Source organism: Paracoccus sp. R86501 (assembly GCF_042466435.1).
Lineage (GTDB): Bacteria > Pseudomonadota > Alphaproteobacteria > Rhodobacterales > Rhodobacteraceae > Paracoccus.
In genome coordinates this window covers 2,870,768-2,920,000 of record NZ_JAXHPZ010000001.1, presented here as the reverse complement: position 1 = coordinate 2,920,000, position 49,233 = coordinate 2,870,768, and the positions used below count along the sequence as shown (strand labels likewise).

51 protein-coding genes and 1 tRNA gene (1 of these 52 running past the window's edge) are annotated in these 49,233 nt (G+C 62.1%); 20 read left to right on the top strand and 32 right to left on the bottom strand.

Features of this window, described 5'->3' with window-relative positions; all coding sequences use genetic code 11:
- Window positions 1-252: 252 nt before the first annotated feature.
- The 10 genes from SJY40_RS14290 to SJY40_RS14245 all read right to left on the bottom strand — a co-directional run bounded on the left by SJY40_RS14290 (window position 253) and on the right by SJY40_RS14245 (window position 8,066).
- Window positions 253-990, bottom strand: a complete 738-nt coding sequence (locus tag SJY40_RS14290) for a fumarylacetoacetate hydrolase family protein (protein ID WP_378947846.1) — start codon at window positions 988-990, stop codon at window positions 253-255.
- A 2-nt stretch (window positions 991-992) separates the two neighbouring features.
- On the bottom strand, window positions 993-1,925 hold the full coding sequence (locus SJY40_RS14285) for a sugar kinase (RefSeq protein WP_378947843.1): 933 nt from the start codon (window positions 1,923-1,925) through the stop codon (window positions 993-995).
- A 1-nt stretch (window position 1,926) separates the two neighbouring features.
- On the bottom strand, window positions 1,927-2,847 hold the full coding sequence (locus SJY40_RS14280) for a 2-hydroxyacid dehydrogenase (protein WP_378947840.1): 921 nt from the start codon (window positions 2,845-2,847) through the stop codon (window positions 1,927-1,929).
- Window positions 2,844-3,578: an amino acid ABC transporter ATP-binding protein gene (locus SJY40_RS14275; RefSeq protein WP_378947838.1), complete on the bottom strand. Its 735-nt coding sequence runs from the start codon at window positions 3,576-3,578 to the stop codon at window positions 2,844-2,846. Before SJY40_RS14275 ends, SJY40_RS14280 begins: the two co-directional genes overlap by 4 nt.
- Window positions 3,579-3,627: 49 nt before the next feature.
- The gene (locus SJY40_RS14270; RefSeq protein WP_378947835.1) at window positions 3,628-4,425 is read right to left on the bottom strand and encodes a transporter substrate-binding domain-containing protein; all 798 of its coding nucleotides are present in this window, start codon (window positions 4,423-4,425) and stop codon (window positions 3,628-3,630) included.
- 23 nt (window positions 4,426-4,448) lie between these two features.
- Window positions 4,449-5,102: an amino acid ABC transporter permease gene (locus SJY40_RS14265; RefSeq protein WP_378948470.1), complete on the bottom strand. Its 654-nt coding sequence runs from the start codon at window positions 5,100-5,102 to the stop codon at window positions 4,449-4,451.
- A gap of 4 nt (window positions 5,103-5,106) precedes the next feature.
- Window positions 5,107-5,775 (bottom strand): amino acid ABC transporter permease, encoded by a 669-nt coding sequence (locus SJY40_RS14260; RefSeq protein WP_378947832.1) that lies wholly within the window; start codon window positions 5,773-5,775, stop codon window positions 5,107-5,109.
- A 61-nt stretch (window positions 5,776-5,836) separates the two neighbouring features.
- Window positions 5,837-6,844, bottom strand: coding sequence for a LacI family DNA-binding transcriptional regulator (locus SJY40_RS14255; protein WP_378947829.1), 1,008 nt, complete (start codon window positions 6,842-6,844; stop codon window positions 5,837-5,839).
- A 108-nt stretch (window positions 6,845-6,952) separates the two neighbouring features.
- Window positions 6,953-7,594, bottom strand: a complete 642-nt coding sequence (locus tag SJY40_RS14250) for an NAD(P)-dependent oxidoreductase (protein WP_378947826.1) — start codon at window positions 7,592-7,594, stop codon at window positions 6,953-6,955.
- Between the two features lie 46 nt (window positions 7,595-7,640).
- Window positions 7,641-8,066 carry a DoxX family protein gene (locus tag SJY40_RS14245; RefSeq protein ID WP_378947824.1) on the bottom strand — a complete coding sequence of 142 codons (426 nt, stop codon included), beginning with the start codon at window positions 8,064-8,066 and terminating at the stop codon, window positions 7,641-7,643.
- 116 nt (window positions 8,067-8,182) lie between these two features.
- Between SJY40_RS14245 and SJY40_RS14240 the strand changes: the two genes are divergently transcribed.
- Both SJY40_RS14240 and SJY40_RS14235 read left to right on the top strand, forming a co-directional pair.
- A complete protein-coding gene (locus SJY40_RS14240) occupies window positions 8,183-8,281 on the top strand; it encodes a LysR family transcriptional regulator (RefSeq protein WP_378947821.1) in 99 nt (32 codons plus the stop codon).
- A 3-nt stretch (window positions 8,282-8,284) separates the two neighbouring features.
- Window positions 8,285-9,073: a LysR family transcriptional regulator gene (locus SJY40_RS14235; RefSeq protein ID WP_378948467.1), complete on the top strand. Its 789-nt coding sequence runs from the start codon at window positions 8,285-8,287 to the stop codon at window positions 9,071-9,073.
- Window positions 9,074-9,842: 769 nt separating this feature from the next.
- Here the strand turns inward: SJY40_RS14235 and SJY40_RS14230 are convergent.
- Together SJY40_RS14230 and SJY40_RS14225 are read right to left on the bottom strand one after the other, a co-directional pair.
- Entirely contained in the window at window positions 9,843-10,748 is a 906-nt protein-coding gene (locus tag SJY40_RS14230) for a hypothetical protein (RefSeq protein WP_378947819.1), read from the bottom strand.
- A gap of 23 nt (window positions 10,749-10,771) precedes the next feature.
- Window positions 10,772-11,734, bottom strand: coding sequence for a hypothetical protein (locus SJY40_RS14225; RefSeq protein ID WP_378947816.1), 963 nt, complete (start codon window positions 11,732-11,734; stop codon window positions 10,772-10,774).
- 530 nt (window positions 11,735-12,264) lie between these two features.
- Between SJY40_RS14225 and SJY40_RS14220 the strand changes: the two genes are divergently transcribed.
- The 3 genes from SJY40_RS14220 to SJY40_RS14210 all read left to right on the top strand — a co-directional run bounded on the left by SJY40_RS14220 (window position 12,265) and on the right by SJY40_RS14210 (window position 13,762).
- Window positions 12,265-12,708 (top strand): helix-turn-helix domain-containing protein, encoded by a 444-nt coding sequence (locus SJY40_RS14220; RefSeq protein WP_378947813.1) that lies wholly within the window; start codon window positions 12,265-12,267, stop codon window positions 12,706-12,708.
- A gap of 1 nt (window position 12,709) precedes the next feature.
- A complete protein-coding gene (locus SJY40_RS14215; protein ID WP_378947811.1) occupies window positions 12,710-13,081 on the top strand; it encodes a hypothetical protein in 372 nt (123 codons plus the stop codon).
- Between the two features lie 93 nt (window positions 13,082-13,174).
- Entirely contained in the window at window positions 13,175-13,762 is a 588-nt protein-coding gene (locus tag SJY40_RS14210) for a tyrosine-type recombinase/integrase (protein ID WP_378947808.1), read from the top strand.
- Window positions 13,763-14,255: 493 nt separating this feature from the next.
- Here SJY40_RS14210 and cynS read toward each other — a convergent pair whose 3' ends face one another.
- Genes cynS through SJY40_RS14190 form a run of 4 tightly spaced genes read right to left on the bottom strand, consistent with a single transcriptional unit; the run spans window position 14,256 to window position 17,866 of the window.
- Window positions 14,256-14,726, bottom strand: coding sequence for a cyanase (gene cynS, locus SJY40_RS14205; protein WP_378947805.1), 471 nt, complete (start codon window positions 14,724-14,726; stop codon window positions 14,256-14,258).
- A 24-nt stretch (window positions 14,727-14,750) separates the two neighbouring features.
- Window positions 14,751-15,647, bottom strand: a complete 897-nt coding sequence (locus SJY40_RS14200; RefSeq protein WP_378947802.1) for an ABC transporter ATP-binding protein — start codon at window positions 15,645-15,647, stop codon at window positions 14,751-14,753.
- A gap of 12 nt (window positions 15,648-15,659) precedes the next feature.
- Window positions 15,660-16,496 (bottom strand): nitrate ABC transporter permease, encoded by an 837-nt coding sequence (gene ntrB, locus SJY40_RS14195; RefSeq protein WP_378947799.1) that lies wholly within the window; start codon window positions 16,494-16,496, stop codon window positions 15,660-15,662.
- Entirely contained in the window at window positions 16,493-17,866 is a 1,374-nt protein-coding gene (locus tag SJY40_RS14190) for a CmpA/NrtA family ABC transporter substrate-binding protein (RefSeq protein WP_378947796.1), read from the bottom strand. The genes ntrB and SJY40_RS14190 overlap by 4 nt, the downstream gene beginning before the upstream one ends.
- 203 nt (window positions 17,867-18,069) lie before the next feature.
- Here SJY40_RS14190 and SJY40_RS14185 point away from each other — a divergent pair, with 203 nt between their 5' ends.
- A complete protein-coding gene (locus tag SJY40_RS14185; RefSeq protein ID WP_378947794.1) occupies window positions 18,070-19,908 on the top strand; it encodes a sigma-54 interaction domain-containing protein in 1,839 nt (612 codons plus the stop codon).
- Between the two features lie 751 nt (window positions 19,909-20,659).
- On the opposite strand, the gene SJY40_RS14180 is transcribed toward SJY40_RS14185, so the two are convergent.
- Window positions 20,660-22,615, bottom strand: a complete 1,956-nt coding sequence (locus SJY40_RS14180; protein WP_378947791.1) for a hypothetical protein — start codon at window positions 22,613-22,615, stop codon at window positions 20,660-20,662.
- Window positions 22,616-23,552: 937 nt separating this feature from the next.
- Between SJY40_RS14180 and SJY40_RS14175 the strand changes: the two genes are divergently transcribed.
- The gene (locus SJY40_RS14175; protein WP_378947788.1) at window positions 23,553-23,828 is read left to right on the top strand and encodes a hypothetical protein; all 276 of its coding nucleotides are present in this window, start codon (window positions 23,553-23,555) and stop codon (window positions 23,826-23,828) included.
- Between the two features lie 36 nt (window positions 23,829-23,864).
- On the opposite strand, the gene SJY40_RS14170 is transcribed toward SJY40_RS14175, so the two are convergent.
- The 6 genes from SJY40_RS14170 to SJY40_RS14145 form a co-directional block, all read right to left on the bottom strand.
- Window positions 23,865-24,638 (bottom strand): hypothetical protein, encoded by a 774-nt coding sequence (locus tag SJY40_RS14170; protein ID WP_378947785.1) that lies wholly within the window; start codon window positions 24,636-24,638, stop codon window positions 23,865-23,867.
- Window positions 24,635-25,234, bottom strand: a complete 600-nt coding sequence (locus tag SJY40_RS14165; protein WP_378947782.1) for a lysozyme inhibitor LprI family protein — start codon at window positions 25,232-25,234, stop codon at window positions 24,635-24,637. The genes SJY40_RS14170 and SJY40_RS14165 overlap by 4 nt, the downstream gene beginning before the upstream one ends.
- A 7-nt stretch (window positions 25,235-25,241) precedes the next feature.
- Entirely contained in the window at window positions 25,242-26,408 is a 1,167-nt protein-coding gene (locus tag SJY40_RS14160; protein WP_378947779.1) for a DUF4236 domain-containing protein, read from the bottom strand.
- A gap of 588 nt (window positions 26,409-26,996) precedes the next feature.
- Window positions 26,997-27,518: a GIY-YIG nuclease family protein gene (locus tag SJY40_RS14155; RefSeq protein ID WP_378947776.1), complete on the bottom strand. Its 522-nt coding sequence runs from the start codon at window positions 27,516-27,518 to the stop codon at window positions 26,997-26,999.
- A gap of 315 nt (window positions 27,519-27,833) precedes the next feature.
- On the bottom strand, window positions 27,834-30,221 hold the full coding sequence (locus SJY40_RS14150) for a hypothetical protein (protein ID WP_378947773.1): 2,388 nt from the start codon (window positions 30,219-30,221) through the stop codon (window positions 27,834-27,836).
- Window positions 30,222-30,580: 359 nt separating this feature from the next.
- On the bottom strand, window positions 30,581-30,997 hold the full coding sequence (locus SJY40_RS14145; RefSeq protein WP_119808808.1) for a helix-turn-helix domain-containing protein: 417 nt from the start codon (window positions 30,995-30,997) through the stop codon (window positions 30,581-30,583).
- 107 nt (window positions 30,998-31,104) lie between these two features.
- Here SJY40_RS14145 and SJY40_RS14140 point away from each other — a divergent pair, with 107 nt between their 5' ends.
- Complete coding sequence (locus SJY40_RS14140; RefSeq protein WP_378947770.1) at window positions 31,105-31,851, top strand: SDR family oxidoreductase; 747 nt, start codon at window positions 31,105-31,107, stop codon at window positions 31,849-31,851.
- A gap of 229 nt (window positions 31,852-32,080) precedes the next feature.
- On the opposite strand, the gene SJY40_RS14135 is transcribed toward SJY40_RS14140, so the two are convergent.
- The 5 genes from SJY40_RS14135 to leuB form a co-directional block, all read right to left on the bottom strand.
- Window positions 32,081-32,713 (bottom strand): tyrosine-type recombinase/integrase, encoded by a 633-nt coding sequence (locus SJY40_RS14135; RefSeq protein ID WP_119808551.1) that lies wholly within the window; start codon window positions 32,711-32,713, stop codon window positions 32,081-32,083.
- Between the two features lie 104 nt (window positions 32,714-32,817).
- The gene (locus SJY40_RS14130) at window positions 32,818-33,135 is read right to left on the bottom strand and encodes a DUF1992 domain-containing protein (RefSeq protein ID WP_378947766.1); all 318 of its coding nucleotides are present in this window, start codon (window positions 33,133-33,135) and stop codon (window positions 32,818-32,820) included.
- Between the two features lie 516 nt (window positions 33,136-33,651).
- Window positions 33,652-33,728 (bottom strand) — tRNA-Pro (locus SJY40_RS14125).
- 49 nt (window positions 33,729-33,777) lie between these two features.
- Window positions 33,778-34,737 (bottom strand): DMT family transporter, encoded by a 960-nt coding sequence (locus SJY40_RS14120; RefSeq protein WP_378947763.1) that lies wholly within the window; start codon window positions 34,735-34,737, stop codon window positions 33,778-33,780.
- Window positions 34,737-35,864, bottom strand: a complete 1,128-nt coding sequence (gene leuB / locus SJY40_RS14115) for a 3-isopropylmalate dehydrogenase (RefSeq protein WP_378947761.1) — start codon at window positions 35,862-35,864, stop codon at window positions 34,737-34,739. The genes SJY40_RS14120 and leuB overlap by 1 nt, the downstream gene beginning before the upstream one ends.
- Before the next feature lie 154 nt (window positions 35,865-36,018).
- On the opposite strand from leuB, the gene SJY40_RS14110 reads away from it, so the two are divergent.
- The 5 genes from SJY40_RS14110 to SJY40_RS14090 all read left to right on the top strand — a co-directional run bounded on the left by SJY40_RS14110 (window position 36,019) and on the right by SJY40_RS14090 (window position 40,540).
- Window positions 36,019-36,510, top strand: coding sequence for a hypothetical protein (locus tag SJY40_RS14110; RefSeq protein WP_378947758.1), 492 nt, complete (start codon window positions 36,019-36,021; stop codon window positions 36,508-36,510).
- 73 nt (window positions 36,511-36,583) lie between these two features.
- Window positions 36,584-37,774: an MFS transporter gene (locus SJY40_RS14105; protein WP_378947755.1), complete on the top strand. Its 1,191-nt coding sequence runs from the start codon at window positions 36,584-36,586 to the stop codon at window positions 37,772-37,774.
- Window positions 37,767-38,807 carry a glycosyltransferase family 4 protein gene (locus tag SJY40_RS14100; protein ID WP_378947752.1) on the top strand — a complete coding sequence of 347 codons (1,041 nt, stop codon included), beginning with the start codon at window positions 37,767-37,769 and terminating at the stop codon, window positions 38,805-38,807. The genes SJY40_RS14105 and SJY40_RS14100 overlap by 8 nt, the downstream gene beginning before the upstream one ends.
- Before the next feature lie 20 nt (window positions 38,808-38,827).
- A complete protein-coding gene (locus SJY40_RS14095; RefSeq protein ID WP_378948464.1) occupies window positions 38,828-39,445 on the top strand; it encodes a glycosyltransferase family 29 protein in 618 nt (205 codons plus the stop codon).
- Between the two features lie 72 nt (window positions 39,446-39,517).
- Complete coding sequence (locus SJY40_RS14090) at window positions 39,518-40,540, top strand: aspartate-semialdehyde dehydrogenase (RefSeq protein WP_378947749.1); 1,023 nt, start codon at window positions 39,518-39,520, stop codon at window positions 40,538-40,540.
- 84 nt (window positions 40,541-40,624) lie between these two features.
- Here the strand turns inward: SJY40_RS14090 and SJY40_RS14085 are convergent, their stop codons facing one another.
- A complete protein-coding gene (locus SJY40_RS14085; RefSeq protein WP_378947746.1) occupies window positions 40,625-41,272 on the bottom strand; it encodes a carbonic anhydrase in 648 nt (215 codons plus the stop codon).
- 182 nt (window positions 41,273-41,454) lie between these two features.
- Here SJY40_RS14085 and SJY40_RS14080 point away from each other — a divergent pair, with 182 nt between their 5' ends.
- From SJY40_RS14080 to SJY40_RS14070, 3 genes are all read left to right on the top strand, one after another.
- Window positions 41,455-41,790 carry a hypothetical protein gene (locus SJY40_RS14080; protein WP_378947743.1) on the top strand — a complete coding sequence of 112 codons (336 nt, stop codon included), beginning with the start codon at window positions 41,455-41,457 and terminating at the stop codon, window positions 41,788-41,790.
- 66 nt (window positions 41,791-41,856) lie between these two features.
- Window positions 41,857-43,230 carry a leucyl aminopeptidase family protein gene (locus SJY40_RS14075; RefSeq protein WP_378947740.1) on the top strand — a complete coding sequence of 458 codons (1,374 nt, stop codon included), beginning with the start codon at window positions 41,857-41,859 and terminating at the stop codon, window positions 43,228-43,230.
- Window position 43,231: 1 nt separating this feature from the next.
- Window positions 43,232-44,044, top strand: a complete 813-nt coding sequence (locus tag SJY40_RS14070; RefSeq protein WP_378947737.1) for an NlpC/P60 family protein — start codon at window positions 43,232-43,234, stop codon at window positions 44,042-44,044.
- A 15-nt stretch (window positions 44,045-44,059) separates the two neighbouring features.
- On the opposite strand, the gene truB is transcribed toward SJY40_RS14070, so the two are convergent.
- The 3 genes from truB to rbfA all read right to left on the bottom strand — a co-directional run bounded on the left by truB (window position 44,060) and on the right by rbfA (window position 46,214).
- On the bottom strand, window positions 44,060-44,953 hold the full coding sequence (truB, locus tag SJY40_RS14065; RefSeq protein ID WP_378947734.1) for a tRNA pseudouridine(55) synthase TruB: 894 nt from the start codon (window positions 44,951-44,953) through the stop codon (window positions 44,060-44,062).
- Between the two features lie 69 nt (window positions 44,954-45,022).
- Window positions 45,023-45,778 carry a phosphodiester glycosidase family protein gene (locus SJY40_RS14060; protein ID WP_378948461.1) on the bottom strand — a complete coding sequence of 252 codons (756 nt, stop codon included), beginning with the start codon at window positions 45,776-45,778 and terminating at the stop codon, window positions 45,023-45,025.
- A complete protein-coding gene (rbfA, locus tag SJY40_RS14055; protein ID WP_378947731.1) occupies window positions 45,768-46,214 on the bottom strand; it encodes a 30S ribosome-binding factor RbfA in 447 nt (148 codons plus the stop codon). Before rbfA ends, SJY40_RS14060 begins: the two co-directional genes overlap by 11 nt.
- 73 nt (window positions 46,215-46,287) lie before the next feature.
- Between rbfA and dapB the strand changes: the two genes are divergently transcribed.
- The 4 genes in view from dapB to addB are tightly spaced (at most 22 nt apart) and all read left to right on the top strand, a layout consistent with a single transcriptional unit that may run on beyond the window.
- Window positions 46,288-47,121 (top strand): 4-hydroxy-tetrahydrodipicolinate reductase, encoded by an 834-nt coding sequence (gene dapB / locus SJY40_RS14050; protein ID WP_378947728.1) that lies wholly within the window; start codon window positions 46,288-46,290, stop codon window positions 47,119-47,121.
- Window positions 47,122-47,143: 22 nt separating this feature from the next.
- Complete coding sequence (gene tsaE, locus SJY40_RS14045) at window positions 47,144-48,538, top strand: tRNA (adenosine(37)-N6)-threonylcarbamoyltransferase complex ATPase subunit type 1 TsaE (protein WP_378947725.1); 1,395 nt, start codon at window positions 47,144-47,146, stop codon at window positions 48,536-48,538.
- Window positions 48,523-49,197, top strand: a complete 675-nt coding sequence (locus tag SJY40_RS14040; RefSeq protein WP_378947722.1) for a nucleotidyltransferase family protein — start codon at window positions 48,523-48,525, stop codon at window positions 49,195-49,197. The genes tsaE and SJY40_RS14040 overlap by 16 nt, the downstream gene beginning before the upstream one ends.
- A protein-coding gene (gene addB / locus SJY40_RS14035) for a double-strand break repair protein AddB (protein ID WP_378947719.1) crosses the window boundary here: on the top strand, window positions 49,190-49,233 show its 5' end (the start). It continues 2,905 nt past the right edge of the window; 44 of the gene's 2,949 nt are visible here — the first part of the coding sequence; its start codon is at window positions 49,190-49,192; its stop codon lies off the right edge, out of view. The genes SJY40_RS14040 and addB overlap by 8 nt, the downstream gene beginning before the upstream one ends.

Sequence of the window (49,233 nt, the reverse complement as noted above, 5' to 3'; positions counted from 1 at the left end):
AAAATCACCCACCCGGGTTGCCGCTGAATCACCCTTCGACGCTGCCGGATCTTGAAAAGCCCCCCGCCGCAGCCTAATTCTGAGGGCGGCGGGCTTCTGCTCTTCACGCGATCGGCCAAATTTCCACTGGCCTATAAGTTTTCCGAGGGCGCTGGCTCTGTCGTGACCCTGGTCACGTTACCCGGTACCCACCTGTACAATCAGGCTTTCGGGAAATCTGTCGCCGACGCGGTCGCTGCGGTTCCCGCCACCCTATTCCCCCTTGTACGCGACATCGATACCGACAGCCGCCCCCATGGCGGTTGCGCGCAGCCCCGTGGCCCCTGCCAAGGGCAGCGGACCGATCCTGGCACCGGTGATGATGACGTCGCCCGCTTTCAGGGGCATGCCCTGTGCACGGGCATGGGTGGTCAGCCAAATCAGGAAATCCAGCGCCGGGTCGATCGGCGCGGCAGCTTCGGTTGCCGGAACTGCTGCGCCATCCAGTGTCAGCGCGATGCCCAGCCTGTCCGGCAGCCCATCCCGCCATCCATTGATCGGATCACCCAGAACCACGCCGCTGGATCGAAACCCGTCTGCCATGCTCTCCAAAGCGGTAAACCCGGCGTCGGGGGCAAAGCGCGGGGCGACCAGTTCGAAAGCAAGGTGGATGTCCGCGATGGCGGCCATCGGATCGGCCGCCTCGGGTTCGGCCGACAGGACCAGTGCGGTCTCGACCTCGATCGCGGCATCGGCGGGCAGGTTCACGGTCGCGCCCGAGGCATGCAGGCTGCGACGCATCAGGACGGCGGCCTGCCGGTCGCGCCCCTCAAGCAGCGCCATCTTCCAGACGCCGCCCGGATCACCCAGACCCTGCATCACGGCACGCTGCACGGCATAGGCCTCGGCCACGTTCTGCGGACATGGGGTCAGGCCCTTGGGGCGTGGACCGCCCTGCCATGCGTGCAGCAGGGGGGCAGCGGCAGAGGTCGCATCGAAATTATCGGTCATCGTCAGGCGTCCTTGAGTGTCAGATGGGTCATGGCGGCACGGGGCAGGACCGCACCGGGGTGGCGGACCACGATGGCGGCAAGGCGGGCGGCAGCCTGCACGGCCTGCGGCACCGTCGCCCCTTGCTGTCGCGCCGCCAGCCATGCGGCATTGAAGCTGTCCCCCGCGCCCGTGGTGTCGATGGCCGCAACGGCGGGCGGCAGGTCGTGGGTGGTCCAGCTGGCGGCCCCGCACGCGCGATGCAGGACCGGGCCGCCGCCGGTGGTCAGCACGATCTCGGCCCCGGTCATCGGGATCAGGGCCTGCATCGCCGCCTGCGGACCTGCCACACCGAACACCCCCTGCAAATCGTCCAGCGAGGGCATCAACAGATCGGCCATCGCCGCCATCCGCCCGATCACCTGTCGCGCCATCTGCGGGTCGGACCACAGGCGGGCGCGGTAATTCGTGTCGAAGGCCAGCCGTGCACCCTGGTCTCGGCGCGCTTGAAGCCAGGCCATCAGGTTGTCACGCCCCGCCGGATGCAGGACCGCCAAAGCCACCGCGGACAGGAACACCGTCCCGGCGTGTGGCAAGGCCCGCAACATCTGCGGGTCATCGAAATGGCTGCGGAAAGGCGACTGCTCGCGCCAATAGGCAAAGCTGCGTTCGCCCGCCCCATCCGTGGTCACGAAGCTTAACCCCGGACGTGCGCCCGCCCGCGCGGACAGAGCCGTGGTGTCGATCCCCTCGGATGCAATGCGGTCGCGCAGCCACAGGCTGTGGCCATCGTCGCCAAGGCAGGACAGATAGCCGACCCGCCCCGCCCCCAGCAGGCGCGACAGATAGATGGCGGTGTTCAGCGTGTCGCCCCCGGCGTTTCGCGTAAAGCCTTCGGGGCGGTCGGGCATGGCGGTAAACTCGATCAGCGGCTCACCGATGCAAAGATAGTCCATGTCAGCCGCCGACCTGTGTCGGCAGCGGGCGTCCCGCGAAATGCGTAGCAAGGTTGTCCAGCACCAGCTGCGCCATCGCGCGCCGCGCCTGTTCCGTGGCCGAGGCGATATGCGGGGTCAGCACGCAGTTGGGCGCATCCAGCAGCGCCTGCGGCACCTGCGGTTCGTCATCGAAGACGTCCAGCCCCGCCCCTGCAATGGTCCCGTCACGCAGGGCATCGGCCAGGGCCTGCGTCTGGACCACCGGGCCACGGGCGACGTTCACCACGATGCCGCCCGCACCAAGCGCCGCCAGCACCGGGGCATCGACCAGCGCCCGCGTGCCGTCCCCGCCCGAGGTCGTGACAAACAGCGCATCGCAATCGCGTGCCAGCGTCCGTGCATCGGGGCGGAAGGCATCGGGCGCATCCGACTTTTCGCTGCGTGCCGTATAAAGCACCTGCATGCCCAATCCGCGCAGCATCTCGGCCAGCGCCCGCCCGATGCGGCCATAGCCAAGGATGCCTGCGCGCATCTCGGTCAGTGATCGGCCAAGGGGCAGCTTGCCGCCCTGCTGCCATTCGCCCGCGCGGATAAAGCGGTCGCCTTGGGCGATCTGGCGGGTGCAGGCCAGTGCCAGGCCAAGGGCCATCTCGGCCACGGCGGGCGACAGGACGTCGGGGGTGGTCGTGACGCGGATGCCGCGCTGCGCGGCCTGTTCCATATCGACCGCATCCAGCCCGACGCCATTGACCGCGATCATCTGCAGCGCCGGCAGCGCCGCCATCTGCTGCGACGACAGCCCGATATTGCCTGCGGTCAGCACGGCGGTGACATCGCCCGCCTCGGCAATGTCGTGGATAAGGGTGTAATCCGCCGCCAGCCTGTCGGCCATGTCGGCGGGCTTCAGGTCGGCCAATGCCAGAATCCGGGGCCGGGTCATGCGATCTGCCCCAAGAAGTTCTTCAAACGGTCATTGGTCGGATTGCCGAAGAAGGCCTCAGGGGCGTTTTCCTCGACGATGACGCCCTTGTCCATGAAGATGACGCGGTCGGCGACGGCGCGGGCAAAATCCATTTCATGGGTGACGCAGATCATGGTCATGCCTTCGCGGGCCAGATCGATCATGGTGTCCAGAACCTCCTTGACCATTTCAGGGTCCAGCGCGCTGGTCGGTTCGTCGAACAGCATGATGCGCGGCTTCATGCACAGGGCGCGGGCGATGGCAACGCGCTGTTGCTGGCCACCCGACAGCTGGGCGGGATATTTGTCGGCCTGTTCGGGGATCTTCACCCGTTCAAGGTAATGCTGCGCCGTCTTCTTGGCCTCGTCCCGTGACACCTTGCGGGTCTTCATCGGGGCCAGCATGCAGTTTTCCAGCACCGTCATATGCGGGAACAGATTGAAGGACTGAAACACCATCCCGACATCGCGGCGCACCTTGGCGACATTGTCGCCGCCTGCCGTCAGCTCGACCCCGTCCACGGTGATTGTGCCGGATTCGATCGCCTCGAGCTGGTTGATAGTGCGGATCAGCGTCGATTTGCCGGACCCGGACGGGCCGCAGATGACGATGCGTTCGCCCGGCTCGACCGTCAGGTCGATGTCGGTCAGGGCATGGAAGGCACCGTAATACTTGTTCACGGCGCGCATGATGATGGCATGTTCGGTCATGGGGCGTCCCTTGCAGAAGTGCCCGGCCAAGGATGGCCGGGCGACAGGATCACTTGGCGGTCTTGACGAAATCGGGCAGAGGCTCGCCCAGCCATTTTTCATGGATGCCGTCCAGCGTGCCGTCGGTTTCGGATTGCGCGACGAAGGCGTTCACCTTGTCCAGCAGCGCATCCGATCCGGGTGCCACCGCGATGCCCTGCACCTGGCTGGACAGGTCGAACTTCTTGTCGAAGCGGTCGCCTGTCGCCTGCGCGATTTGCGACATGATGATGTTCGAGGCACCGATCAGCTTAACCTGCCCCGACATCAGCGCCTGCACGGCGGTGGCATCATCGTCGAAGCGCTGGATCTGCGTGCCCTCAGGTGCGACGGCAGTCACGCCGCTGTCCTGGGTCGAGGCGCGGGTGACGGCGATGGCCTGACCGTCAAGCCCGGCGGCCTCGGTCACCTCGACTCCCTTGTCGCCATAGACGGCAATGCTGATCCCCGCATAGGGGTCCGAGAAGTCAACCTTCTGGGCACGCTCCTCGGTGATGCCAAGGGATGCGACCAGCACATCGACCTGCCCCGACAACAGATAGGGGATGCGGTTCGGGCCGGTCACCGGCACGATCTGGGTGTCCACGCCCAGGTATTCGCCAAGCGCCTTGGCCACATCGGCATCATAGCCGTCGGGATTGCCCGAATTGTCCTGCAGGCCGAAGGGCGGGAAATCGACCAGCATGCCGACCTTGACGGTGCCCGCGCTTTCGATGTCGGCCAGATCGGCGGCAAGGGTGGGGGCGGCAAGGCCGAAGGCCAGTGCACTGGCGGCGATGGTGGTGAACAGACGGCGGTTCAGGGTCATGGTTTCCTCCTCCAAGGATAAGATCAGCGCGTGATGGCGCGGCGCATGCGGGTTTCCATGCGGCGCGCCAGCAAAGACAACGGCCAGCACAGCATGAAATACAGCGCGGCCACCGTGCCGAAGACCAGAAACGGCTTGAAGGTCGCGTTGTTGATGATCTGACCGGCACGGGTCAGTTCCGTGAAGCCGATGATCGAGGCCAGCGAGGTCCCCTTGATCAGCTGCACCAGAAAACCGACGGTCGGCGCCACGGCAAGGCGCATGGCCTGCGGCAGCACGACATGGCGCATCCGGTCGGGATAGGACAGGGCCAGCGCGGTCGCGGCCTCGGATTGGCCCTGGGGGACCGCCTGAATGGCCCCGCGCCAGATTTCGCCCAAATAGGCGCTGGCATGCAGGGTCAGGGCGACGGCGGCGGCCAGCAGCGGGTTGATTGGCAGACCGACAACGGCCAGCCCGAAATAGACCAGAAACAGCTGCATCAGCAGCGGCGTGCCTTGGAACACCTGAATGAAGCCCGCCGCGACCCGCCGCAACGCGCGGCCCTGCGAGGTGCGCGCCAGCGCGATGCCCAGCCCGCCGATGGCCCCGCCCAGAAAGGCGATGGCCGACAGGATCAGCGTCCAGCGGATCGCGCCCACGATGAACAGCAGCTCGGCCGAGGTGAATTCACGGATCATGTCAGCGCCCCGCCGGATAATCGAAGAACACCCGCCGGATCATCCCGAAGACGGTCGAAAAGCCCAGAGCCAGCAGGAAATACATGATCGTCAGCACCAGATAGATCTCGAAGCTGGCGAAGGTGCGGGCATTCAGATCCGCCCCCGCCGAGGCCAGATCATTGGCCGAAATCACCGAGACCACGCTGGACGTCAGCATCAGGTAGATGAACTGGCTGGTCAGCGAGGGATAAACGTTGCGCAGCGCCGGACGGATCACGACATAGCGGAAGATCTGCACGGGGTTCAGGCCAAGGGCACGTCCCGCCTCGATCTGGCCGCGCGGGATGGATTCGATGCCCGAACGGATGATCTCGGTGCCATAGGCGCCGACGTTGATGACCAGCGCCAGCAGCGCCGCGCTGTCGGGAGACATCGACAGCCCTATGGCGGGCAGCCCGAAATAGATGAAGAAGATCTGGATCAGGAAAGGCGTGTTGCGGATGATCTCGACATAGATGTCGATGACGAACCGCAGGGCGCGGATGCCCGACGTCTTGCCCACCGCCCCCAGAACCGAGACCACCAGCCCCGCCGCCATTGCCATCAGCGACAGGCGCACCGTCAGCCATGCGCCGTTCAGCAGCAGGTCGAGGCTGTCGAAGACCGGTTGGAAATTGAACTGATACATCGGCCTCCCCGCAGATGTTCGATCCCTATTTAGAACGATCTAAATCCAACGCAGAGACGAGTCAAATCTTTTCGTTGCGGCTGCTGTCGCGCACCATCAGCTGCGGATCGACGGATTCTCGCAGCACGGGCGCATCGGTATCGGCCAGACGTCGCGTCAACAGCCGCGCGGCGCTGGCGCCGATGCGCACGGGGTGCATGGCCACGCTGGTCAGCGGCGGCCAGACCATCTGCGCCATCTCAAGATCGTCCAGACCCACGACCGCCACATCGCGCCCCGGCGTGCAGCCTGCGTGGCGCAACCCCACCATCAGACCGGCAGCCAGAACGTCGTTGAAGCACAGGATCGCCGTCGGCCTGCATGCCAGAACCGCAGTGGCGGCGGAAACCGAGGCCTCCCACGTCAGGTCGGTTTCGACGATGCCGGCATTCGTGGCACCGGTTTCGGCCAGCGCCAGATCATAGCCCCGCAGCCGCTCTGCCCGGGCCGAGGTCCGCGCCCGCACCGACAGAAAGGCGATCCGCTGATGGCCGCCATCCACAAGGTGCTGCACCGCCAACCGCATGCCTTGGATGTAATCGCCCCCCGCATAGTCGGTCAGGCTGTCGCCGACCTCGCGCATGGATTGCACCACCGGCAGGCCCCAGTCCCGCACCCGCGTCAACAGCGCCGGATCGGTGCCCGCCGCCGGGCAGAGGATCAGCCCATCGACCCCATGCCCGCGAAAGCGTTGCAGGATCTGTGACTGCAGCTGCGTGTCGTCATGGCTGTTGGCCAACAGCACGACACGGTCCCCCTGCCCCAGGACCTGCTCGGCCCCCGACAGGAACTCGGTGAAGAAGGGGTTCAGCAGGTTCGGCACCACGACGCCGACGGTGCGGCTGCTGTTGTTGCGCAGACGCGCCGCGCCGATGTCGCGCACATAGTCCAGATCGGCCATGACCTGTTCGACCTTGTCGCGGGTCCGATCCGCCACCAGGGGCGACTTGCGCACGACCAGCGACACCGTCGCCCGTGACACGCCCGCGGCCTTGGCCACCTGATCCAGCGTCACCCTGTTCCGTTTCATCGCCGCATCCCCCGCATTCCCTGACAACCGTAGGCGTATAGAAAATTTCCCGCCGCAAGGGAAATTCTTCGCGGTCCGCAGTCCGTCGGGAACGCGCGCCTGTGGCTGTCATCTTTCGGAAATGACCGGGGTGCCCTGCAGATGGCTGTCGTTTTCGGCGCAATCCAGCATGAAATCCGCGACGGCACTTCGGCGGACGATCATCCCCGGCTTCGGGGTCGTGGCGGTCCCGACGATCAGCGTCTTCGGCCTGTCTGCGTTCGACAGCCCCATGGCCCGCACCAGCGTCCAACGCGTGCCGGCATCGCGGAACACCTGCTCGACGCCGTTGTGATCGGCATAGGCATGACGAAGATTGGTCCGCCGGATCATGAAGCGCATGAACCAGGGGGCAAATTCGAAACTGTCGCCGACGCCGGCTGCGGACAAAAAGACCACCCGCCTGTCCCCAAGCGCCATGATGTTGCGGGCGACCTTGGTCAGGATCTTTTCGGTTGTCACGGGCCTGGCCCATGGCGCATCCGAGGTGCGCGGGTTGTTCAGCGCCACCAGAATGGCGTCGCATCCCTGCCCGGCGGCCGCAAGGCAATCGGCATTCAACGGCGTCCCCGGCACGATGGTCAGTCCATCGCGCGGGTTCAGGTCCGCAGGGTCGCGGGCCAAGGCGACGATCTGATGCCCCTTGGACAGGCCGCGTTCAAGAATGTGTTTCCCGGTGCGGCCGGTGGCGCCCAGTAAAAGCAGTTTCATGTGACCTCTTCCTTCGGACAGAACCGCTGCACAGCACGGTCATCCGTCATGCCCGGGGGGCAATCGGAGCCTTGCGGCCGCGGCCCCACAGGACGATCAGCGCCAGCGCGATATAGATCACGTTCACGGGCAGGGCGTAGAACTCGCCACGCGAAGCGTGGAACAGGATTGCAAGGATCTGCAGCAGCACGCAGCATCCCGCCGCGATCACTGTCAGACGCGGCATGATCCGCGTCAGCGACGGCAGCAACAGTCCAAGCCCGCCGGCCAGATCGATCGCCCCCAACGACCGCACGAAGCCGGAGGAATATTCACCGGCAAAGGGCATCATCGCCGACAATTCGGGGATCGGCGTGGTCAGCTTCATGACGCCCGGCATGATGAAGGCCGCAGCCCCCAGAACCTGGGCCACCCAGATGCCGATATTGGCGCGGTTCGAAGCGATCGGGAATGTCGGTGCAGTCTGCGACATTGGGGGCGGCCTTTATGTGTGAAGGGCATAGCTTGCTTGGCCCCTTGGTTAGACCAAGCGCGAAATCTAAAAAATCGGGATAGTTCGGAAGGCACCATTCGGATAATCTGAATGTCATGGACGCCATCACCCTCGATCAATTCACCGTCTTTCTGGCCATCCTGAACGAGGGCAGCTTTGCCGCCGCCGCACGCAAGCTTGGCCGCGCGCAATAGGCCATTACCTATGCCATCCAGAAGTTGGAGGATCAGAGCGGCGTGCAGCTGTTCGACCGCACAGGCTATCGTCCGGTCCTGACCGAGCAGGGGCGCGCCCTGCTGCCTCGCATCCGCCGGGTCATGGACGACATGGGCGAGTTTCGCGTGCAGGCGCAAAGCATCGCGCAAGGTGTCGAGGCCGAGGTCATCCTCGCCGTCGAGAATTTCTTGCCCCTGTCGCTGATCGCGCCGGCCCTGCGCCAGTTCCATGACGAATTTCCCATGGTCCAGCTGAGGATCAATTCGGTCCGCCCCCACGATGCATCACAGCAGCTGTCGGATCATCGCGCGGACCTGGGCCTGCTGCTGTTGCCACTCACCCCCCAGCCCGAGCTGGAAACCATGCTGGTCGCCCAGATGGAGTTCGTCGTCGTCGCCGCACCCGACCACCCGCTGGCGAAACTGCCGCCGCATTTCTCAAGCGAGAAGATGCGCGATCACCTGCAGATCGTGGTCACGATCTCTCAGCAGCCCCAGGACAACGCCGCCTATGGCATCATCGGCGTCAACCAGTGGCGCGTCAGCGACGTGCGCCTGCGTTACGAGCTGATCAAGCTGGGCATCGGCTGGGGCTCGATGCCGCTGCCGATGGTCGAGGCCGATGTCGCCCGAGGAGAACTGGTGATCCTGCAACCGGCGCAATGGGATTCGTCGAACACCATGCCACGCTTCAATATCGTGGTCGCGCGCAGCAGGGGCAAATCACTGGGCCCGGCGGGCGAATTCCTGATGCGGGCCATGTCGATATAGTGAACCTGAGCAAATGGCGCATACAGCTGCGCGACGCGTCTTCGGATACTTGCGCATGCTTGCGCGAACGCAGGGCATGGGCGTGATCCAATTTGTCATTGTGGTCCCCGGGTTGATGCCCTCGCGGACATCGTGAAACCATATCTGCGGAAGATACTACGCTGATCAAGCACACTGCATCGCGCCCCACGGTCGCGGCGATGAATGCAGCCCTAAGGTGAGCGACGCAGGTCTAAAACCATGTCCACCGTCGGTCCGAGGACAATGGCCGAGCGCCAGTTGAACCCAGCCCTTTCGGGTCCAGATATGAGTAATATTTTTAACCCATTTCTCGTTCGGCCCGCGAACCACAAATTCTTATCGCAGAAGGTTCGGCGCGATGTTGACAGCTTGATAGATGTTTGTCTTGTGCCCGTAACTTATCCTGATGCCGTTCTGACGCGCGGGCCTGCTCGAACGACGCTGACCAACCTGCAGACCCGACTCTCGCGGACCCTCAAAGATCCGTGTGAACACACCCACGCCGCCCCAGCGCTTCCCACGGGTGTGCCGCATTCCTTCGGCGCATCGTAAAACCACAGCAATTGCGATTGAGGAGGATCACCGCGCTGTGAACGGCCTGTTGCCGACCTGAGGCCTACTATGGATCTTCGGAAAGAAAGTCCCGCGTCGCGCCCATTAAGCCTCACTCAGCCAATAAAGACTGTTCATCGTACCCTTAACCTAATTGGAGAGCGCAAATCACGCCACGAGTGACGCAGCTGGCCGACTAGTGGTCCCTGAGGCCAGCAGAATACGCCAGTTTCATCAACTCCTCCGCCGAAGATACGGGCTGAGCTACTTCCTTCGAGCCATCGCGAAGGCTGAATCCGCAAAGTTCCTCGGCCCAGTCCAACTCGGCGCGGTGCCGGTCCAGATGCTCATTGAGGACATCTTCAGTCAGGCCAAACTTGGTTGTTCCCTTGCCTCGCAAGGCGCGCTCCAACTCACGTCGCAGGCGGGTGCGTTCCTTGACGCGCAGCAGGGGGGCGACATATCTGTTAAAGGACATGATTGCCCCAAGGGCCTCGGACGACATGGTTTCGTTCGCTGGATCTTTCGTTGCAGGAACTTGCTTGGCGCCGATGCGGTGGGCAAAATCGGTAACGATGTCGCCGGCGACCAGATCATCGCGATGGAAACGGATAAGTTTGACATCCTCAGGACCCAGTAGGTCGATCACCGGACCGATGCGGCGCTTGTAATGGGGCGGCGGGATTGTCAGGTCGCTTTGTCCCATTTTGATCCGTTGCTGCACCTGGCTTGGCGCCATGGCGCGTAACGGGCGCACATAGATCAGTGCGACGACCCGATCGAAGTTAGATCGAAGATGCCCGACCATGGATGCAAATTCGTCCGGTGTCAGTTGGTCCAGAAGGGCCTCACCCGAGAGGATCACACTCCTGCGGTTGCTGCAGATACCATCCAGCACCGCCCTGGCACGCGCAATCTCGCGCTCGATCTCCTTGATCGGCGTTTCCTTCCAGGCGAACTCGCGCAATTTCTGCGGTGTCTGCGAAAAAATAGATGCCAACGGCAGGCAGTGGTTTTTCTGCACAAAAGGCGCATACGAAAGTGCGCCGTCCCGGTACTCGTGAAACGCATCCTGAATCGCGGTTGATCCAGTCTTGGGCATTCCGAGATGCAGGTAACAGGTCTTCATGTGCGTGTTTCTTTGGTGGCTGGCGGGAGAGGCTGGTCAAGGTAGGCCAGCAGATCCGACTCGGATGAGATGCCGTTTTCAGGGGTGGTTTCGGGCGCTGACAAGTCGATACCAGAGACATGGCTTGCCCATTCTATATCTTCGGCATGTTTTTTCAAATGTCGCTCTATTCGACCGCTCGACAAGCGGAACGGAGCGTCGCCGAGGCCGACAAGCCGCGTCTTCAAGGCATTGCGTACATTCGTACGCTGCCGGATGGGCAGATGCGGTGCCACGTATTTGTTAAAGGAAAAAATGCGGGCAATTGCCTCGGCCGAGAGCGACGAGTTGCTAGGATCGGCAGTCCCTGCGGCAATATCCTTCGTAGCGGGCGACACCCCAACGCGGGCGCAGAAATCGGCGACAACATCGTTATCACGCAGACTGTTGCGCGAGTATTGAACGAAAGTGATCCCATCCCGGCCACAGGCCTCGATCAGAGGAGACATCCGCTTACGGTAATCAGGGGCGGGCAGTAAGAATTTACCCAAACCACTTTTGATGCGTTCTTGAAACTGGCTCGAGACGAGCGAAGCCGGCGGACGCAGGTACATTATCACAGACACCCGATCAAAACTGGCCTTCATAAAGGCGACCAGCGCTGCGATCTCGTCGGGACTCATATGGTCGGGCACAGCCTCGGCCGAGAAGATGACGCTTTTCCGGCCTTTAATGGCTTTGGTGATCTCCGCCCTACTCGTCGCAGCAATATCATGAGCCTCCTTCGGCTTGGCTGCTCGGTTCCTCAGCATATAGAAGGACGCCGGATCCTCCGCGAACGCGGTGATCAATTGCAGGCCGTGGTTGGGCGTCGAAAGCCGGGCATATTCGATAGTAGCCTCCGAATGGCGGTGCAAAGCCTCTTGGATCGCGGTCGATCCAGTCTTGGGCATACCGAAATGGAGGTGGCAGGTTCTCATGTTTTGCCCTTCGCGCTATGCGGTCATCGTTTGCGGTCCTACCCCTGATACGCGTGCGTTCAATGGCACGGCAAGTGACGACCACGATATCGGCACGCAATTTTCATTGGTAGCTTTGAGTTCAGGGCTACGACGCCAGATAGCCGATGCGCCAATGTTGTCTTCGCATTCCACTTTGTAATCGGCAGTCATCATCGCGATAGCGATTTTCTGTTTGTGTGCAGCTTCATCGTCATTGTTTGCAGTTAAGCTACGCGTTGTACCTGCTGATCGGGTTAGTTGATATCATTTCTTTGCCAATAGACTACCGCCGGTGGCTTGCCCCCAAGGCCAAGTGAGGCCGCTGATGGTTGTGGAAGGTCATACATTTCCGGATGGCAGTCACAGGAACGCTAGCATCTGTATTTTGAACGAAGCAACATTTTTACTACCCATGACCGCCCGTACCGGCACAATTGTGCAAAACCTTGCCGTACCCGCAGTGAAGAGCGGAAAGTCCGGCATATTCCATGAAAGCTGATAGGAGACCGATGTTCAGCACACCACCCGGCCATACGGAATCAGACCCTGCAAGCGATGAAGCGATCGGATCCCGACTCGCAATAATTCGGGTGGGATTGGGGATGACGCAGGCCAAGTTTGCTCAAACCATCGGTGTCTCGCCTCGGTCTTACTTTCACTATGAAAAAGGCACGCGTAGCCTGACAGTTGACAAATTGCGGCGCCTGCGGGAGGTTCACCAGCTGAACCTCCACTGGGTTCTGTTCGGGGAAGGCTTGTCGCTTGAAGGCCATAATGCTGAAGCCGTGGCAGAGTTTGCAGCAGAACTCAGCGCGTACCTTGCGTCCACTCAGACCGTACTGCCTGTATCGGCGCACCAGAAGATCATTGCCCGATGGCAAACGGCGTTGCGGAATGGGCAGCGTCTGGAAATTCCTGAAGTCGCCCATTGGGTCGATCTAATGCGAGAATGACATGCCACAGTTCTCGATCCCGAACGCCACCAAGCAGATAGAGCTCGAGCGGGTCTGGGAGCACGCAAGCCTTCGATCGCGGTTTGCCGGGAGAATGTACCTGCTCGTGGCGATGTGTTTCCTGGTCGGCCTGGCGAAGTACGAGAGCTTCTCTCCTATCGAGACCGCACCGACACACGAATTGCTCGCGTGGGTGGGTTCAGCTTGTCTATTCCCGCTGGCCCTGTGCTGGATGGTCTATTGCATCTGGGTCGAATGGTACGCGTATCGTCGTCTCGTCATTTCCACCGGCCATCCTGGCGCTGATCCGAACGCACCATGGTGGTCGCGCCTGTCACTGTACCTAGAGTTTGCGCGACTTGGGCGCGGGTAACTCGTGCCGCTACTCTTTACAGAATGTGCATAGTGTCAAAAGTTGCTCTAGGCTGAGCTAGGCGACACAGGGACTTGCAAAGGTGACAGACTGATGCCCAAGCGGCGAAGTGTTAAGAGTGTCGACGATCGCGCGGCAGATGCCCATGTTCGCGGCCGGGACTACCTTGGTCAGCCAGATGTCGACCGGCTCCTCATCGCGAGCAAGAAAAGCCGCCACGGGGTCCGTGACCACCTCCTGATCCTAATGATGTTCCGCCATGGGCTGCGCGTCTCTGAGGCAATCGCATTGCGTCGGCAGGACGTCGATCTCGCACAGTCGCGGGTCTGGATCGCACGGTTGAAGAACGGGCTTAGCGTCGAGCAGTCGGTCGCCGGTGATGAGCTGCGGGCAATCAAGCGCTGGCTCGCGCGGCGGGAGGACGCGCTACCTTGGCTGTTCGTCTCCGAGCGGAAGCAGCCGCTCACACGACAGGCGGTCAATTACATCGTTGGAACGGCTGGTAATCGCGCGGGCATTGGACATGTGCATCCCCACATGCTGCGTCATTCCTGCGGCTTTGCATTGGCAAACAAAGGCCGCGACCTGCGGCTGATACAAGATCACCTCGGGCACCGGGATCCGCGGCATACCACCCACTACACGCGAACCGCGGCGCATCGGTTCGACGATCTGTGGTAGGTGGATGATGCACTTGCTGCGAACAGCGCGAAGGGCGGATAGCGGCCTGTTGGTGGTGCAGCACACAGCCTCCCGTATGACGTGGAAGCGGCCGCTCGTAAGTGCCGCAACTTTAGTCGCAGCGCGATCAACCTGAGGCGTAGCGCCGACTGACAGTTGTGAAGAATTGCTGCTAAGAGGCGCCTAAAGAGACATCCAGACAGGCGCGTCCTGTTTGAGGCCTGCCGGTTCACACTGGTCGCAGGACAAAGTATCCGGCCATGGCTTCGTCGTGCTCCTGAACTGCAGTCGTTCCAGCTCGTCGATATTGCCGCGCCCAGGGGCATGGACCATCTTCACCAGATCGACGAAGCTCAGGCCAAGCGGGGTCAGTCGGTATCCACCGCCGGCGAAATCGCCCAACCGGCGATCAGACGTCGAGTATCATCGCAGGATCCGCTTCATCCAAAACGTCGGCGGAGCAGCCGAAGCTCTCGACCGCTCCACCCCGATCTCACCAAGCGTTGTAGCCGAGATACTTGCCCGACATCTCCAGCTTCACGCGGTCGCCCTTGGGGTTGGGCTCACGGGTCAGGTGCATCTCGAAGTCGATCGCGGACATGATGCCGGTGCCGAACTTCTCCTCGATCAGCGCCTTGATGGTCGGGCCGTAGACGCCGACGATCTCGTAAAGGCGATAGATGCAGGGATCGGTCGGGACCGCCTGGCTCCAGATCTTGGTCGGCGGCTCGGAGAGCAGCTCGGCCGCGCCGGGCTCTAGATCCAGCACCTTCGCTAGCGCCTCGGCCTTTTCCTGCGGGAAGGCGTTCATGCCCATGGTGGCGGAATGGGTGAAGACAGGGGACATGCCGATGGCCTTGGCCAAGGCCTCCCAGGTCATGCCGGCGACCTTGCGGGCGGAAAGGATCTGGGCGGTGACGTCCTCGCGGGTCAGCGCGCTCGGCAGATGGGTCTGGTCTTTCATGATGGTCTCCTTCTTGAAATGGGGTCAGGGGTGGACGGCGCGGAGGCGCGCCGGCTCGGGGGCGCCGGGACCGGTCAGGTCGATCCGGACGGTTTCGGGGGATTGCGGCCGGCCCTCGGAGGGCACCCCCGCCAGCTCTTTCGAGCGCTTGCCGAGGAACTGCACCAGATGGTTGCGGATCGCGTAATAGTTCGAATGCTCGACGATGCCCGTGCGCTCGCGCGGGCGGGGGATGGTGATCTCGACAGACTCCGCCACGCGGGCAAAAGGTCCGTTCGACATCAAGAGGATGCGGTCGGCCAGAAGGATCGCCTCGTCGATGTCATGGGTGATCATGAAGACGGTCTGCCCCGTGCCGGACCAGATCTTCAGCAGCTCGTCCTGGATCGTGCCCCGCGTCAGCGCGTCAAGCGCGCCGAAGGGCTCGTCCAGCAAGAGCAGCTTCGGATGATTGGCGAAGGCCCGCGCGATGGACACGCGCTGGCGCATCCCGCCCGAAAGCTGCTTTGGCTTGCGGTCGATGGCCTCGCCCTTGAGGCCTACCATCGCCAGGTATTCCCGCGCCCGCTCGTCGATGCGGGCGCGGCTCCAGTCCGGGTGCCGGGCCCGCACGCCGAAGCGGACATTGCCGAGCGCGGAAAGCCAAGGCAGCAGCGAGTAGTTCTGGAACACCACGCCCCGGTCGAGGCTGGGGCCGGTGACCTCGCTGCCGTCCATAGCAACGACGCCCGAGGTCGGCTCAGCCAGCCCCGCCAAGATGTTCATGATCGTAGACTTGCCGCAGCCGGAATGGCCGAGGATGCAGACGAACTCGCCGCGTTCGATGCCGAAGCTGGCATCTTCGAAGACTGTCACCTGGCCCCCCTTGCCGTCGGGAAAGCGTTGGGTCAGGCGCTCGATGCTGAGAAAGGGTTTGGTCATGATGTGCTCCTGTCACTCGGCATAGGCCAGACGCCGGCTCAAGAGCCCGAAGGCGCTGTCCAGGATCATGCCGACGATGCCGATCATGAGGATCGAGAAGATGACCGAGGCCAAGTCCAGGTTGTTCCACTCGTTCCAGACGTAATATCCAATGCCGGTTCCGCCCACGAGCATCTCGGCCGCGACGATGACCAGCCAGGCGATGCCGATGGAAATGCGCATGCCCGTGATGATGGTCGGCGCGGCGGCGGGCAGGATCACGGTCAGCGCGGTGCGCAGGGCGCCCAGCTCATGCGTGCGGGCGACGTTCACCCAGTCCTGCCGCACGCCGGCCACGCCAAAGGCGGTGTTCAGCAACATCGGCCAGATCGAGCAGATGAAGATCACGAAGATCGCGCTTGCCTCGCTGTCCTGGATCACGAACAGCGCCAGCGGCATCCAGGCCAGCGGCGAGATCGGCCGCAGCACCTGGATGAACGGGTTCAGCGCCTTATAGGCGACGGGCGACATGCCGATCAGGAAGCCGAGCGGGATCGCCAGCGCCGCCGCCAGCCCGTAGCCGGTCAGCACCCGGCCAAGCGAATGGGCCAGCTGGATGCCGATGCCCTTGTCGTTGGGGCCGGCGTCGTAGAAGGGGTTGCTCAGCTGCTCCCACGCCTTTGCCGCGACCTGCGAGGGGGCGGGGATGCCCGCGCGGGGGCTGCCGCCCCCCATCAGGCGTTCATACTCGGTCATCTCGCCCGCGGCCTGCTGCGCGGGGATCGAGACCTCCCACGCGATGAGCCCGACGGCCAGGATCAGCAGCGACAAGAGCGCCGCCTTGCCGTTCTGCGACAGGGTCCCGCTCATGCGCCACGTCCGATCTGGAAGCTGGAGAGGTAGCCCTCGGGATCGGCGGGGTCGAAGACCTTGCCCATGATCTCGTGCGTGCGGTAGCCCTCGGCCGGGGCGTCATAGCCCAGCTCGCGCATGACGGTCCGCGCATCCGAGGCCAGATAGACCTGCTCGGCGATGCCGCGGTAATCGATATCGCCCTCGACGTAACCCCACCGCTTCATCTGCGTCAGGATCCACACGCCCATGGACTGCCAGGGGAAGGGGTCGAAATCGATCCGGTCGGGTTCCTGCCGGACGTTGCCCAGACCGTCGGCGAAGGTGCCGGTCAGCACCTGCTCGATCACCGGCACCGGCTGGTTGAGGTAATTGGTCGGCGCGATGGCCTCGGCGATCTCGGTCCGGTTCGCGGGGTCCGAGGCGTAATGCGTCGCGTCGATGATGGCCCGCAGAAGCGCGCCATAGGTGTTCGGCATCTCGGCTGCGAAGCGCGCCGGGGCGGCAAAGGCGCAGCAGGGATGGCCCTCCCAGATCTCCTTGGTCAGCAGGTGGATGAAGCCCAGCCCCTCCCAGACCGCGCGCTGGTTGAAGGGATCGGGCGACAGGAAGCCATCGAGGTTCCCCGCCCGCAGGTTCGCCACCATGTCGGGTGGCGGCACCACGCGGATCTGGATGTCCTGATCCGGGTCCAGGCCGTGCTCGGCGACGTAGTAGCGCAGCAGGAAGTTGTGCATCGAATATTCGAAGGGCACGCCGAAGGTCATGCCCTTCCATTGCTGCGGATCGCGCTTGTCCAGATGCTGGTTCGACAGCACGATGGCTTGCCCGTTGATGTTCTCGACCGCCGGCATGATGAAGGGCTGCGCGGTGGACCCCGCGCCCATGGTCATCGCCAGCGGCATCGGCGTCAGCATGTGGCTGGCGTCGTATTCGCCCGACAGCGACTTGTCGCGGGCGACGGCCCAACCGGCGGTCTTGATCACCTCGACATTCAGGCCATAGCGCGAATAAAAGCCCATCGGCTCGGCCATGATGATCGGCGTGGCGCAGGTGATCGCGACGAAGCCTATGTTGAGGTCTGTCTTTTCGGGCGTGCCGAGCGTTTCCAGCACCGCCGCCTTGGCCTTGTCCAAGGACAGCACCGAGGCCAGCGCCGCCGCGACCGCGCCGCTGCCGACCATGCCCATGAAGGACCGGCGCGAGACGTCGCTATGGCCGAAAACCGACCGGACCAGCGCGCTTTCGACCGCGCGCTCGACCATCTCGTCCGTGCTGGCCGGCAGGGTCGATCGCGCCACCTTGGTGCATCCGGTGCAGCTGCAGCTGGCGCCGTGACGCAAATCGGTCTCTGCCGAGAAGGGATCACCCAATGCCTTGATCGTCATCCTAAGCCTCTTCTGATGTCTGTCCTCCACAGCATCGCGGGTCATGGGACGGGTGTTAACGAAAAATGAATGACGGCGAAGGCATGCGAAAACTCAATTAAATCATCGTGCAATTAGGCCATCCAACTACTACCGGCTTACGAAATATCGTTACTTACGAAAAATCGTTTGACGTTTCGCACGGTCCTACGAATTATCGGGGCATGACCGCTGGCTTTGATTCCCGACTTCGGCTGCCCGTTCCGACACTGGTTCTCGACCTGGGGTTGGACCGGCTCATTTCGGCGAACGCGCCCGCGCAGGCGCTGCTGCGGCTTGGCCCCGCGCCCCTGCCCTTTGCCCGGCATCTGGGGTCGGCCTTGCCCCGCTTTCTCGTCTTTCTGGACGAGGTCGCGCATCGCGGCGCGGGCTGGACGCGCGACATCCCGCTGACCACCGCCGGCGGCGAGGCCCTGCGGCTGGAGATCCGCGCAAGCCTCGACGCCGCCGCGCCCGAGCGGCTGTCGATGATCCTTCTCGATCTGGACGAACTCGACGCGCGAGCCGAGGCGACCGAGGCGCAGCGCAGCTTTCGCCACGGCCTTGGCGAATGGAAACGCGCCCAGACCTTCTTTTCCGAACTCGAGCGGCAGAACCAGCTGATCCTGAACGCCGCCGGCGAGGGGATCTATGGCGTCAATGCCGAGGGCGAGACGACCTTCGTGAACCGCGCCGCGCAAGAGATGCTGGGCTGGACCGCCGCCGATCTGCTGGGCCGGGACATCCATTCCATCATCCATCACCACCATCTGGACGGGCGCGGCTATCCCGAGCATGACTGCCCGATCTATCGCAGCTTCCGCTTCGAGCAGGTCCACCGGATCGAGGACGAGGTGTTCTGGCGCAAGGACGGCAAGCCGATCCGCGTCGAATATGTCTCGACCCCGATCTACGACCAGAAGGTGCTGGCCGGGGCGGTGGTGATCTTCCGCGACATCACCGAACGCTACGAGAACGAGCGCCGGCTGCGCGAGGCCCTGGCCGAGGTCGCCGCCCTCCGCGACCGCCTGGAACAGGAAAACGCCTATCTGCAAGAGACCATCACGTCAGAGCGGGCGCATCACGAGATCATCGGCGCCTCGGACGCGGTCCAGCAGATCCTGACGCGCATCGCGCTGGTCGCCCCGACCGAGGCGCCGGTGACGATCACCGGCGAGCCCGGCACCGGCAAGTCGCTGGTGGCGACCGCGATCCACACGGCCAGCCGTCGCAGCCGCCGCGCGCTGATCCACTTGAAATGCAGCGCCCACGCCCCTGAGGCGCTGGAGATTGAGCTTTTCGGCCATATCCGATCCCATGCGCTTGGCACGCAGCGGGACCGGCCCGGCAAGCTGGAACTGGCGCATGGCGGCACGCTGTTTCTCGAGGATCTGGCCGAGCTACCGCTGGACCTTCAGGGCCGCCTTCTCGCTGCGCTACAGGCGGGCGAGGTCACCCGGCTTGGTGATGCCCGCGCCCGGCCACTTGACGCCCGCGTCGTCGTCGCGCTGTCCCGCCCGGTCGAGGCCGAGGTCGCCGCCGGGCGCCTGCGCACCGATCTGGCGCTCTTCCTCAACGTCTTCCCGCTGCCCTGCCCGCCGCTGCGGGACCGGCGCGACGATATCCCCTTGCTGGTCGATCACCTTCTGGCGGTGACCTGCCGCCGCATGAACCGGCAACGTCCCGTCGTGACCACGCGGGTGATGCAGCGCCTCATGGCCTATGACTGGCCCGGCAATGTCCGCGAGCTGCGCAACGTGATCGAGCGGGCGGTAATCCTGACCGCCGGCGGCAAGCTAGTTCTCGACCTCGGAGCGCCCGTGCCGGTGACCGGCCCCAACAATCTCGTGCGGACCGAGGCCGAGATGCAGCAGGCGATCCGGCAAAACCTGATTGCGGCGCTGCAAGAGGCGCAGGGGCGCATCTCGGGACCGCTCGGAGCGGCAGCCCTGCTCGGGCTCCCCCCCACCACGCTTTCCTCCCGCATGCAGAAGCTTGGCATCAAGGATCATGACTGGGCATGAGAGCCAAAACTGAACCTTTACCTCAGAGTGAAGCAGCGCCTGGAAGCACTTGGACTGTGCTGGCGAGCAGTGGTTAAGTGGAAGAGCGGCGCACGATGGCACCGTTTTATTCTGGTGGCACAGCGAGCCTGTTGCCATGATCGAACGGGAAATCTTTAGCATCCGGCGGTCCATGGATCGGGGAGTAGCTCAGATACGGAAGCCGCAGACACGGCCATTAGGTGCGCCAGATTCAGGAACGACGGCGACCGTGCCGAACCGCCTGATAATGTTGCAGCATCGCGACCGCGCTATCGCTGAGAGCGGACGCTCGCTAGGACGAAGGGCAATGAACCCTACGGTCAACAGGATGGGCGGGGAGCGGTCTGAGGGCGGTGCGGCGAACCGACGGGCTCACGCCACAGAAGCGGACATTCGTCGTCGGCGCAGCACGGCCAGCGCCTGGTCCGTCACAAAGGGCGGTGAGCGGACTTGCGGCGGCGCGGCGAACCAGCGGCCTCAGAACGCAGGAGCGGTCATTTGTTGCAAGCGCAGCACCGTTGGCGCTTTGACCGACCCGAAGGGCGGAAAGCGGAAGTTCGCTGCACACGCGCAAACGCCTCGAGTTTTCCTTGGAGGCGGACTTTCAGCCTCCCCTTCACTACCGGAGACTGCAGCAGGCCACACTAAGGGACTTAACGTTGCGGAAAATCAACCCGCAGTGCTACGCAGGAAATGCCTACCGCTTACGTCGTTGGTGCGATTTTCTTAATTAGGACTTGTACCGCTCCCGCATTTCCTTGTCGAACTTGACCATGTCGAGGACGTATGAGGAGAAGGCAAGCTCCCGGGATCCGATCGAGTAGCGCCAGGATCGGGCATCAAGCACCGCCAATTGGTCGGAAGCGATAGACTTCGGGCCAAGATATCTGGTGAGGTCGGCGGTTTGGAAATCGGGCCCGAGCCAAAATGACAGGCTCTCCTCTTTCGATCCGTTTCTCGCAGCGATCCTTCCGCTCTTCAGCACATTGATCAGTTCGTGTGCTTGCCGTATCGGGTGCCCATTTAGACTTGCGCCGTGGAACACCCGGTTTGCAATGACAATGCCGGTGTGAACCGTACACTTGGAGCTGACTTTCCAACCAAGCCTTTTGAATAGCTGTGACTGGTTCAAAGGGTCTACCAAGATGTCCTGGCGCTTGTCGAGCTGCTTCGCAGCGCTGCGGATGTGCTCCCAGCTGTTCCGCATCTCATGGACAGACACTGGATGATAAGCGTTCTTGCATTCGAAAAGTATGAGCGCGTCTTCGCGTCTTGCGACGATATCGAGTTCCAAATTCTGTCCGGCGATCTTCGCGTTCAAGTCGCTTGCGACCTCGAACCCTGCGGAGCGGAGCGCCTCGGTGACAGAGTGAACCATAAGGTCCTTCGAGCCGATCGCGGTCGACCGGCGGCCGTTGGCGACGATGGTGTTGCGGACGAGGTTGGAGACCGCCACAACATGCGGTGCGATCATATAGAAGTCACCAATGTCTACGAATGGACGATACTGGAGATCGAGATGCCCATCTCTAGGAACCATCTTCAAAAGCTCGATAACTTCACGTGCCTTGTCCTCGTTGCCAAGGATGAGCCGCATGTGCTTAACCATCGCATCGTGCGGAATAGCCAAGAGTGTCGACGTTAGGGTCAACTCTTCGCGCTCGACTAGGTCTTGGATATTTTCCAGTTGACGCTGGTACGCGCAACTTATAAACTTGAAGTAGCGCTGCACCTTGAGAACGTCCAGCGATGAGATTTGGTCTGTGATGGGGAAGACAAGGTCGTCGAACGTACCGAAGTGGTTGACGTCCAGTTCCATGAGCATCTGGATCTCATCTCGAAACAGCTCATCGGTTGCGAACCAGGAGCCGAAGACTGCCGGGATTATAGGCATCATTAGGATCAGACGTCTTACGGGATGATCATTCATCTCAAGCAGTTTATCGAAGCTGCCGCGGTCAAACCCCGTGTCTATCAGCGTTCGGATAGAGGTTGGCTGATCTGCTTCCTGCAGGTGGAACTGCCGAATAAAAGCTTGGGTTCGATGCTGTATGAAGCCAAGGCGCACCGCACGTTCGACGTCCGGATCAATTGAGGAGATCTTGACCTCCTCCCCTTCGCGGTTCGCACGGTATGGCAACCCATCGATGAGTTGCTCCGCCTCCCTGAATTTTGCCAGACGAATTGCGGCGACCAACAGTCGTTCATAGACGAGTGCATTTTTTCCCGCGGCATCGGTGTCCACATGTGCGAAGGAAATACCATCGACCGGGAACATAGATGCGTAGATATGTAATATGAACGATGCTGCCTCAGCGTACTCCTCGGAAGAGTAACGCCTACTATCTAACGAACTGGCTTCGTGGTCGTTGATCCATTCACGATAGAAAAGATTATTGATCAATACGAAGACGGTTTTCAGCACCACCGTACGGTGCGCCCTCACCTTCATCTCGATTTCTTTTTTCAGCGTTTGTGCGTTTCCCGCGACGCGCGTCAGTGCCTCGACCGACTCCAGGTAAGCGATCCGATCCGGCGACATTGCGAAAACTTCACGGACGCCGAGTACCGCCTTAGCGATCCTGCCAATCAGGGAACCTCTGTATTCGTATCGCGACGCACGCAGCACGCCATTGCGCCGCAAACAGGAAATGGCGTGGTCGGGTTCGAGGAAGATCATCGCCATTGCTGTAGCTATCGCCTCACGCGGCCGATTTTCATCTAGGTGCTCCGCGAGCACCGAAACATGCGCCTTTATGTCTGCCGAAAGCGCCTTTGCCACTGGAGGTCTTTCCTCCTTTCGGAGCAGGGACACCATGGACGCCTGTGTCTTGGCAGCAAGCAAGCGGCCGATGAGGTCGGATACTAACGACGTCTGGATCACATTATATTCTTTGTGTATTGGGCACCGTCGCAGACAGTATGATGTGTGAGTTTATCGCTCGCTAGACCCGACTGTATATTTCGCGCAGACAGTCTTCTGAATGAGCGCTTGCAACCATGTAGTTGCCCGGCAACGGATCGGTAGCCGCACCACCAGTCGTGAAGCATGATGAAACAGCGCCTTTCAGGGCTGGCGTAGAGCCGTCGAGTGACCGAGAATAAGGAGAAAAGCGGAGGCCGCTGTGGAGGTGGTCGAAAGGCATCAGGGGGTGGCCTAGCCTGTTGGAAGGAATTCTACCCACCAAGCCCTTTCGGCGAAAACGTCAAGTTGCATAGGTAGCTTGCGCAGTATCCGATGCTAAAGCTTCCAATCAGTGAGTTGATTTCTGTTCCCATGGCAAGTCCTCCTATGATTGACATCGGCCCAATGCCGAAAGTTCCAAACGCGTAGAGGATGCCGGTCGCCAGAAGCAAAACAGCAATTATCGACTTAAGAGAATGACGCTTTCCACACGGCGTTTCCGCCGAAAGAGCTCGTAACCGGATATGAGTTCGCGAATATCGTTTTTCAAGTACCTCGCTGAATGACCGCTTTGGCAAAGCTACACTGCGGCGCGGTTCATGCTCAAGTACGTCCGGTCAGGGCCGAAAGTGCGGGTGGAGGCCCCGTCGCACCGTTACATTCGACGGGGACGGCTGAACGGCATAAAGAGCCCAAACTTCTAAATGCCGCGCTTCGAGTGAATTTCCGCTTCGGTGGACAGCGCCACATGCCCGACTTTTGCGCCGACCGCGCATCAGCCCGCACCAGGAAAGCGCCAGAGCGTATTCGGAGGACTGTCACCGTGAAGATGGGATACGATGCCTTCCAGGGAGCCCCTGTCAACGACGTGATGGCGGCCGGTCTGCTGGACGGCGCTGAGGACTACGTCGAGAGGATAAACCCTGATGCTGTCATCAAGTTTGGGGTCGAGTGCGTGACCGAGGCTATCAAGGCCAAGATTGGCGAGATCTGATTCGAGCTATATTTGGAATGAAAAAAGCCCCGCTGATCAGCGGGGCTTTTTCACATGTTTACGGCCGAACCTGTCGACCGGCTTGGCCGACAGAATGTCCGGACGATATTCGTCCCCCGTCCACCGGTCCAGATAAGGGTCATCGGGCCTCTCGCAGAAGTCGATCCAAGCGGAACCGAAAGGGTTGACGAAATCGCCCAGAGCCTCCCGGCTTTCCTTGTAAAGCGGGATCCAAACGGCCCGTGCGATATCGTCTCCAGTGTCGTGATATACGTTTGGAGTTGTGTAGACGAAGCCGTCTACATGGCAGGATGAGAGGTTTAACGCGGCTTCGCTTAGGATGCTGAGGACAACCTGAGGAGAAAGCCCAAAATTTTTGTTGTTTGCAAAGATCGCCAATCCGAACGCATCAGGATCATTTAATAGGCGCTTCGTCGCTGCAATCTGCTTGTTCGCCTTGCGCATCGCTTGGCGCAAGGGGTTTGCGATCTTCTGGCGGAGGCGGGCCGCCACTCGATCTGGCATAGGTTCTTCTCCGAAGAGAAAGCCCTTTAGATCATTTCTTGAATACCCGAAGTGAGTGAATGCTTCGTAGACGCGCTGCGGATACGAATCCCTAGAGTCCGTTTCCATGCACTTCAATTCAGCGATGACATGATCGTCCGGGAAATAGTAATCGGCGTTCAGTGCCATGTCCGGCTGATCTGGAACGAGATCTCGTACCAGCTTACCATTCCTAAAGGTCGGCACAAACTTGTTGAATTCAGGCTCTATGTCGATGAACGTCGGCCGCCAGACTGCTGCGGTCATTGCTGAATTTGCTCATCATAGATCCGTCGGAGTTCAGCCGTCCTGGTAGTAACTAAATTCTCCACCTCGCCATGATAGACCATAGGCCGCATCGACCCGCGGTGATACGCTTCTGCCGCGAACTTCGCCTGTCTCTTCGCGTATTCTTCCCAGGCCGCTTGGGCCATCGGCAGCACTGCCTTCTGCTCATCCGTTATAAATTCGGCAATCTCGATCTGCCGAAGGATCCGGTTCATCTGGACGCGCGCTACTTCCGCCCGATCCGCTGCATCCTCATTGAGTTCGAGCTGAGTTTGATGAGCCACTATCTTTTCCACCTGCGTTTCCACGAACGCGTTCTGCTGACTTCTCAGCACAGCCATGAAATGTTCGACATTCTGGTCTGCATGCCGGGCCAAATTTGGATCGTATCCCATCGCACCGAGCTTCTCCATGATTTCGAGACGGGCTCGATTATCTTCAAGGTTTGCTTTCCGCTGCTCCGACGGGGAAAAGCGCCGCATCCAGTCCGTTGTCGCCGGTGCAACGACGGACCTGACAGCGTCCACAATTAGGCCAAAAACGAAACCCCCAAGCCATGTTAAAAGCGCGGACATTTACCTTTTATGCCTCTTTCGTAATCAAAAGAGGTTCGGCGTTCTTTAGCTCTTTAGTGACGCGGCCGAGTTCCGTCACGGCGGTTCCGTAGGCTCCGCTGATGCCGTGCTTGGAGACCTGAAGCAGCCCCTTGAAGCCGCCATCGTTCACCATACCGATCTCTTCGAACAGGCAGATCGGCAGCTGGCGGTTGTCCTTAAAGCGGCGATCAGGTCCGCCCTTCTTGTTGACGTATTTCCAAGTCTGGCCAACAATTGTTGCGTCCGAAGGGGCGGTGTCCATGATCATGCGTTGATCGCGGATTGCGGTGCGGATGGTCTCGTAACGGACCGCGCCGAACCGCTTGTTCTCCTCGATCAGGATGCAGTCAGGGAAAAAGTAGCATTTCTTCCCGTCGATCATGATGACGGGAGGCGTGACGTTCGACGCCACCCCGGGCGGAAGCGCGTAGGTTACGGACGTTTCCTTTTTGTCCACCAAGGCCGATGCGCCAGAGTTCTTCTTCCAAGCATGAAGGTTTGTGATGTCACCCTTCGCCTTCACAAACCAGACCTTGCTTGATCCGGCGATCCGGTCGATCGCCCCGACAAGCGCCTTATACCTTTCCTCGGCCGCTGGCTCGAGGTTGTATGCGAACACAACGTTTCGCCGCGGGATGTCGAGCATGTTGCCAATCGCGTAGGCGGCAACAAGCAACGCCGCAAAAATTCCTATGGCGACGGGGTTTTGCGACACGAATGAAAAGAAGAGGCCGACCGCCGCGCCGCCGCAAAGTATGAGCGTATAAGATGGGCGCTCGCGTGCATCGTTAAGGCTACTCAGGGCTTCCGAATGACTTTCCGACAAGAGGACGTCCGCCTCCGCCGAAAGGATGCGGCGCATCAGGACCCCGTCATCCGTCATGTATGTTGGCAGCTTGTCGTCACGGGCTATCCTGGCAATTTCGGACCGGTAGTCCGTCGTGTCATTCGCCGGGGCCGACTTTGGCTTTCTCCCGAGCCCTCCCAGGGATTTCCGATAGTAGACGCCGTTCATTCCGGCGTGAATGTAATGTCCCTTCGGACCGGTCCCGATGCGAAACCCTTTCACGCCGGCCGACATCCCAAGGCCCGATTTGGACAGGTTAATCCGGAACGGACCGAGGCTGACAAAATCTCTGATGTAAAAAGGCATGAGCTACTCACAATAAAGCAAGCGCAGGTTGCACGTGAAATGCAATCCGCGCCAGATATTAAACACGAAATCAGTTCAGGAGCTGAGTGTTGGTTACTCTCAGGGCGGCATGAAGCACGGATTTGCCAACTTTCACACGTGCGGCGGCCTCACGGATTGTGAAGCCGGGCGCAATAAGCTGGCGGCACACGCTACCCTTTCCGTGTCGCAGCCATCGCCGGCCATCCTTCTGACCCCTTGCTGCTGCCGTCGTAAGTCCTGCATTCGTCCGTTCGCATAGGACTTGCGCCAAGCGGACATTTAAATGGGGCCCACGAACGGCAGCTTTGTCCCGCCAGACCGACGTATTAGTCGAACAATGCTGCGCGATGCGCGAACGGCTGCTTTTACGTCCGCACCGCAGCATTCGGACCGTGGGGCGAAGGACGGCTAAGGGCCGGTTGCGATGTCAGCAGGGGTCAGAGCCGCGCAGTCACGGGCGCGGCACCTCGAGGCCGCTTGAGGCGATGCTGACAATTTCGGCTGAAGTCGCTTCCCGTATGCGGTAAATAAAGCTTTCGGCATCATAAGTAGCGTTAACGACTGCGATCAGTCGGTGGGTGCAACCTTCGCCCGATATGTTTCCTCCCATTCCCACTGCGCAATCTGCTCCCACTTCTCTGCACCATCGAAACGCATCTTTTGAACGTTGAGCTTTGGACCCATGGCCGCAATTAAGAGCGCCTCGAGGTCACCAATCGTTGTCGAAGTGTCCTCTGTTACGTCCCTGCGTGGCTGGATTAGCGACAGCACTCCGTGGTCGTCGGAAGCCGCACCGACCGGATTGAAGCCGAACCAAGAGAAGCGGTCCCACTTGCCGTTGAGATGATCACCATGGTGGTCGCGCAGGCGCGCTCCGAGCCTGTCTCCCTTTGCCAATCCGACGTAGGCCGGACCATATTCGTCAAAGAGAATGTAAATGCCTTGCTGGCGGCGAAAATCGGCAACGCGGATGCCGGGACGGTTCTTTCCGATGCGCCCAAGCAAACGGAACTCGTTGCGATTACCCTGTCCTGGAAACCACTCGATTTCCTCTGCTCTCCAGAATAGTCCAAAACTCGTCACCTTCATCGTAGTCTTATTCCCTTATTTCCGCTCAAGCATTGCTAGTTCGAAGCGCTAGTCAACAGACGCCCAGTCAGACAATTCGCTTCGGGACATTTGAAGACCATTTATGTTTTCAGCTCAACCTTTCATCCGTCTCAACAGATCCTGTCGCCGTAGATCTCCAAGTCGTGCTGCCTGAGCAGGGCAGGTAGAGTTGGAGAGATTACTGCTGCCTGACTTGAGATAGTGGTGCGTCTAAGAACGAGCGAACGTTTCCTAAGATCCTCGTTGCGGGTCGAAGTCAAATGCGAAGGTCGGCAATGGGCCGTCAGGCAGCTTTTAGCGCTCGCCGGGGATCAGGTTCTGACAGACCCTAAGCGAGACCGGCGCTGCTAGTCGCGACGCTTCGACTGATAACGTCACTTCAACAGGTGCCGATGGGCCATCGGAAGCTTGGGTCGATGCAAGAGTATCAGCAGCTTTGTCTTGACGCACCTGTAGCGGCAGAACCATCTCTCCGAGAAGGCCATCCGTCGCGATCAAATGTGAGTCAATGTTCATTCGACCTGTCCCGCCAAAGAAGCGGTCTGAGCGGACCCTGAGATGCTGCTTCAATGCGACGTCGATTTCGGGACTATCGCCAAAGTCGATATCTTGGTTCGGTGCAGTGCGGAAGGTGAAGCCTCGCTCCTTGGTCGTGGATTGCCGCTCTAGATCAACGATTTGTCCCCCGATCCTGACCGAGCCCGAGACGGCGCGATCGGCGCGATCATCTGCGCGGAAATTTCCTCTCAGCATCAAGCCAGATACCCTGAACGAATGGGCTTTCTCGTCGAGTTCCTTGAGCATCTCATCCGCCATGGGCTTGAGAACCAGATCTTCGGATGCTTTGCCCAGATCGGCCCGGAAGGCGGCCAGGGTCGTGGTTGTCCTTGCTTCGATGCGATCCTGTATGATCTTGTAGTTGCCGATCAATTGCCCTGCCGCATCACATGTTTCGATTTGGCGATCCTTGGATAGCCCTGCGAGAGTGACATTCCTTGCTTGCTGTGGGGCGATCCTATGGAGTTCGGCAGCCCTCTGCACAAGGTTCTCCCGTAGTATTAGAGCAACGCCAGCCTTCTGTTCATCAATCGTCTCACGCAGCTGGGCCTCGAACTCGTCTCGGTGCATGGCCTCGTCCAATCGGATCATCACCATGTCGGCAGCAATCCAAGTTACGGTTGCTCCGATCACGGTGCAGGCGAGCGCAGCGGGGCCTGCGGGTGCGCAGATCGCCGTGCCAGTCCCCGCCCCCGCTAGCACCGACCCGCCCTTGATTGCCCCTTTTGCCGCCACCTTGGCCGCGATCTTTACGCCGATACTCTTGGCGAGAGCCTTGCCGAGAAGCTTCGCCCCGGCAAACCCGGCTCCAGCCGCAATGGGCTTCGTGACGGCTGCCCGCTGAGTTGCATCGGTCAGCACAATGCCAAGTGCATGCCCGAGATCGAGCGAGTCCCCCGCGACCTCGACCCCTTCCTGAAGGGAGCGCCGATACTCACTCAAGAATATCTCGTCAACTTCCTTGGCGACATTTTCCATCCGTTCTGACAGCCCCGCGGCCAGCCTACTCTCGATATCGACCTCGAACTGGCCAGCAGCGGCGACTGCAAGCTCAACATATTCGCCCGCGAGGCTGTAATGCCTTTCAGTGAAGGCGGGGATAGCAAGATAGACGTGCTCGAACGCCGCATCGATCAACCTATCGATCTGCAACTCCGCCCTCTTGGAAGCCTTTCCCGCAGCCGTCCCCAGTATATCTTCCCATTTCGCCGTTGAACCCTCGGCTGCGGTTTCGCCGTTTGTCGGTTGGTCATGCGCGCGGCGGGCGGCGATGACCTGCAATGACATGGTAACTGCCATCAGCGTCGCGATCGTTCCCCAGAAAACCCGCGAATGCAGGCGGCCAAGATCAATCGGCACAGAGCTGCCGTCCACCGCGTTCGGCATGATTCTGTCAGCCAGCAATGCCGCCGAACGTGAAACCACGATTCCGAAAAGTGCTGCATCCAAGCTGACCAAGACCGAGAGCCAGCGGTTTTCTGGATACTGGATTGCCAACCACAGTTTCAGAGTATCCAGAAAGTGCAAGGGGACCAGAATTATCCGCAGCTGATCGCTGCTATCGGGCATTGTTTCCCATGCGATCCGCGGCAAACTTTGTATGTTCGCGTCCAATAGATTTGGAGGCAAAATATCTACATTGTAAACATACCAAGCCTTCACGGCGATGACGGGAACTGCTCCGAGACAAGTTGCCAATGCGATGGCCCCACGGCGATGGAATGGGTCACGAAGCTCTCGCCCTAGCCGCCTTCTTGTGAGCAAGTAAATTGCCGAGGCCAGCACCGCCCCGACTGGGAATACCCACAACTCGCCCCTCGTCGCAGTTGCCGCCTCCCATGCAAGAAGAATGATCGCCGCGACCGTGAATGCCGTTGCGCCGAAAATCGCACCTAGCCGACCTGTCAGTATCTTCGGGCCCCATGACCTGTCCTGCCAGATGGCTTGCTGCCCGGCGCGATGACTTTGTCGGGCAATCCGCGCATGACCTGTTAACAGCAACCAAGCTAAGGGCAGTAGCAGGATCAGCATCGACGCACCCATCGGCGCTGCGATTCGCCATATCAGCAAGGACGAGCAGATGATGCAGGCAGGAATGAGCGAGCGGGCTAACGAGCGGAACATGAAATCACCATTGGCCAATCGTTAATTAGTAGCCGGTGTCATCGAGATTGTCCTCGAATATGTGCCAATTAGATGCTGCAATTAGCTTACGGGTTAGCCCGCAACATCCGATGGCACCCGGCTAGGGGGACATTCAAAAGTCGCTTCGGTATCTCCATTTAGGGGGTTCTCAGCGAACACTGTCCGCCTAACTGGCAGGCGCTGCCGGTGAATTTTTCTGCCTTGAACACGATGTCCGATTTAGGGAAGCTGCAATGCAGCAGTGCCAGTGTGTCGAGCGGCAGCTAAGGGCCGTCCACGTCCGCTAGCCAATGCTGATCTGGCTGACGCTGCGGTGCATCCGAGGTCTGCAGTGAGCCCTATCTGGCGGTTCCATCGTTCTTTTTTCGTTCGACATACTCATTGCGGGCCAGCTCAATCTTCTCCAAATTTTCTTCGGCCCAAATCCAGACACCGCAGAATGCCTTGCTCAAACCAAGTCCAAGATCCGTCAGACGATACTCGACCTTCGGAGGGACCACTGGATAGACAGTCCTGGTCACAAGCCCGTCACATTCCAATGCGCGCAAGGTCTGCGTGAGCATCTTTTGACTGATCCCTTCGCAGGCCTTGCTGAGTTCACTAAAACGGCAGCATTCCCGCTCCGTCAGGATTTCGATCAAAAGCATAGTCCACTTGTCCGCAACCCGACCGATGGTTTGTTCGACCAGGCGATCCACTGCTGGATCAGTTTCAGAGACGTTCAGCAGGTCTTGTCGTAACAGGTCGTTTGTCATGCGCTACATACTCTCTTTTGGGTAAGTATAATTCTTTTCGGTGCGTTCTTTCCCAAAGATAGCGAAAGCCACATGTGTCCTCCAGTCATCGAAAGGAACACAGAGCAATGACTTTCACCAATCGTACGATCCTTATCACTGGCGGCAATTCAGGGATTGGTCTGGCCCTCGCCGAGGCGCTGCAGTCCAAGGGAAATCGCATCATCATCACCGGGCGCAACAGTGACAGCTTGCAAGCAGCTATGCAGCGAAATCCAGAAATTTCCGGTTATCTCCTTGATGTCACAGACGAAAACTCGCTTGCGGCATTCTCCGACGCGGTCATTGCCGAACATCCTGAGCTTGATACCGTAATTCTGAACGCGGGTATTATGGAAGCAGAAGATTACACTGCCGAACGGGTTAGTCTGGACGTGGCCGAGCGCACCATCGCAACAAACCTGACCGCGCCCATTCGCCTTGCGGCAGTGCTGCTGCCCCATCTTCGAACCCAATCGCATGCGGCGTTGCTAACTGTATCTTCGGGGCTGGCCTTCGTGCCCAAGGCTGCTAACCCGGCCTATTCAGCAACCAAAGCCGCGATCCATGCTTGGACACAGGCGGTGCGCTATCAACTGCGCGATACCTCAGTGGATGTCCACGAGATTGCGCCTCCGCTTGTCGCAACAGAGTTGACGCCGGGCCAATCAGCAGTCTCCGCTGCGATGCCGCTGCAAGAATTTATCGACGAGGTCGTTGGGATTCTCGCGCTCACTGAGGTTCCAGACGAGATCTTAGTGGCCCGTGTCAATTTTCAGCGCAAAGCCGAAGCCGAAGGCCGTTACGAGGAGGCATTTTCGGCGATCAACAGCTGAGACATGAAACGGCGCGCAGCTCAGATTAGGTGACTAATCAGGTAGTACGACGAAGGGTTGAAGCGAGTTTGTAAAGCTATCAGAAATTGCGGCTTTTTCCGCGAAGCAGACTGTGACCTGCCGATCCCGCTGCGCCGAGCACGAACGTCCAGTTTCGGGAAGCTGCATGGCAGAATCTGCCAATCGTCTACTGGCAGTTCTGGGCCGTCCGTGAAGACGGCCCTGTCGTTTAGATTTCGATAGCTTCGGCGATAGCCAACGCATCTTCAAGCTCAACGCCAAGGTATCTGACAGTGCTATCCATCTTGGTATGTCCCAACAGCAGTTGGACGGCACGCAGGTTGCCGGTCTTCTTATAGATCTGGGTCACCTTCGTCCGCCGCATCGAATGCGTGCCGTATGCGCTCGCCTCCAATCCAATGGACGTCACCCAGTCACGAACTATCCGCGCATATTGGCGGGTTGATATGTGAAGCCGTTCGTGAAAACGGCCGGGCCAAAGGTACTCGGATCCGACCATCAGCGGGTCTTGCATCCATCTATCAAGCGATGCCCGTGTGCCTTCAGAGATTTCGAAGCGTACAGGTTTTTGCGTCTTGCTTTGCAGAACGGACGCGCGTTCCTTGATCTGACTGGACGCCATCACATCAACGACTTTCATCTTAACAAGATCACAACCGCGCAGCTTGCTGTCGATGGCCAGATTGAAGAGTGCCAGATCCCGCTGGTTCTCGGCCAGCTCAAGCCGAACGCGAATCGCCCAGACATGTTTGGGCTTGAGTGGTCGTTTCTGACCGACGATCCGGCCCTTGTTCCAGGCCGGACGAAGCGCGCGAATGGCGGGTAAGTTTGGTGCTTGCATGACTGATACTCCGATCCACCATGCCCTCCCCAATCGACAACCCGACGTTGACAAGACATCATATCATATGATGCTGCGTTGCATCCGAGGTCGGCTTTGAGCCCTTAGCTGCCGTAGAAGCATCGCCGCGCTTCCTGTTCAATGCTGAGGCGCAACTGAAGATCATTAAGCTTGATCATCTCTCGCTTGCGAGCCTCTTCACCCGTCGTTTCCCGCAATATTCGGGACTGCGCCTCGACGGCTTTCCGCAGTTGAATTTCGCGCGGCACCACGCCTGCGTCAGCCATAATGCGAAACCCGATAGCGTCCGCGCTTCCATCACCTTCAATATTCAGCGGTTTCCCTGCGCCTTTCAGGTTATCAAGCTGGCCCTCGGCTTGGGCCTTCAGAATTTGTCGCTCAGCAAGATCTGAAAACTTCATTTTCTGTTCCTTCTGATGACACCGGACAGGCCGCCATACGCTGCGAGACCCACCAGTTCCTTTTATACAGAGCGGCGACCTATCAGGGTCAATTTTCTATGGCCGTTCCGTCCCGCAAAGCAGACCCTCACTCCACCAAAATGCTGCACGTCGGACGAATGGCCGGTTTCGTTAAGCTGCACCGCCGCGCTCGGCCACCAAGCGAAGGTCGGCTCAGGGCCGAAAGCTGCCCGGCGATTCTAGAGATTGCTCGCTGCCGCGCCGACTAGTCCTTTCTTGCGAAGCTGCAATGAACTTTGCTCGATCTGCTTTCGCATTCGGGAGCCTCTGATCGCGTCTTGCCATGCCCCTAGCTCGCAGATTGAAGCGGGGAGGATAGTAGACCGTTGTCTCAGGTAGTTAGTGTAGTGCGGGGTACCGCCTGTAACGCTTCCAAACTACGTCAGCCTTGCTGCCGCAAAGGAAGAATTGTGGCCACTTGAGGAAGACTTCAGTGGCAATCAACAATCGGGAAATTGGTCGGAGCGAGAGGATTCGAACCTCCGACCCCCTGCTCCCGAAGCAGGTGCGCTACCAGGCTGCGCTACGCTCCGACCGTAGGTGGGGCAGGTAGCGTGCAACAGGCGCGAATGCAAGCCCCAATCAGCTACGCTGCGGCCACAATCTTTGCATGATTGTGGATTTCGGCGTGGTCACCGTTTCGCTGCGCATGCGGGACGATGTGACGGGGCGGTTGACCGAGACGCCTCCGCGGCCTTCGCGTACCACGATGTAGATGCCGGATGCGATGATGACACTGGCGCCGACGATCGTCGGCAGATCGACGCTTTCGCCGAACAGGAACCAGCCATAGCCCGTTGCCCACAGGATCTGGGAATATTGCATCGGCGCGACGGTGGTCGCCTCGCCGGCGCGATAGGCCTGAATGACAAGAAAGCTGGCAATCAGGCCAAGGCTTGCGATAATGCCGGTCATGCCGAAATGGTGCAGCTGCATCGGCTGATAGCTGACAGTCAGCGCCGCACCCGTGGCCAAGAAGTTGCCAAGCATCGGCCACATCATCAGGACCAGCGGCCTTTCGCGCGACCCCAGACGGCGGATGACGATGGCGGCGACCGCGCCTGCCATAGCGCTGCACATGGCGGCCAGATGCCCCAGCTGCAATTCCTGCGTACCGGGGCGCAGCACGATCAGCACGCCCGACAGGCCGACAACGACCGCCCCCAGACGGTGGATGCCGACGCGTTCGCCCAGCAGCGGGATCGACAGCATGGTGATCAGCAGCGGCGTGGTGAACAGGATCGCATAGACCTGTGTCAGCGGCAGGGTCGAGAAGGCATAGAAGCCAGCCATTCCCGCCACGACGGCGCAGATGGTGCGCAGAACGACCCAACCCGGATTTGCAGGACGCAGGGTCCCGGGTTGGGGGTTGCTCATCAGGATGATGGACACCAGCGGGAACGACAAAAGCGAAGCGAAGAACAGGATCTGAAGCGCCGGGTATGTCGCCCCAAGCGATTTGATGATCACATCATGCGTTGCATAAAGCCCCATGGCTGCAAGCTGCAGCAGGGCACCTTTGACGTTTCCCGACAGTGCCATCAGACCCCTTTCGACAAAGCTGCGATAATGTGGTCGCCCATCTGGGCGGTGCTGACGGGGGTGCCGCCCTCGGGACCCATCAGGTCCGCGGTGCGCACCCCGTCGGCCAGCACGCGTTCGACCGCGCGTTCCAGTTCCGCCGCCGCATCGCCCTGATCGAAGCTGTAGCGCAGCGCCATGGCAAAGCTGAGGATGCAGGCGATGGGGTTGGCCTTGCCTTCACCCGCGATGTCGGGGGCGGACCCGTGGACGGGCTCGTACATGGCCTTGGGGCGGCCGTTCGCCATCTTGGCACCAAGGCTGGCCGAAGGCAGCATGCCCAAGGATCCGGTCAGCATCGCCGCCGCATCCGACAGAACGTCGCCGAACAGGTTGTCGGTGACGATCACGTCGAACTGCTGCGGGCGGCGGACCAGCTGCATGGCACCGTTGTCGGCATACATGTGGCTCAGTTCGACATCGGGGTATTCGTTGTCGTGGACCCACTGCACCTCTTCGCGCCACAGGATGCCCGATTCCATGACGTTGGCCTTTTCCATCGAACAGACGCGGTTGCCGCGACGACGGGCCAGTTCAAAGGCCGAACGGGCGACGCGGCGGATCTCGCCGCTGGTATAGCGTTGGGTGTTGATGCCGACGCGGCCACCTTCGTTGTCGGGGTTGTTGTTGTCAGCATGGATGCCGCGCGGTTCGCCAAAATAGACGCCGCTGGTCAGTTCGCGCACGATCAGGATGTCCAGACCGGCCACGACCTCGCGCTTGAGGCTGGAAAAATCGGCCAGCGCGTCAAAGCACTGCGCGGGACGCAGGTTGGCGAACAGGTCCATTTCCTTGCGCAGACGCAGCAGGCCACGTTCGGGTTTGACGCTGAAATCCAGCACATCGTATTTCGGACCGCCCACGGCACCCAGCAGGACCGCATCGACCGATTGCGCCTTTTCCATCGTCGCATCTGCCAAAGGCACGCCATGCGCGTCATAGGCTGCGCCGCCGACCAGATCCTGCGTGACATCGAAGCTCATCCCGCGGTTGCTTTCGAACCAGCCGATGACCTTGACGACCTCTGCCATGACTTCGGGGCCGATCCCGTCGCCGGGCAGGATGAGAAGCGAGTATTGGTCGGACATGATCCCTCCGTTGGCGCCAGCCTCGGCGCGTGTCATTTCGGGTTAGACAAGCCCCGCCGCAGGGTCAAGATCGCGGGGCCGTTCACGGTGAGTTGCCTTGCACACGGGCAACCTGTGGTCGACCTTATGGGCAGAGTGACTGATGGGAAACGCGATGAGAACCATGCGGATCGTCATGGCAGCCATGCTGGCAGCCGGTACAACCTTGCCCCTGAACACCGCCCTTGCACAGGGCGCCGAGGGGATTCCGGGCGACAGGCTGGTCGTGCCGCTGCCCGATGTGTCGGGTCTGGACCAGGCGCAGGCCAGCGAACTGGCCCATGAACTGGCGCGGGCCAATGTCATCACCTCGAACTGTCCCGACCATGATGTCGACGATGGCGCGTGGCAGCTGATGACCGGCACGACGGACGCGCTGACCGCCAAGCTGGGACTGGACCCCATCACCTATGACCGCGAATATTTCCGCCCCGCCTTCGGCCTGACGGACGACCCGCAGGCCTGCGACAAGCTGGGGCCGGGGGTGCAGGACACCGTCGACAAGCTGGTGCAGATGGGCGGTGGCACGCAATCGGCCAGCCAGGCCGAACCGCAAACCGATACGCCGCCCGCAGAGACCGCGACACAGGACGCCCCGGCGAACTGATCCCTGCACCATTTGCAGATCTTGCAAGATCCTCTGCCATGGCACAGCCTGCCGTGGGGAAGCGGAGGATCACATGCCGGCATATTCAGCGGGTCTGGCCAGTCTGGTGCTGGGCTATATGCTCAGCCAGTTCTATCGGGCATTTCTGGCCGTGTTGGCACCTACGTTGCGCCACCAGCTGGGGGCGACGGCGGGGGATCTGGCGCTGTCTTCGGGGCTGTGGTTCATCGCCTTCGCTCTGATGCAGCTGCCGGTGGGGGCGGCGCTGGACAGATGGGGGCCGCGCCGGACCGTCGGCCTGCTGCTGGGGCTGGGGGGCGCGGGCGGTGCCGCCGTCTTCGCGCTGGCCACGACGCCCTGGCATCTGCATGTCGCGATGACCCTGCTGGGCATCGGCTGTTCCCCGGCGCTGATGGGTCCCTATTACATCTTCGCACGCGAATATCCGGCCTCGGCCTTCGGGACGCTGGCGGGCGTGCTGGTGGGCTTTGGATCACTGGGCAACATTCTGGGGGCTGCGCCGCTGGTCTGGGTGATCCAGACACTTGGCTGGCGTCCGGCGTTGTGGGGGCTGGCGGCGGTCACGCTGATGGTGGCGGCGCTGGTGATGGCCAAGGTCCGCGACCCGGCGGCATTGGGCGCGGAACATCCGCAAGGCTCGATCGGGCAGATCCTGCGGCTGCGGGCGCTGTGGTTCATCCTGCCGCTGTTTGCGGTGAACTACGCCGTGGCGGCGGCAATCCGCGGGCTGTGGGCCGGACCATGGTTGGAGCAGGTGCATGGCGCCGATGCCACCCAGATCGGGCGATACACCTTGGCGATGGGGCTGGCGATGGTCGCGGGCAGTTTCGCAGCCGGACCCGCGGCGCGTCTGCTGGGCGGTGCGCGGCGGGCGATGCTGCTGTTCACCGCCGTGATGATCGCGGCGCTGAGCGTCATGTGGCTGGCGCCGGAACTGGGGCCGATATGGGCGGCGGTGCTGCTGATGGTGCTGGGCTTCTTCGGGTCGGGCTATCCGCTGCTGATGGCGCATGGCAAATCCTTCCTGCCGCGGCATCTGGTCGGTCGGGGCGTGACCTTCCTGAACATGTTCTCGATCGGGGGCGCGGGGGTAATGCAGTTCGCATCACGGCCGGTTTTCGGGGCGGCGCAGGCGGCCTACCCCTCGGCGCAGGCCTTCGCTATGCTGTGGCTGTTCTTCCTGATCCCGCTGGTGGTCGGGTTCCTGCTGTATTTCCTGACGCCCGAGGCCGAAAATGGATGACACCCCCCTGGTCGTGGCCCCGAACCTGAAGCGGCGGCTGTCTGGCGTGACCGCCACCGTGGTCCGCCTGATCCCCGTGCAGGCCCGCATGATCGCCATTCGCGCGACGGGACCGGGCCTGCCCGACGATGTTCCCCATATCCCGCTGGTGCGCGCGGCCACCCTGCCCCGCGACCGCTGGCGCGTCTGGCATGCGCGGCGCAACACGGAGATGGCGCTTGGGCTGATCCTGCGCCGCGTGCTGCGCCGGAAATACCGGCTGCTGTTCACATCGGCCGCGCAGCGCAGCCATACCGGTTTCACCCGCTGGCTGATCCGGCAGCAGGACGCGCTGGTGGCGACATCGCCGCAGGCGGCCAGCTATCTGGAACGTCCCGCAACCGTCATTCTGCACGGCGTCGATACGCAGATCTTCCACCCTGCCTCCGACCGCGCCGCCCTACGGGCCGAACTGGGGCTGGACCCCGACGCAGTGCTGATCGGCTGCTTCGGACGGGTGCGCGCGCAAAAAGGCGTCGATCTGCTGGTGCAGGCGGGGCTGGAATTGCTGCCAAAGCACCCCAAGGCCCAGATCATCTTCACCGGCCGCATCACCCAGGACAATCGCGCCTTTACCGACGACCTGTTGGCGCAAATCAAGGCGGCGGGCCTGTCCGACCGCATCCGTTTCCTTGGCGAACTGCCGTGGGATCAGGTCGTGCGCCATTATCAGGCGCTGGACCTGTTCGCCGCCCCCGCCCGGTGGGAGGGCTTCGGCCTGACCCCGCTGGAGGCGATGGCCTGCGGCGTGCCCACTGTCGCCGCCCGCGTCGGCGCCTATGAGACGCTGATCCGCGACGGCGAAACCGGCAGTCTTGTTCCCAAGGATGACGCGCCTGCCTTGACCGCCGCACTTGGCCGCTGGCTGGACGATGATGCAGGCCGCGCAGCCGCTGGACAGGCCGCCCGCAACCACGTCATCGCCAACCACGCCATCGAGGGCGAGGCCCGCGCCCTTGTCGCCGTCTATGAAAACCTGCTGGCCAAGGCATGAGCGACCCGCACGCCCCCGCCCTGTCGCGCCTGGACTTCATGGCCGCCCGCCTGCTGCGCAACGACAGCCGCATCGCGCGCATGTCGATGCCGCAGGGCAATCTGCTGGCCGATCTGGACGGGCGGCATGTCGCGCTGATCGGCAATGCGCGATCGCTGGCGGAAACGCGTCACGGGGCGGATATCGACGCCGCTGATCTGGTCATCCGCATCAACCGCGCCCCTATGCCCGCAGCCGCCAGCCATGGCACCCGCACCGACTGGCTGGCACTGGCCACCCGCCTGCCGGACGCCGACCGCGCACGTCTGAACCCCGATCGCATCCTGTGGATGTCCCCCAAGCGCAAGCGGCTGGATTGGCGCACCGCCAGCGGGGCAGGCTTCTATCTGCACCCGCTGGCCGATTATCAGGCCCTGCGCGACCGGCTGTCGGCCCCGCCCACCACCGGCGCGATGATGATCGACCTGCTACTGCGCGGACCCTTGGCATCCCTGACGCTTTACGGGTTCGATTTCTTCGCCAGCCTCAGCCTGTCGGGCCGCCGCAGCGCCGCCGATGTGCCCCATGATTTCAGCGCCGAGGGCGCATGGGTCGAGGACATGCTGCACCGTGATCCGCGGCTGACGCTGGTGCGATAGGGGCCAAGGCCTTCCCATGCCCCTGCAATTGCGGTAAATGCCTGCGACCGCAGAAGAAGGAGTCCCCGGAAAATGGGTTATAAAGTCGTCGTCGCAGGTGCCACCGGAAACGTGGGCCGCGAAATGCTGAACATCCTTGATGAGCGCCAGTTCCCGATTGACGAGATTGCCGTGCTGGCATCGCGTCGCAGCCAGGGAACCGAAGTCAGCTTTGGCGACAAGACTCTCAAGATCAAGGATATCGAGCAATTCGATTTCACCGGTTGGGACATGGCGCTGTTTGCCATCGGGTCGGATGCCACCAAGAAATACGCCCCCATCGCGGCAGCGGCCGGTTGCGTCGTCATCGATAACAGCTCGCTCTATCGCTATGACCCCGATGTCCCGCTGATCGTTCCGGAAGTGAACCCCGACGCCATCACCGGCTATTCCAAGAAGAACATCATCGCCAACCCCAACTGTTCGACCGCGCAGATGGTCGTGGCGCTGAACCCGCTGCACGAACGTGCGCGCATCAAGCGCGTCGTCGTCTCGACCTATCAGTCGGTGTCGGGCGGCGGCAAGGATGCCATGGACGAGCTGTGGAACCAGACCAAGGGCATGTATGTCCCCGGCCAGGAAGTCGCACCGTCGAAATTCCCCAAGCAGATCGCCTTCAACGTGATCCCGCAGATCGACGTCTTCATGGAAGACGGCTCGACCAAGGAAGAATGGAAGATGGTCGCCGAGACCAAGAAGATCATGGACAAGTCGATCAAGGTCACCGCGACCTGCGTCCGCGTCCCGGTCTTTGTCGGCCATTCCGAAGCCCTGAACATTGAGTTCGAGGATTTCCTTGACGAAGACGAGGCCCGCGACATCCTGCGCGAAGCCCCCGGCATCATGGTCGTCGATAAGCGCGAGCCGGGCGGTTACACCACCCCCGTCGAATGCGTTGGCGAATACGCGACCTTCATCAGCCGCATTCGTCAGGACAGCACGCTGGAAAACGGCCTGAACATCTGGTGCGTCAGCGACAACCTGCGCAAAGGCGCGGCCCTGAACGCCGTTCAGATCGCCGAGCTGCTGGGCAATCGGGTCCTGAAGAAGGGCTGATCGCCCCTTCGGACCACCGCGCATGAAACGGGGGCGGCAGGCATCAGCCTTGCCGCCCCCTTTCATGCGCGCATGGCATGTGCCTTAGACGGCGACCCATTTGTTGCCGGCATCCTCGGCCTGCAGCAGCGTGCCTTCGCTGATGTCATGGACCAGCCCGTGCAGGGACAGGGTGCCCGCCTCGACGGCGCTGCGCACGAAGGGGAAGGTCATCAGGTTCTCGATCGAGACCAGAACGGCCTCTTGTTCCAGCGCGCTGACCTGTTCGGCCTCGGGCAGTTCCTTCACACGCTCGTATCCGGGGCGCAGGATATCCATCCAGCGACCGACAAAGCTGGTCTTTTCCTCCAGCTCGGGGGCGTGTCCCGAACACATGGCATGGCAACCGGCAACGCCGCCGCATTTGGTGTGACCGACGACGATCAGATGCGCGACCTTCAACGCCTCGACCGCGTATTCGACCGCCGCCGACGTGCCGTGCTGCAACCCGTCGGGCGCATAGGGCGGCACGAGGTTGGCGATATTGCGGTGGATGAAAAACTCGCCCGAATCGGCACCAAAGATGCTGGTGACATGCACGCGGCTGTCACAGCAGGAAATCACCATGGCGCGGGGGCGCTGACCCTCATCTGCAAGGCGGCGGAACCATGCATGGTTTTCCGCATGCGAGGTGGCTTTCCACCCTTGATAGCGCTTGATCAGATATTGCGGCAACGGAGACAGGTTGTGCATCTGGAACCTCACTTTCTGAACACGCGTAATAGGCCGATATTAAGACAAATTCGAGCGGTTTCTTGATCTGGCGGCAAGGCTTTGTTCACCGGTTGCGGTCATGTTCCCCGATGCAGGGAAAAGACCCATCGGAGGTGCGGATGGCACAAATCTCGGCTTTGGCCATATCTGAGGCTGTTCGCGTGGACGGCCGGCGTGTCGCCGAAATTTTCGCCGAACTTGGCGAACCGGCGGCGCGGAACGTCATTGGAATGGCGCTGGAGCAGCTGGCCTCGATCCTGACGGAGGTGGATGCGGCCCTGGGGGCAGGCGACATGGCGCAGTCTGTCGCCCATGCCGAACGCATGTCGCGGCTGGCATGGCAGATCGGGCTGTTGTCGCTGGCGGGCGTGGCGATGGATCTGGGCAGCACGGCGGAACGGGGTGACATGCCTGCGGTTGCCGCCATCCGGGCGCGGTTGCTGCGCGTCGGCAACAGGTCGCTGACCGCCATCTGGGACCGCGAGGCCATGCCGTAAGGGCGGTTGGGGTTGCGGCAGATTGCACGATCTGTAGGCTGGCGCCGATCTGCGAAGGAACATGTCATGACGCCCGAATTCGCCACCGATTCTGACAACGCCCGCCCGCTGTGGCTGATCTGGAGCGGTCAGGATATTCCCGCTGACTCAGCCGCCGGCACGTGGCCCGAGGCCACCGGTTTCACCGCCAAGGCGGGCGAGATCTGCCTGCTGCCCGATGGTGACGGGGGCGTCAGGGGCGCGCTGATGGGGCTGGGTGCCCGCGACCGTGCGGGTCGCGACCGCTTCCAATTGGCCCGCGCCCATGCGCTGCCCAAAGGTGACTGGCGTCTGGCCAACCAGCCCGACGGCCTGACCCCCGACCAGCTGGCGCTTGGCTGGCTGCTGGGCCAATACCGATTTACCCGCTATGCCGGAACGCTGACGCAGGGCCCGCGTCTTGTCTGCCCGCAGGGTGCCGATACCGACCGCGTGCTGGCCATTGCCGCGGGCGAATTCCTGACCCGCGACCTGATCAACACCCCCGCCAGCGACCTTGGCCCTGACAAGTTGGAGGCCGCGGCCCGCGCCCTTTGCAACGACCTTGGCGCCAAGATCGAGGTGACGACGGGCAAGGAGCTGCTGAAGACCAATTTCCCGCTGATCCATGCGGTGGGCCGCGCCTCGGCCATCGAACCGCGCCTGCTGGACATCCGCATCGGCGATTCCGGCCCCACGCTGACGCTGGTCGGCAAGGGCGTCTGCTATGACACGGGCGGGCTGAACCTGAAGCCCGGCGCCTCGATGGGGCTGATGAAGAAGGACATGGGCGGGGCGGCGACCGCGCTTGGCCTGCTGAAGATGCTGGTGAAAACCGGTGCCACGCAGGGCATCCGCCTGCGCGTTCTGATCCCCGCCGTCGAAAACAGTGTCGCGGGCAATGCTTTCCGCCCCGGCGACATCCTGGCCAGTCGCAAGGGCCTGTCGGTCGAGGTGAACAACACCGACGCCGAGGGCCGTCTGGTTCTGGCCGACGCCCTGACCTATGCCGCCGAGGAAACCCCCGATCTGATGATCTCGCTGGCGACGCTGACGGGGGCCGCGCGTGTGGCCTTGGGGCCGGATGTGCCGCCCTTCTATTGCGATGACGATGCGACGGCGACAGCGCTGCAATCTGCGGCGATGCAGGTGGGCGACCCGCTGTGGCGCATGCCCTTCTGGGAACCTTACGATGCCATGATCGAACCCGGCATCGCCGATCTGGACAATGCGCCCTCGGGTGGAATGGCGGGGTCGATCACGGCGGCGCTGTTCCTGAAGCGCTTTGCCGAAGGTGCGGGCCGCTATGCGCATCTGGATATCTATGGCTGGCAACCCGCTGCCGCCCCCGGTCGCCCCAAGGGTGGCGTCGGCCAAGGCGCGCGGGCCATTCTGGCCGCCCTGCCGCAGATCCTGTCCTGATATGGATCGTCGCCTGACCCCCGCCACCGACCGCGTCGCGCTGGAAAGCCTGCGCGGCCAGTTGGACCGCCCCGCCTATACCGCCGGACGCCCCGCGCGGCTGGCGGTTCCGCTGACTGATATCCTGACCGCCCCTGACGGTCGCCGTGACCGGCAGCTGGTCTTCGGCACCGACCTGACGTTGATCGAGGAACGCGGCGACATGGTCTTCGTCCAATCGGCGCTGGACGGATATTGCGGATGGGTGCGCGCCGATGCGCTGACCCATGACCTGCCCGCGCTGACCCATCGCGTCACCGCCCCCGCCACCCATGTCTATCCGGCCCCCGACATGAAGCGCCCGGAAGCGATGTCGCTGACCCGCGGGTCGCGGCTGTCGGTGACGGGGATTGCGGACGGCTTTGCCGAACTGGCAGGCGGAGGCTTCGTCCCCGCCCAACATATCGGCGACCAGCCCACCACCGATCCGGCGCAGGTGGCGGAAACGCTGCTGGGGACGCCCTATCTGTGGGGCGGCAACAGCCGATGGGGGATCGATTGTTCGGGGCTGGCGCAACTGGCGCTGACGGAATGCGGCATCGCCTGCCCCGGCGACAGCGATCTGCAGCGTGATGCGTTTCCGGTGACAGACAGCATCCAGCGCGGCGATCTGCTGTTCTGGCCGGGGCATGTCGCGGTCGCGCTGTCGCCCGACATGATGATCCATGCGACGGCATGGCAGATGACGGTGATCCGCGAATACATTCCCGATGCCATCGCCCGCATCGATGCGGCGGGCAGCGGACCGTTCCAAGGCGCGCGCCGCCCAAGGTGACGCGCGCCGGTCGGCTTACAGGTTAAACACACGCTCGGGCTGGACCGTGCCACCCTGATAGCGGCCGATGCAGACCGGACCCTTGGCGTCCGAGACCCAGACCAGCTCGCCCCATTCGGCGCCATTGGTCACTTCGCCCGGGTTACCGTTGCGGATGCGGGTGGCGCCTTCGGGGGTAGCGCGCAGCATCGGCAGGTCGGTCAGGCCGGTTTCCAGCGGCATCAGCTGGCTTTCCAGCCATTCCTGCGCCTCGCGGTCGATCTTGTCGAAGGCGACGCCGTTTTCGGCCTCGAATGGGCCGGACCATGTGCGGCGCAGATGCGCGACATGGCCAAGGCAACCCAAGGCACGACCCAGATCGCGGGCAATGGACCGGACATAGCCGCCCTTGCCGCAGACCATCTCCAGACGCGCGGTGTTGTCGTCAGCGTCCAGCAGGGTCAGGCTCTCGACCCACAGGGGGCGCGCGGCCAGCTCCATCTCGATGCCTTCGCGGGCCAGATCATAGGCGCGTTCGCCATCGACCTTGACGGCGGAATAAGCGGGCGGGATCTGCATGATCTCGCCGGTGAAACCGGCCAGGGCGTCCTGCACCTGATCGCGGGTCGGGCGGGCATCGGCGGTCTTGACCACATCGCCCGAGGCATCGTCGGTGGCCGTTTCCGCCCCCCAGTTCACCACGAAGTCATAGCATTTCAGCGCGTCGGTGATGATGGGAACGGTCTTTGTCGCCTCGCCCAGGGCCACGGCCAGAACGCCCGTCGCATCGGGGTCCAGCGTGCCCGCGTGACCCGCCTTCTTGGCGTCCAGCGCCCATCGCACCTTTGCCACGACCGAGGTCGAAGTGACCCCTGCGGGTTTGTCCACGATCAGCCAGCCATTGACCTCACGGCCCTTCTTGCGCGCCATCCGAAACTCCTGAAAATCAAGGGGCGGGGGGATAGCCCCGCCTGAGGTTGCCGTCAACCGGCCACGAAATCAGTCCTGTCCGACCAGACCGATGATCGGCCCCATGCTGCGCCCGAAATCGGCGCGATTGACCGAAGGGGCGTAAAGCCGCGACACCGATCCGTCGAAATACAGCGCATCGCGTGCGCCAAGGCGGTCGCGGAACATGCGCCCGAATTCATGGAAGGTCACGGGACGGTTGGAAATGGCGAACCATGCAGTCTGCCCGTCAGGCGACACGCCGACGCCATTGCGGATATAGCGGCTGTCGCTGTCTTTCAGAAAGCGCGGATGCAGATCGCCGTCCACCACCAGCATCGGTCCCGATTGGGTGGCGATGCGGCATTCGGGACGTGCGGTCGCAAAGGCGCGGGTCTCGATCACCTGGAAGGGGCGGTCGCCGCCCGCGCAGAAGACGCCATTGGGCAGCATGCCGAAATTGCCTTCGCTGGCACCGGTGACGATGGGCGACAGTTCTTGGCCGTCGATGACCAGCAGGCCCACGGGGCGATAATCGGGGTGAAACATCCCCGCATTCATCGCGAAGGCAAGCGCCTGCCCGTCATCCAGCGTCCGGCGGACATTGTTGAAATTGCGCAGCGGCTTGCCGTCCGCGCCATTCTGCCAGATCTGCAGATCGCCCTGCGCGTCGGCGGGCACCGTGCACAGCACGTATCCCTGCCCATCATGTTCCACACGCTCGCAGGTGGCAGCCCCCGCGGGGATTGCCAGTGCGACCAGCATGCCGACCGCCACCGCAAGGCGGCGTGGCAGATCAGCGATCATCGCCATCCTCGGGCGCGTCGTCATCAAGTGCATCGTCATCGGGGGCCTCGACGTCGCGGCGGACGCGCTCATCCTCGAACAGGCGGCGGGTGTCGTCCATGCGGTCGAAGGTCTCGTCCAGCTGGAAGACCAGCTGGGGGGCGAACTTCAGGGTCATGCCCTTGACGATCAGGTGGCGCAGCTCGGGCGTGTTGCGACGCAGGGCGGCCAGCGCCTCCTGTGCATCGCGCCCACCAAGCGGCAGCACATAGGCCGTCGCCACCTTGAGGTCGTTCGACATGCGAACCTCGCCCACGGTGATGGAATGACGGTTCAGATCCGCGTCATGCACATCCGCGCGCATAAGCACGTCGGAGAGGCTGCGGCGGATCACTTCGCCCACACGCAGCTGACGCTGCGACGGGCCACGATCTTGGGAATTGCGGTTCTGTGCCATGCGCCCCGATGTAGGGGGTCGCGGGCCGGCCCGCAACGGGATATGACGCTGTAAAAGCCAACAGGGGTGACAGATGAGCGATTTTCAGAACACCGACGCACCGACCCGCCCCGGGATCGTGGTCACGGGCGCATCCGGACGCATGGGCCAGATGCTGATCCGCCTGATCCTGGACAACCCGCAGGTCCGGCTGGCAGGCGCGCTGGAACGCGCAGGCCATGACTGGGTGGGTCGCGATATCGGAGAGGCCATGGGCGGCGCGCCCGTGGGCGTCACGGTCAGCGATGACGCGGTGGCGACCATCGCGCAGGCGCAGGCGGTGATCGATTTCACCGCCCCCGATGCGACGGTGGCCTTCGCGGAACTGACCGCGCAGGCGCGCGCCGTGCATGTCATCGGCACCACCGGCATGGAGCAGGCGCATCTGGACAAGCTGGCCGCCGCCGCCCGCCACGCCCCCATCGTGCGCGCCGGCAACATGAGCCTTGGCGTCAACCTGCTGGTCGGCCTGACCCGCAAGGTCGCCGCAGCCCTCGGCACCGATTGGGACATCGAGGTCGTCGAGGCCCATCACCGCCACAAGGTCGATGCCCCATCCGGCACCGCCCTGATGCTGGGTCAGGCCGCAGCCGAGGGTCGCGGTGCCACCCTTGACGACCTGCGCACCCCCGCCCGCGAGGGCATCACCGGCGCGCGCGAAACCGGCAGCATCGGCTTTTCCGCCATTCGCGGCGGCGATGTCGTGGGCGAACACGACGTGATCTTTGCCGCCGACGGCGAACGCATCGTGCTGCGTCATCTGGCCACCGACCGCGCGATCTTTGCCCGCGGGGCCATCCGTGCCGCCGTCTGGGGCCAGGACAAGGGTCCGGGCGAATACGACATGAACGACGTGCTGGGGCTTTGATCCCGCTGCGAAAGGCCAAGGCATGACCCTGATCGCCGATGAAACCCTGACCGCCGCTTTGGCCCGCATGATGGCCGCCGACCTGCGCCCCGGCCAGACCGTGCTGCTGGAAGGGCCGGTCGGCGCGGGCAAGACACATTTCGCCCGCGCCTTCATCCGCGCCCGCCAGGGCGATCTGGCCGAGGATGTGCCCAGCCCCACCTTCACGCTGGTCCAGACCTATGACGACCCGATGGGCAGCCAGATCTGGCATGCCGACCTCTATCGCCTGACCGACCCGTCCGAGCTGTTCGAGCTGGGCTTGGACGATGCCATGCAGGAGGCCATCTGCCTGATCGAATGGCCCGACCGGCTGGATGTGACCCCGCCTGACCCGCTGCGGATCACCCTGACCCCCTGCCCCGACCCCGACCTGCGCCAGATCGATCTGGAGTTCACGGGCGCGGACCGCATGGCCGCCCGCGCGGCCTTTGTCACGCAGGCCGGATGGGCGGATGCGCGGGTCATGCCGCTGGCGGGCGATGCCTCGGCGCGGCGCTATTTCCGGCTGCATGGGCCGCAGGGCACCGCGATCCTGATGGACGACCCCGCGGGCGCGATGCCTGCCTTCCTGACCATGACCGACTGGCTGAACGCGCATGGCTTCGGCGCACCCGCCATCATCGCGCAGGATCAGGCCAGCGGCTTGGCGCTAGTCCAGGATCTGGGCGACGATCTGGTGGCGCGGGTGTTGGAGCGTGACCCCGATGCCGCACCGCTGATCTATGACCGCGTGACCGATCTGCTGGTCGATCTGCATCGTCAGCCGCTGCCCGATTTCATCCCGGCGCTGGACGGGGCGGCACTGGCCGATCAGGTCGGACTGTTCGCCGAATGGTATCCGCAGGCCGCAGGCATCACGGGTGGCGCCGAAATCGCCCCCATCATCGCCCGCCTGCATGACCAGCTGGCCACCCTGCCCCCCGTCGTCGCCCTGCGCGATTTCCACGCCGAGAACCTGATCTGGCGCGGCCCCGCCCCCCTTGGGCTGATTGACTATCAGGACGCGGTGGCGGCCCATCCGGCCTATGATCTGGTGTCGGCCCTGCAGGACGCCCGCCGCGACGTGGACCCTGCGCTGGAAACGCGCGCCATCGACCGCTATCTGGCCGCCACGGGGGTCGATGGCGACAGCTTCCGCGCCGCCTATGCCTTGCTGGGCGCGCAGCGCAATCTGCGGATTCTGGGCATTTTTACCCGCCTGTGCCTGCGGGACGGCAAGCCGCGCTATCTGGACTTCATGCCGCGCGTCTGGGGCTATATTCAACGCAACTTGGCCCATCCGGCGCTGGCCGAGCTGGCCGCGCAGGTGAACGCCCTTCCCGCCCCCGATGCCGATCTGATCGAAAGGACCCGTGCCCGATGCGCCCGCCTCTGATGATCTTTGCAGCGGGGCTTGGCACGCGCATGCGCCCGCTGACCGACAATTGCCCCAAGCCGCTGGTCAAGGTCGGTGACCGCAGCCTGCTGGACCGCGCGCTGGATCTGGGCCGGGACGCAGGCTGCGCGCCGGTGGTGGTGAACACGCATTACCTTGGCGACCAGATCGCGGCGCATCTGGCGGGACAGGATGTGGCGATCAGCCCCGAACCCGACACCATTCTGGATACCGGTGGCGGCTTGCGACAGGCGCTGCCGTTGCTGGGGGACGGACCGGTGACGACGCTGAATCCTGATGTGGTCTGGACCGGTCCGAACCCGCTGACCGCGCTGCAAGCGGCATGGGAGGGCGACCGTATGGACGCGCTGCTGGCGCTGATCCCCATCGCGCAGGCAACCGCCCGCAAGGGGGCGGGTGATTTTGGCATGGGCCCGGATGCCCGCCTGCATCGCAAGGGCGATTACGTCTATGCCGGTGCGCAGATCATCCGCACCGACCTGCTGGCGGACATCCCCGATACCGTCTTTTCGCTGAACGTCCTGTGGGACATTCTGATCGCGCGGGGGCGGGTCTTCGGCATGGTCCACACCGGCGGCTGGTGCGATGTCGGCTATCCCGCGGCCATTCCGATGGCGCAGGCGCTGCTGGATGGCTGATCCGATGCACGGCCTTTTCGCCCTTCCCCCCGGCGT

Bases quoted from the DNA above. Each gene is read 5' to 3' on its own strand.
- SJY40_RS14290 (WP_378947846.1), bottom strand. From the start codon at position 990: ATGACCGATAATTTCGATGCGACCTCTGCCGCTGCCCCCCTGCTGCAC.
- SJY40_RS14285 (WP_378947843.1), bottom strand. From the start codon at position 1,925: ATGGACTATCTTTGCATCGGTGAGCCGCTGATCGAGTTTACCGCCATG.
- SJY40_RS14280 (WP_378947840.1), bottom strand. From the start codon at position 2,847: ATGACCCGGCCCCGGATTCTGGCATTGGCCGACCTGAAGCCCGCCGAC.
- SJY40_RS14275 (WP_378947838.1), bottom strand. From the start codon at position 3,578: ATGACCGAACATGCCATCATCATGCGCGCCGTGAACAAGTATTACGGT.
- SJY40_RS14270 (WP_378947835.1), bottom strand. From the start codon at position 4,425: ATGACCCTGAACCGCCGTCTGTTCACCACCATCGCCGCCAGTGCACTG.
- SJY40_RS14260 (WP_378947832.1), bottom strand. From the start codon at position 5,775: ATGTATCAGTTCAATTTCCAACCGGTCTTCGACAGCCTCGACCTGCTG.
- SJY40_RS14255 (WP_378947829.1), bottom strand. From the start codon at position 6,844: ATGAAACGGAACAGGGTGACGCTGGATCAGGTGGCCAAGGCCGCGGGC.
- SJY40_RS14250 (WP_378947826.1), bottom strand. From the start codon at position 7,594: ATGAAACTGCTTTTACTGGGCGCCACCGGCCGCACCGGGAAACACATT.
- SJY40_RS14245 (WP_378947824.1), bottom strand. From the start codon at position 8,066: ATGTCGCAGACTGCACCGACATTCCCGATCGCTTCGAACCGCGCCAAT.
- SJY40_RS14240 (WP_378947821.1), top strand. From the start codon at position 8,183: ATGGACGCCATCACCCTCGATCAATTCACCGTCTTTCTGGCCATCCTG.
- SJY40_RS14230 (WP_378947819.1), bottom strand. From the start codon at position 10,748: ATGCCCAAGACTGGATCAACCGCGATTCAGGATGCGTTTCACGAGTAC.
- SJY40_RS14225 (WP_378947816.1), bottom strand. From the start codon at position 11,734: ATGAGAACCTGCCACCTCCATTTCGGTATGCCCAAGACTGGATCGACC.
- SJY40_RS14220 (WP_378947813.1), top strand. From the start codon at position 12,265: ATGTTCAGCACACCACCCGGCCATACGGAATCAGACCCTGCAAGCGAT.
- SJY40_RS14215 (WP_378947811.1), top strand. From the start codon at position 12,710: ATGCCACAGTTCTCGATCCCGAACGCCACCAAGCAGATAGAGCTCGAG.
- SJY40_RS14210 (WP_378947808.1), top strand. From the start codon at position 13,175: ATGCCCAAGCGGCGAAGTGTTAAGAGTGTCGACGATCGCGCGGCAGAT.
- cynS (WP_378947805.1), bottom strand. From the start codon at position 14,726: ATGAAAGACCAGACCCATCTGCCGAGCGCGCTGACCCGCGAGGACGTC.
- SJY40_RS14200 (WP_378947802.1), bottom strand. From the start codon at position 15,647: ATGACCAAACCCTTTCTCAGCATCGAGCGCCTGACCCAACGCTTTCCC.
- ntrB (WP_378947799.1), bottom strand. From the start codon at position 16,496: ATGAGCGGGACCCTGTCGCAGAACGGCAAGGCGGCGCTCTTGTCGCTG.
- SJY40_RS14190 (WP_378947796.1), bottom strand. From the start codon at position 17,866: ATGACGATCAAGGCATTGGGTGATCCCTTCTCGGCAGAGACCGATTTG.
- SJY40_RS14185 (WP_378947794.1), top strand. From the start codon at position 18,070: ATGACCGCTGGCTTTGATTCCCGACTTCGGCTGCCCGTTCCGACACTG.
- SJY40_RS14180 (WP_378947791.1), bottom strand. From the start codon at position 22,615: ATGGCGATGATCTTCCTCGAACCCGACCACGCCATTTCCTGTTTGCGG.
- SJY40_RS14170 (WP_378947785.1), bottom strand. From the start codon at position 24,638: ATGACCGCAGCAGTCTGGCGGCCGACGTTCATCGACATAGAGCCTGAA.
- SJY40_RS14165 (WP_378947782.1), bottom strand. From the start codon at position 25,234: ATGTCCGCGCTTTTAACATGGCTTGGGGGTTTCGTTTTTGGCCTAATT.
- SJY40_RS14160 (WP_378947779.1), bottom strand. From the start codon at position 26,408: ATGCCTTTTTACATCAGAGATTTTGTCAGCCTCGGTCCGTTCCGGATT.
- SJY40_RS14155 (WP_378947776.1), bottom strand. From the start codon at position 27,518: ATGAAGGTGACGAGTTTTGGACTATTCTGGAGAGCAGAGGAAATCGAG.
- SJY40_RS14150 (WP_378947773.1), bottom strand. From the start codon at position 30,221: ATGTTCCGCTCGTTAGCCCGCTCGCTCATTCCTGCCTGCATCATCTGC.
- SJY40_RS14145 (WP_119808808.1), bottom strand. From the start codon at position 30,997: ATGACAAACGACCTGTTACGACAAGACCTGCTGAACGTCTCTGAAACT.
- SJY40_RS14140 (WP_378947770.1), top strand. From the start codon at position 31,105: ATGACTTTCACCAATCGTACGATCCTTATCACTGGCGGCAATTCAGGG.
- SJY40_RS14135 (WP_119808551.1), bottom strand. From the start codon at position 32,713: ATGCAAGCACCAAACTTACCCGCCATTCGCGCGCTTCGTCCGGCCTGG.
- SJY40_RS14130 (WP_378947766.1), bottom strand. From the start codon at position 33,135: ATGAAGTTTTCAGATCTTGCTGAGCGACAAATTCTGAAGGCCCAAGCC.
- SJY40_RS14120 (WP_378947763.1), bottom strand. From the start codon at position 34,737: ATGGCACTGTCGGGAAACGTCAAAGGTGCCCTGCTGCAGCTTGCAGCC.
- leuB (WP_378947761.1), bottom strand. From the start codon at position 35,864: ATGTCCGACCAATACTCGCTTCTCATCCTGCCCGGCGACGGGATCGGC.
- SJY40_RS14110 (WP_378947758.1), top strand. From the start codon at position 36,019: ATGAGAACCATGCGGATCGTCATGGCAGCCATGCTGGCAGCCGGTACA.
- SJY40_RS14105 (WP_378947755.1), top strand. From the start codon at position 36,584: ATGCCGGCATATTCAGCGGGTCTGGCCAGTCTGGTGCTGGGCTATATG.
- SJY40_RS14100 (WP_378947752.1), top strand. From the start codon at position 37,767: ATGGATGACACCCCCCTGGTCGTGGCCCCGAACCTGAAGCGGCGGCTG.
- SJY40_RS14090 (WP_378947749.1), top strand. From the start codon at position 39,518: ATGGGTTATAAAGTCGTCGTCGCAGGTGCCACCGGAAACGTGGGCCGC.
- SJY40_RS14085 (WP_378947746.1), bottom strand. From the start codon at position 41,272: ATGCACAACCTGTCTCCGTTGCCGCAATATCTGATCAAGCGCTATCAA.
- SJY40_RS14075 (WP_378947740.1), top strand. From the start codon at position 41,857: ATGACGCCCGAATTCGCCACCGATTCTGACAACGCCCGCCCGCTGTGG.
- SJY40_RS14070 (WP_378947737.1), top strand. From the start codon at position 43,232: ATGGATCGTCGCCTGACCCCCGCCACCGACCGCGTCGCGCTGGAAAGC.
- truB (WP_378947734.1), bottom strand. From the start codon at position 44,953: ATGGCGCGCAAGAAGGGCCGTGAGGTCAATGGCTGGCTGATCGTGGAC.
- SJY40_RS14060 (WP_378948461.1), bottom strand. From the start codon at position 45,778: ATGATCGCTGATCTGCCACGCCGCCTTGCGGTGGCGGTCGGCATGCTG.
- rbfA (WP_378947731.1), bottom strand. From the start codon at position 46,214: ATGGCACAGAACCGCAATTCCCAAGATCGTGGCCCGTCGCAGCGTCAG.
- dapB (WP_378947728.1), top strand. From the start codon at position 46,288: ATGAGCGATTTTCAGAACACCGACGCACCGACCCGCCCCGGGATCGTG.
- tsaE (WP_378947725.1), top strand. From the start codon at position 47,144: ATGACCCTGATCGCCGATGAAACCCTGACCGCCGCTTTGGCCCGCATG.
- SJY40_RS14040 (WP_378947722.1), top strand. From the start codon at position 48,523: ATGCGCCCGCCTCTGATGATCTTTGCAGCGGGGCTTGGCACGCGCATG.